This is a genomic window from Microcystis sp. M061S2 (assembly GCF_020245605.1).
GTDB lineage: Bacteria > Cyanobacteriota > Cyanobacteriia > Cyanobacteriales > Microcystaceae > Microcystis.
This window is the reverse complement of record NZ_JADBUP010000015.1, coordinates 1-57,671: the sequence shown is the minus strand read 5'-3', so window position 1 is coordinate 57,671 and position 57,671 is coordinate 1. Positions and strand designations below refer to the sequence as shown.

Genomic DNA, 57,671 nt, shown 5'->3' with positions numbered 1-57,671 from the left:
GTTGGGACGGAATATCGGCTCGAATCTGTCGGAAAAAGATGGTTTGGCGCTGACTCAAACCGTGAGCATCGGTATTCTCGCTCTTTTTATTGTTCTCATTGGTCAGCTAATTTTCTTTATCTTTACTGGTGCTAATCCCGCCTGGTTAGAAATCGCTATTTCTGGCATCGGGGTTTTCTTGTTTGCTGGCTCGGCAGTGGTGGACTTTTACATCTTGCCCCGTACCTACAGAGATGAGCAGTATCTCAGTGCTGCTTTATCGATGTATTTGACCTATATCAACCTATTTATCTTTATTCTGCGCCTTTTAATCGCTCTTAACGGTCGGGATTAGGGCAAATAGGGGGGAGTTAGAAATTAGTTACACCCTAAGTTCTAACTCCGCTAGAATAGTGAAGAAATGTAAACGGCCTGTAAAGATTATGACTGAACCACAACCGACTCAAACCCCCAAATTAGAAGATCCCAAATTTGGCTTTAATGACTATGCCGAGCGCCTCAACGGTAGGGCTGCTATGATTGGTTTTGTGATCACCCTGTTGATCGAGTATCTAACTGGCCAAGGTCTGTTATCTTGGTTAGGGTTACAGTAGTTTTTTAGGCTTTTTTAGGCATTCTAGGGGAAATACAGTCTTGAGTGTTAGTTAACGCATACAGGCTTGATGATTTTCCCCATAGAATCCTTGCAGGACCGAATCACCTCGCTGTTGTGGTGTACCGTGGGAGCGATTAGGGGCCTCAAAATCGCCCACTTCCGAAGCGGCTTCCCCTAGAAGTTTTCCCGCTAGTATATAATCCTGTTTGGATAAACCTCTAGCTTCGGTAAATAACCAAGAAAGGGTATCTCCCGCTAGACAATCGGCCTGTAATTCAATGCCGATGCTCATCCCACCTTCATCGATGCCACCGATACCCCGATTCCACTGAACAGCGTGAGCGGCCTCGTGAGCGACGGCGTAAAGGGGAAATAGGGGATTATCGCTAATACCAGTAACTTGCTGGAGATTGACGTAAACTGTATTATCTACAGTGCAGAAAGCCGCTAGGGAAATTACACCGCAGGGAGTGGTTATCGGGCCATTGCTTAACAAATATTTAAAATTGATCTGGTGTAATTGAGCCGTATATTCAATTACCGCTTCTAGGGCATCCCTAATATCGTCTGCTTGCGCTCTCTGGGCTAGAGGGGATAAAATCAAGAGGGAACTACAAGAAACAGCAGATATCAGGGATAATAACCGTTTACGGCCAGAGTTAGGTTTCATGATACTAACAAAGTCGGGAGTGAGGGGGAAGTTTAATTAATCTGAATTAGCCTAGTGCTATGATCACAATTCTAAAAGCTATATCTAAGACTTCCAGAGAAAATACAGAATTTACGCAGCTTTTGATCGAAGTTTACAGAATTTCTCGTCAAGGCTGAGGAAATTAATTTGGCAGGACTACTTAGGGTCTGCTGAAAAAGTTTTTCGTGGGTGTGGGGTGTGGGGTGTGGGGTGTAGGAATTATGAATTATGAATTGGAAATTGGGGAGTTTTTTGCTGTGAACTGATAACTGATAACTGATAACTGATTAAAGTACCATTTCTCTGGTGGCCTCTGCATCTATGGGTTTAATCAGATACAATCGCAATAGATCCCCGACGATACCTAACTGTAAGGGTAACTTACGGACTGTTTTTAGCCATTGAGGAGCGCTACTTTCATCGATCGCTTTTAATTGTAAATTACGTTCGGCACAACGGTTTAAACGGGGGAAAAATTGGGGATGGTCCACATTTAAAATGGTGGGAAAAGCGCGAGCGGAAGTATTATTAGTCTGGCGAATTACCTCTTGATCAAAAGCGATCGCATCTATTCCCAAAGCATCATAAAAGTCTGAGCGTTCGCGTACAGTTAAACTATGGGTAGCAAAGACGGAAAGCAGAAAAAAACGACTCCATAATCTCGATCGCCAATTATTCCACAATTGTGGTTTAGCTCGCAGCAAGGTTTTAAAGATATCTCCGTGGCGATTTTCGTCCTGACACCAACTCTCGAAGTAATTAAAGAGAGGATTAAATTTATACTGGGGATGTTCTTCTAAATGACGATAAATGAGGATATAACGCCAATAACCGATTTTTTCGGAGAGATAGACCGTATATAATACCCATTCAAGGGGGAAAAAGGTGTAGGTACGGGTTTTGGTAATTTTGGCTAGATCAAGGGAAATATTAAAGTCAGCCATGGCTTTATTGAGAAATCCTGCATGACGCGCCTCATCTCTAGCCATAAGATGAAATATCTCTCCTAACAAGGGATTACGGCTTTTGAGTTGTCGTGACAGTTCCTTAAATAACAAAAAGCCAGAAAATTCGGAGATACAGGAGCGTTCTAGGTAATCTATAAAGGCATTTCTCGTTTTTTCATCGAGATTGTCTTGATAGTTCTCAAATTCTTGCTGACGTTCAAAGTGATGCCGGTTATAATCGGTCCGCATCTCCTCTAACATCGCTTTGATTTCGGTTTCTTGCTCAGAAAGGTCAAAATTAGCGGCAGCCTCAAAATCGGTGGTATAAAAACGAGGGGTGAGGATAGTTTCGCGCAGAACAGCTTTTTTCTGGGAGGGAGGTTCGACGGTAGTGACCATGATGGAAATTACTTGACTACATAGCTATATAGGATTTTAAACATAAATAGGTAAGCCAATGATAATTATTAAGTTTTATCAATATTTTGGGCAGTAGTGAGTAGGGGATAAAGACAAGTTGGCGAGCCGATTAGGGAAATAGGGAGTAGAATAGAAAGGTTGTGAGTCTATAACTATCGTTAAAATACTATGGCTTGTCCCAAGAAGAAAACCTCAAATGCCAAGCGCGACCAACGGAGAGCGCACTGGAGAAAGCAAGCGGCTCGGGAAGCGCAAAAAGCCTTATCTTTGGGTAAATCTGTTCTTTCTGGTCGTTCTAACAGCTTTGTCTATCCCACTAAAGAGGAAGAAGAAGGGGGAGACGAGGAATAATATTCCTATCGGTCTTCAGTTACCCGAAAAATTAGGACGGTTTAATGACTTGATGGTGGGGAGTGAGGTATAGAAAACCTTTTCGCTCCCTAATATTTTAAGATTTGTTTAGGGTTTTCGTTGTGAGTCTCAACTAATGTTAGGCAAATTCTTTAAAAAACCAGAATCTCCCGATCAAGACCGAGTTCCTCCGGGCCAATATCTCGCTAGTGGTTTTCCTGTGCTTACCTACGGAGATACTCCCCAAATCAAGACCGAGGAATGGTTATTCAAGGTTTGGGGAAAGGTGGCCACGACTAAAATTTTTAACTGGTCGGATTTTATGGCCCTACCGCAGTGGGAATTTACTAAGGATTTTCACTGTGTCACCCGTTGGTCAAAATTAGATGTGACTTGGACGGGAATTAAGGTATCGGATTTTATCACCTTAATTGACCTGTTGCCGGAGGCTACCCACGTCATGCAACACTGTTATGGTGGTTATACCACTAACCTCACCCTAGAGGAATTCCTGCACGAGGATAATTTTTTCGCTTTTCAACTGTTTGGTCAACCTTTACCCCCCGACCACGGTGGTCCGCTGCGTTTAGTTGTCCCCCATCTCTACGCTTGGAAAAGTTCTAAATGGATTAATGGCTTAGAATTTCTCGATCGAGAGCAATTGGGTTTCTGGGAACTTAATGGCTACCATCGACGAGGTGATCCCTGGTTAGAGGAACGTTATGGCGGTTTTTGACGAGTTTTGTCTTAAAATAGGGTAATATCAGCAAACGGAAGTTACCCCCCACAAAAGATCATTTGGGTTTCCTTTTTTTGTACCCATGTAATTGAAGTTTTCCTAAGGTTTATAGGGATAGAAAGAGTCCCTCATAGAAATTCCCCCGAAGACCGGTTGTAGTGATTGATCACTGATAACTGAAATAATGGCTCTCTTAGGTTTGGTGGGTAAAATGTATTCTAAGATACAGTCTTGGGGCAGTGAGTGGAATGAACCACTCCAGACACAGAGGACACAAAGACCGATCGCTACTATATAAGTTAAACTTATCATACAAAGAATAAGAGAGCCAAATAACCGACTAATGAAAAAGATGATATTGACTTTATTAGCTTTCCTTTTAGTTGCTAACATGAATAGCCAAGGGGTTTTAGCAGTGACGATCGATTTTCAATGGTTGGGAAATCAGGGTTATACAGCTAAAGGTTCTTTTAGTTATGATGAAAAAACGGCCCCGACTATCTTTTCAGAAAAAGGTTCGGGAAAGATGCAAGTTTTAGAAGATTTTCGGGTATCTTTTTATGACAATGGTGGTCAGGAGATCGCTAAATACGATAATGTCAGCGAGGGAATTTCCTCAGCTAATTATTTTCAGTTTAATTTTAATACCAAAACCGGTCAAGTTTTCGGCTCGATCGATCTAGGAGGTGAAGGGATGGGGGAAATCTATCTTCAAGGGGTGGTTAAGGATAATTTGGCCCTCTTGCGGGTGGAGTCGGTAGATCTGGTCATGGATGAGGATGATTCACCGGAAATTATCACTCAGTTTTGACTAAATCGATCGGGAAAATAGGGATCATCCTAGCCTAATTTTTCCGCTAATTCTAACCAGCGATCAGTTAAAGTATCAATTTTTTGACTCAATTGAGCTAATTCTTCGGTTAGAGCGGTTATTTTGGTAAAATCTTCTAGGGGTTCTCCATAAAGTACCTGTTCAATTTCAGCTTTTTTTGATTCTAAAATTGGTATTTGTTTTTCGATATCTTCGTATTCTTTTTTCTCTTTAAAAGAGATTTTCTTATTGACGGGTGACGGAGAAGCTTTAACAGTTTTTGGGGTGACTTTTTTTTCTTTTGGTTCCTCCTCCTCTTTTTTCTGATCGAGATAAAGGGAATAATTACCCGGATATTGACGGATATTACCCCCGGTTTCAAAGGAAAAAATAGTATCAACTACTCGATCGAGAAAATAGCGATCATGGGAAACAACAATCACACAACCGTTAAAGTCCTCTAAATATTCTTCTAAAATTGCTAAAGTCTGCACATCGAGATCATTGGTGGGTTCATCTAAGATTAAAACATTAGGCGCACTCATCAAAACTCGTAGTAAAAATAAGCGTCGTCTTTCTCCTCCAGAAAGTTTATAAATTGGTGCATACTGTTGATCGGGAGGAAAGAGAAATTTTTCTAACATCTGGGAAGCGGTAATAACGCTGCCGTCTAGGATTTTGACTAATTCGGCCACACTTTTCAGATATTCGATCACTCTTTGATTTTCGTTGATATTGAGATCATCGGATTGTTGATCGAAGTAACCAATATGAATAGTGGAACCGATGTCAACTGTGCCTGAATCGGGGAGAGTTTTCCCGGTAATAATATCCATGAGAGTAGATTTTCCTACCCCGTTACTGCCAATAATACCGATGCGATCTTCGGGGGTAAAAATATAGGTAAAATCTTTAATTAAAGTGCGATCTCCGTAAGCTTTCGAGATTTTTTCTACTTCGATAACTTTTTTGCCGATGCGTCTTCCTGCGGTGGCAATATCGACTTTTCCCTCCACCTGTTTAAATTCCTTATTACCCATTGCCTGAATGCGATCGATCCGTGCTTTTTGTTTGGTGCTGCGCGCTTTTGGTCCCCGGGATAACCATTCTAATTCCCGTCGCAAAACTCCCGCGTGTTTGCGTTGACTACTGGCGATCGATTCTTCCGCTAAAGCTTTTTTTTCTAGATAATAGGCATAATTACCGGAATAAGTAGATAAATCTCCCCGATCGATTTCAATGATGCGATTAGTCACTCGATCGAGAAAATAGCGATCGTGAGTAATTAATAATAATCCTCCCCGAAAACGGGACAAATAACTCTGTAACCACTCCACGGAAAGCGCGTCTAAATGGTTTGTGGGTTCATCCATCAATAAACAGTCAGGATCGGCTAAAAGTGCGGTAGCGATGGCGATTCTTTTGCGATATCCCCCCGATAAATCTCCCACGCGAGCATTAAAATTATCGATACCCAGTTTACTTAAAATAACTTTAGCGTTGGTTTCTAAATCCCAGGCGGCAAGTTTATCAATTTGTTGCGAAACCCTTGACAAACGTTCCATAATAGTATCCAGATTTTCTGGCTCATGGACAAGGCGATCGGACAATTCCTCGTATTCCTTAATTAAAGTCATACTTTCGCCACTATCGGCGAAAACCTGCTCTAAAACCGTTTTATCGTCGTCTAGCTCCGGTTGCTGGGGTAAATAGACTATTTTCATCCCCGAATTGATTTGAATTTCGCCACCATCGATCGCTTCTAATCCGGCGATCATTTTCAATAGGGTCGATTTTCCCGATCCATTCGTACCGATCAGGCCGACTTTATCGCGATCATCGAGACTAAAACTCGCATCTTTGAGAATTTCCTTGATACCGAAGTCTTTTTTGAGCGATCGAACCGTCAGCAGTGTCATGATTTCTGGGAATAATCCTTCTTTTCTAGTGTAGTGTCTGGACTAATGCAAAGGATAGATTAAGCAGGTTCTGCTGAAAAAGTTTTTCCCGAGGAAAAAAAACCTGCCCCTAATGCCGACGATAACGAGAAAAGGGACAGATTGGCTCAATGGAATGAGATTATTTTCAAGGGCCAGACGGCATCAGGAATTACATCATACCCATGCCACCCATGCCACCCATGCCGCCCATGCCGCCCATGCCACCCATGCCGCCCATGCCGCCCATATCAGGGGCTGCGGCTTCTTTAACGGGTTTTTCGACCACGAGGGCTTCGGTCGTTAGGACCATGCCGGCGATGGAAGCGGCGTTTTGAACGGCTGACCGCACCACTTTAGCCGGATCGATAATTCCGGCGGCGATTAAGTCTTCGTACTTGCCGGTGAGGACATTGTAACCGACGCTAAAAGCGGTCTCGCGCACACCTTCCACGATCACATCGCCTTCCACGCCGGCGTTGTTGGCTAACTGACGCAGGGGTGCTTCTAGGGCTTTGGCGACGATATCGGCGGCGACTTTTTCCTCATCGTTAGTCAAAGAAGCTTTGAAAGCCTTCACCTTAGAGGCCAGATGAATCAAGGTTGTACCACCGCCCGGGACGATACCTTCTTCCACGGCGGCTTTGGTGGCATTGAGGGCATCTTCGATGCGGAGTTTGCGATCCTTGAGTTCGGTTTCTGTGGCTGCCCCGACTTTAATCACGGCCACACCGCCGGCTAATTTAGCGATGCGTTCCTGTAATTTTTCCTTATCGAATTCAGAATCGGTTTCTTCTAACTGTTTTTTCAGTTGGGCGAGACGTTTCTGCACATCGGCCTTATTGCGGCTGTCCCCAGAGGCGACAATAATTGTATTGTCTTTCTCTAGGGTGATTTTTGCCGCTTGCCCTAGCAGATCGAGGCTAACGGTGTCAAGACTTAAGCCCACTTCTTCGGAAATCAGACGACCGCCGGTGAGGATGGCGATATCTTGTAAAACCGCCTTGCGACGTTCCCCGAAACTGGGGGCCTTGATGGCGACGACATTTAAGACCCCCCGGGCCTTGTTGACCACTAGAGTGGCTAAGGCTTCGCCGTCCACATCTTCGGCGATAATTAATAGGGGACGACCTTGACGGGCAACGGCTTCGAGGACGGGGACTAATTCAGCGATCGCACTGATTTTTTTATCGGTAATCAGGATCAGGGGGTTGTCGTACTCGACGATCTGTCTTTCTTGATCGGTGATGAAATAGGGAGAGATATAACCGCGATCGATCTGCATCCCTTCCACTACTTCTAATTCGGTGGTTAAGGATTTCGATTCTTCCACGGTGATTACGCCATCGGTGGTGACTTTTTCCATGGCGGTGGCGATCATTTGTCCTACTTCTTCATCGTTGCCGGAGGAAACGGTGGCCACTTGAGCGATCGCATCTCCAGCGATCGGTTTAGCGACGGCGGCGATTTCTTCCACCAGATAGGCGATGGTTTTGTCTAGTCCGCGTCTTAAAGCGACGGGATTGGCCCCGGCGGTAACGTTTTTCAGACCTTCTTTAATTAAAGCCTGGGCGATGATGGTGGCGGTAGTGGTGCCATCTCCCGCTAAATCTTTGGTTTTTGCCGCTACTTCCTGAATTAATCTCGCCCCGGTGTTTTCGAGGGGATCGGACAATTCGATTTCTTTGGCCACGGTGATGCCGTCATTAACGATCTGGGGGGCGCCGTATTTCTTTTCTAACAAGACATTGCGTCCTTTCGGACCGAGGGTGATTTTTACCGCATCGGCCAAGGCGTTGACACCTCTTTCTAGGGCGCGACGGGATTCATCTTTAAAGGCAATGATTTTGGACATGGTATCGCTGTTGTGATAGGACTCCTTATAGTTAATTTAGCACTCTTAGGGCTTGAGTGCTAATCCCGGTGTGCGGTCATTGAGGAGATCAGGGTGTTATCTCCCCACGGCAGACTGAATTGAGTTAAAAAAATAAAAATTTATCAAGATTTATAAATAATTGCAGAAAATCAATGATAACTATTGTAGCATCGGGGAGATAATCGAATTTGAGCCCATTTTCGCCTTTTTTTAGGAGAAGACAACTATGATTAATCTTAATCCTGCTATCGAACAAAAAATTAATGAATTTATTCTGAAAGTTAAATTAGCTCACCAAAAAGAAGCCACAGATATCATTCAAGAAACGAAGAATTTAAAAGATGAACTTATTCAAAAACTAGGTGGATTAACTTTTTCAGACCCTTCACCTAGCAGAGAAGAATTAGAAAAACAAATAATAGCTCATACAGAGCAGCTTGTGGAGACAATCAACCTTTTATCTACTGGCAAAAGTTCAGAAACTCCTCTTGATACTTTCAGCCAAGAAACTGATAGTTTAGTTACAACAATTACGATTGTATTCGATGCTAATGCTAACGATGCAAACTTGCCAAAACTCAAGGAAAAGCTAACTGCTTGGCAAACAAAAGTTAAAGATACTTTGGTTAAATTTTCCACCACTGTGGAATTACAAAAGAAAAATGAGTCTTTGATTGCTGAACTGAAGGATAACTTAGACAAATATAGTTCAATTCCTGAAGTAGATGAACCCTTTGAAAAGTTAGTCAAGGAATTTAAAGATAATTTTGCACAACTACAAGTACAAGAAGCAAGTGTTTTATTTCAAACTTTAGACGATTTAATCAATGAAATTAAAGCTAGAGATGAGGTTATTAAACTAAATCAAAGAATTGATATTTTACTGGGAAAAACCAAAGAACAAGTAGCGGGATTTCCTCCAGAATTAGACCGGGAAGTACAGGGAGAATTAGCCAAATTAATTAAAATACTAGGGATAGCGCAGGTAGAACTCATGAACATTTCAAAACCTTGTGATATCATGCAAGTAAAGTCGGTGGTAGATGCCGGGGAAATTGCGATTAAATCTTTAACAGGTCAACCTAATATTATTTTGGCACAAAAATTACGCTATGCCGCCAGAACGGGATTAAGAAAAATCCCAAAAGGTTCTAAGGTTAGTGGTTTAGCAAACTTCAGAGATAATCTTTTCCATTCTTTCAAAATACCTACAAAAGTTTTAATTGGATTAGTGTTCGCTTTACCTGTAAATTGGTTTATTATGAACTTCTCTCCGGTGAAAGAGTTACTCTCCTTACCTCCAATCATAAAATCTAGTAACCAAAATACTCAGGGAGAAGGTAACCAAAATGCTCAGGGAGAAAGTAGCCAAAATACTCAGGGAGAAGGTAACCAAAATGCTCAGGGAGAAGGTAACCAAAATACTCAGGGAGAAGGTAACCAAAATACTCAGGGAGAAAGTAGCCAAAATGCTCAGGGAGAAAGTAGCTCAAATACCGAGGACAGAGTAATAACAATTATACGTTTGATGTGGATAACAGGCACTTTAGGGGGAGGAGTTAGTCTTCTAACTCGTTTGCAAGATTTTGATAATCCCAAAAATCAAAAATATGACGATGACCTCTTGCCATTGTTAATTGGTTTAACCAAACCCATTTTAGGGGGAAGTTTCGCTTTCTTTATTCTGCTAATTCTTAACTCTAACATTTTTCCCATAGATATTCGGCGTAGCACTGAAGATAAGGGGAATAACACCTATTTATATGGACTTTTGGCAATGGCTTTTGTGGCTGGATTTAGCGAACGTCTTATTCCCGATTTAATTAGTCAAGTAGAGAAAAAAGTAATTGTAGAGGCTAGTTCCACTGGACAGGGACTACCTCCAGCGATTTTGATCGCTCCGCCTAGGCCAAATTTAGCATTAAATGGAATCCAAGAATTTAGCATTAATCCCGTTGGTAACTACACCATCACAATCTCACCGCCAGAAAGCGGTAAAATTGATAAAAATACGACTGATGCCAAATTTACCTACACTGCACCTGCACAAGGAAATCCTGGGGATAAAATTACTATTACTGCTACTTCTGATTCCGGACAAACTGCCAAGGCTACTGTCACTTTAACTGCATAAAAAAAGACCAAGAGAGCCTTCTAGTTTGACAAAAAAAGTATAACTCCCATTTACCCCGATTTCGGGTTAATCGGAATGGCCAATGCTTGAACTTGAATTTTTTTTAACTCGGAAACTAATCGAATCGCCTGCTGTTCGTAGAGGGGAGCGCCCAGAGTCGCCGGCAAATTTTCCATGAGATCGCTGGCGGTTTTCAGGGGACAATTAGAAAAACGACTGATCACGGTGGGTGCTTCTGCGGCAATATTGCGGTTAAAGGCTTTTTCCACCCGCACGCGCCAAGTTTTGGGAGTGCGACGACCCTGTTCCACCCGTCGCAGTCCGTTGATGGTGGCCAGCACCACAATGCGATCGCCGATGCGTAAATTGAGATAATCTTCGGGCATTAATTTCGGGGCTTGCCGTTCTCGTTGGTGTAGGATCGGCACGACTCGATAACCGTAGGCAATATCCCCGATCGAGCTACCATTGAGAGTATCTCCGGCTTCGATCTCGTATTCTGTCACCAGAATCGTTTTTTGCGCCCAACGGAACAGATAGATGATATTTTCTCCGAAAGCGGCCCCCGTAAAGGCTTCTGCCGCTACGGTGTTGGTTCCCAAAATGTGAGAGCGGGGCAGAATTTGACTTAATTGTTGACTAAGGTTGTCGTCGGTGGTGCGGATGACTAAGTAGCTTTGGGGGTTGAGTTTGCGGGTGGTTAGGGCCACTTCTAAATTGAGGATTTCGTCATCAGTAACAATCGCTATACTTTTAGCCCTATCTAAATTGACATTTTTTAAAGATTCTTCGATATTTCCCGTCATCAGGGGCATTTTTGGCAGGATAGTCGCATCAAAATCCCTATTTAAGCTGACCCCGACGATCGCCTGTTGCATTTCTAGTAATAAATTAGCCACTTCTTTGCCGACTCGACCTAAGCCCACAATAACGATATGATTCTGTTGGGGAACTGGGGGACGGTTAGGGATAAATTGAAATTTTGATGATAATAAAGTTTCCGTCAAAAGGGCATAGAGAACCCCGATAAAAGCGGTTCCAGCTAAGGTTAAAAAGAGACTAAATAGCTGCATCCACCAGGGAATTGCATTTAAATCTTCGGGGTTAGAGCCACCGAAAACATCGCCGTAACCACCTAATAAAAGGATCGCTGTTCCTGAAAGAGAGGAAATAAAGGAAGCTCTCGGGGCGTAGAGATGGAAAAGAAAAGTCCCGATAATTACCAGCAGGATAATGATAAATATTGACAGGAAAGCCACCCGGTGAATTTGCTGCTGAAAACTCAATTGCCAGAATTGTTGGATTTCTTTGCGTAATTTTTGCCAAAAATCCCGCAACTTCTGGGGAGAATTTGACGGTTTCTGGCGGGTAGAATCGATGTTTTGATAGGTAGTCTCGATGGTGGTAATGGTATCACCGGCCCCGATAGTGGTGGTGGGGGACCATTGATAAAATCCGGCCCTTAAAGGTTCATCGGGGGCTGTGTGTGCTAACAGACGACGGGTGGGGGTATTTAAATCACCTAAAAAGCGATCGAGTAAACCATCTTCGGGGCTAATTTGTCTCTGGATAATCCGCAATTTCTGACCGTCAAGATGCAAAAAACCGAGGGTTTCTGTGCCTAATGTGGCTAAAGCAAAGGCATTGGCGGGTAGTTGGGTGGGTTCATAGGCGATAAAATTGCCTAAACGTTCCTTAAGTAGCTGATTGAGATTATCTTTAGAAGAACGCACCACTAAGCGGGTAAGGGGATTTAATTGCCGAATAATTAGGGCAGTAGTGGCATTAATTCGCTCATCACTGGTGACAATTAAAGCAGCCCGACAGCGATCGATTCCCGCTCTTGCTAAAATGTTTTTTTGACGACAATCACCGATAATTATTTCCTCTAATAAATCGGGAAAATCATTAATTTCCCAACTGGGAGGCTGTATTAGTTCGATACCGACGACGCTAACCCCAAACTCTTTTAAAGACTTGACGCAGTGTTGTCCGAGACTACCCAATCCACAAACTAAAAAGCGATCGGCTAACTTGACATTCCCATGGACAAAGCTGAGAGATTCTTGGTTCATAGATTCTGCTTGTCTTAAAAATTATAACATACCTGCATTTTTATTGCGTACCCGTTGATACATTTCTTCCATTACCTCGATAAAGGAGGTATCCTGATCCCAAAATGCAGGATAATCACCGGCTTTTTTAATGACAATTGCGGGAATAGTTGCAGATTTAACTAACTGAGGATTTTCGGGTAAACGGTGATGAGAGTGCCAAAATTCTTTGAGATCAATTGTTTGTGCTGCTGGTATAGTTTCGGGTTTAGTGTGATAGGAAGTGACAGGGTTAAGAGGAATTTTTTCCTCTTGGATAGAGGAGGAAAGCAGCTTACCGAGGGGAGTTTTTGCTAACTCTTGCAGTAATTTTTGACGAGAGATACCCCGTAATTCAAATAAGAGGAAAGGATCCTGATCTAATTGGGAAGCAACGAGGTAATAAACTCCAGCAATATGTTTACAAGGATTTTCCCAATCGGGACAGGAACAATTGGTGATAAAATCCTTTTGACTGTGGGGTAATAAGTGCAGATTCAGATCGCTAAATGCTTCATCAATATTATCGGGAACTTCTTTCAGCAGCAGTTTAGAGATCATACTCGCTCTTGAACCAAGATTGTATAAAGCTTGTGACCACTCTGCTTTAGTAATTGGTTTAATCTCGATACTCACGCTATACAAAGGTTCTTTGTAAACTCCAAAGTAGGGATTAATGGAACCTCGCACCTGAGCAGTAATTAAATTACCATCAATTGTATAATTCTTGACTTTATCATTTTTGGCGTAGGAACGTCCTCGACTCAAACGCGCTGAGTCGGTAAATTCCTCTAATGCTTCTATAAAGCGTTGTCCCCACCAAGTTTTACTAAATTTATTCATGGGTTTACCTCGATTAAATAATTGTCTGTTTATTCAATGCGATTAACTGACGAAAACTTTCGTTATCTAATTCCGTTAACCAGGATTCATCATTACTAATAATAGCATTAGCTACCTTTTTCTTTTCCTCGATCATTTCATCAATTCTTTCCTCTAAGGTTCCCAAAGTGACAAATTTATGCACGAAAACATTTTTTTGTTGACCAATTCTAAAAGCGCGATCGGTGGCTTGATTTTCCACCGCAGGATTCCACCAACGATCGAAATGAAAAACATGATTTGCTTTGGTTAAAGTAATCCCCACTCCCCCAGCTTTTAGGGATAAAATAAATACGGAAGGTTCTGTTTCGGGATGTTGAAATTCTTCGATCATTTGTTCTCGTTTTGGTTGAGAAGTCCCCCCGTGAAGATAATAGGTATTATAGCGAAAAGTTTGTTTGAGGTACTTTTGTAAGGAGTCACCGATTTCGGTAAATTGAGTGAAAATTAGCAGACTATCTCCCTCTAAAATTACTTCTTCTAGCATTTCTCCTAAACGCTCTAATTTATGTGATCGCTCAGGAGTAAAAGCGCTGTTATCCTGTAAAAATTGACGCGGGTGATTACAAATTTGTTTCAAGCGCATCAGGGTAGATAAAATTAATCCTTTGCGTTTTATTCCCTCCGCTTCTTCTAATTGTTTTTCCACTTCTTTGATAACAACTTCGTAGAGAGAAGCTTGTTCTTTAGTTAAATTACAATACTGTTTGTTTTCCACTTTGTCAGGTAAATCTTTAATTATCTGCTTATCGGTTTTTACCCGACGCAGAATAAAAGGTTCCACTAATTTTTTGAGAACCGTGGACTGGAGACGATCATTTTGTTTTTGGATTGGCACTTCAAAAGCTTTACGAAATTGAGTTTCTTTACCTAAATAACCAGGGTTAAGGAAGTTAAAAATTGACCATAAATCAAGCAGTCTATTTTCTACTGGAGTTCCCGTTAATGCGAGACGATGTTGTGCAGATAAACTCAAGATTGCTTTAGTTTGTGCCGCTTTAGGATTTTTGATATTTTGTGCTTCATCAATTACTAAACGTTGCCAAGATTGCGAGTTAAATAATTTCAAATCCTTGCGAACTAAGGTAAAAGAAGTAATGACGATATCCTGTTGACTAGCTACTGTCTGAAATTCGCTCTCATCTTGATAGCGCTTACTACCATGATGAATTAAAACCCGAAGATGGGGGGCAAATTTTTCAATTTCTTTTGCCCAATTTCCCACCACAGAAGTGGGTGCAACTAGCAGAGTTGGTAAAACCTTATTATCTCCCTCTCTTTCCCCAATCAATCTAGCAATTACCTGTAGGGTTTTTCCTAATCCCATATCGTCAGCAAGACAACCATTTAACCCCAATTGTTCTAGGTATTGAATCCAGGCAACCCCCCGCTTTTGGTACTCCCGCAGCGTTCCTTGTAATTGGGGAGGATTTTCGATCGGTTCTAGTTGACTAGGATTTTGTAATTTCTCTAGCATAGAACCTAAAAAATCATCGGTTTCAACAATAATCTCCTCTGGATATTCGGCAGCTTTTTTCATTAATTCAATCAGATTCATCTCAGGATTTTCCTGCTGATATTTCTGCCAAAAATCCAGCATTTGCTGCATTTTATTTTGTTCTAATTCTACCCATTGGCCTCGAAATTTAACTAAGGGTGTTTTGGTGTTAATTAATTGTTGCCATTCCTCTTGACTAATAGTTTCTTCACCGATGGCTAATTCATATTGATATTCAATGATGTTTTCGAGGCTAAAAATCCCTTTACTAACGGGGGTAGATTTGCCTGATTTAGAAGTGGTTTTTAACCGAACTTTGGCGCGTTGACGACCTTGGGGAGTCCACCAAGCGGGAATAATTACCTTATATCCCGCATCTTCTAAAATCCAAGCAGTTTCTTTTAAGAAAGTAAAAGCTTCTGTAAGGTTGAGAGAAAATCCCGTCGGTTTATCCGTTTCTAATCCTTGCCAAATAGGGGGATAAATACGGGCAGCATAACCCAAACTTAGTAAAATATTTTTATCTAAATCTTGACCAAAATGCGCTTGTATGCTTGTTCTAATTTCGGGGACTGCATACCAATATTGGTCTAATTCTAATCGCAGGGAGGGGTCTTGTTTAGAGATGAGGATAAAGGTAATTTGCCACTGTTCAATATTATTTTCTGGGGTCTCGGTTAGTTTAAAACCAAGGCTAAAACTAGATATATTTTGGTCTCCTAGTAATTGCTGTCTCCAAGTTTGCCACTGTTGATATTTTTCTAAGGCAGCGGCAGTTTGCAGAAATCCAGCAGCCTTAGTCACAGAGAAGCAATCACCTATAATTGTTTCGCTAATTTTTTTCTCAAAACTGGCAGGAATTGCCGTGTTAGTGACAATTTCATTGAGGAGACATTCGGAGAAGTGCCGGAGTAGGGTTTTGGGGTCGTATAATTGTGGTGAAGCATGGGGATTTTCAGCGCCGGCAAGACAAATGCGGGGAAGATATTCGAGATAGCGATCGAGATTGGTTTCGTAGGTTGCCGATATAATTTCCCAAAGAGGATAGATGGCAAAGTTAGCATTTTTCTTGTTATCTGTGGCTAATTCTCGATATTTAAAAGCAGGAATATAGTTATCTTTGAGAATTATTTCTTTAAAAGCTTGACTGTAGTGATACCAAAAAAGTAAATCTGCACCTAACTGAATCTCTGAGGAGTTGTAAAGACAGATAAAGTGCAGATCATTGAGCAGTTTAAGTACAGGATTAAGGGGATAACAATCAATTTGCCAAGATTGCCATTGGCTATTTTCTGGGGGTTCTTTTTCTAGATAACGCAGTAATTCTAAGGAGGGTAAAGGTTGATTATCCTGGCTAGGTAAAAGAAAGTAGCGGGGGACAAATTGCCGACTAAGAGGATTATAATTCGATTGAACTATTCCTAACTCTCCGGTAAGGAAGCTAGTTAATTCTTCTTTGCTTAACTGAAAAGGATGATAATTATCAGCAGTGGTGCGACTCTTTTTCGGGGTGCTAGTTTCTCCCCAAAGATAAAAGCTACCCTTCTGAATAAATTCGTCCGTTGATTGGGGAATCCAAGTACCGTGAAGAATTTTCATGGTTTTTAATGAGTACAAAATAACTTAAATGAGGTCGATACTTAGCCTCTAGAAAAATTGTAGCGATTATGGGAGAATTCTCCACACTTTTTTGTCCCTTTGCGAACCCAAAAGTCCTCTGGATAAGAGAAAAAGGTTAATAGAGCTTCTAGGATAAAAAACCATTGAGAAGACGTGATCAACGGTTTTTTTGAGCTTAAAGCTTATCCCTACATGGGTTTAAAGCTATTTTTGTTCTAGACTAAGAGGGATGGCTAATTATATCAATTCTCCAAAATCTGGCTACAAGAGTTCGATCCCCCCACCTTCGTCTCCCTTAAAATGGGGAACTTAAATTCGATAATTCGATCTGTAGTTTTTATGGGTGAGAATTGGTATTAATTAACTTTTACCCAAATACTGCGGAAATATTTTTCGGGATTATTTTTATCGATAATATCTTTACAGGGAGTATTACCAACTCGCTCGATTGTACCATCATCGCTTAAAATCTGAAAGCGATCTGGGAAATGGGGATAAAACAACAAAGCTTCTGGACGAAACCCGTCAGGGAATTGCAGTGATTCTATCTTTTCTGGTGCATCTTCTTTTTTTCCTGACCAAGTATAGAAAACAAATTGATCGCCTCCATGAAATTCTCCAGCAATAATTAAATATACTTCTAAAGCCGGCCAAAATTCAATGCTACGAATTCCTAATCCTCCCAAATCTAACAAGATAGGATCACCAAATTCAGCCCGAGCATTGGTGGAATTAATAACTAAACTTTGAGGATTTTTTAGAGTTAATAAAAGAGCTTTATCGTTTGGTATAGGATTACGAAAACCGATTAAGATATTTCCGTCTGGAGTTGCCGTTAAACCTTCAATATTTAATCCACCTTTAGCTTTGGGAGCTTTGGTTTCTGCTGTTTTGAAATCAAATATTTTAGCCAATTGAGAGTCTTCGATAATATCGCGCAAGACTAACTGAGTATAAGACTCACCCACTTGAACTATACTAGAGCCGTCATCGGTAATTTTACTAGCAAAAAATTGATGACGAGGGAGTTTTCGTTCAGCATTTTTATTGCGGCCATGGGAAGTAATCCAATAGATTATGTCATTTAGCACAGTTACCCCCTCCAAGTCGATTTCTTTATTTTTAGGATTGTTTTTAAGCCAACTATTAATGTCAATTGTTTCCAGTGCTTTTCCCGACTCTTGAGAGGAATAAATCCAGAGAATATTACCTAATTCTGTATCCGCCTCATCATTACCAACAACAAATTTATTTTCTCCTAAAGCAGTGGATGCAGAAGCATCACAAATTCCTTGATGTTTGATTTCTTGGATAATAGAAAAGTTGAGAGGTTGCATGATTGTATTCTCCTTGTTAATGAGAAAAGTGAGGAAAATTATAGGCAATAAAAGACAAAAAGACAAGAAATCACTAGAAATAATCTGAGCAAGGATTGGTTTAAATAACTAATTTCTCCTACTTTCAAAAGTTTGTCGAGTGTCATAATTAGAGTACCAAGACTTTCTAAGATTATATCAAATAACAACTGTTTTCGCTATCTTTTTTGAATGTACTATTGCACTCTATATCTTTATATACATAGACTTGAGCTACTTTTTTCTTGGATTGTTTTCATTAGATTTAATTTATTGCTTGTTGAGATGAGGTACTCTTGCAGCAGTAAAGGGATTGGAGGAGATTCAGCTAATCTAAGTATAGGTGGTTAAAATGCGTCTTAGCTTATCCATGTCTTGATTCAGCAACGCCAAGTAGGCAATGACTGGTAGAAAAGTTTACAAGCATCCCTTGTGAACTTGCTTTAAAAAGGATAAGTTACCCTAGTATAATGGATAACTTATAGTTAATTTTAATATTGAACTATTACAAAAAGCAGTGACATAAACTAAAGTTTAATAATTCTGCCAAGGATTTCGATGGTTCTACCCAAAAGGTTTAGAAAACCAACCGTATCATCAAGTTTTTTTATTTCTTTATTGATAGCATCTATTCCTTCATGTAGTTCAATTTCATTAGCTTTTAGTTCATTAACTAAAATATTAGCAATATTGATACGAGTTTTATTAACAAGTCTTTTCCACTCTGTACGAAACTGCTTAAATTGCCTTTTTTGGTCATCATCAGGAAACTTACCCAGAATACCAGGAATGGTCAATTGATTTTGAATTGCACTAATTTCATCGAGAAATTTTTGTCTATCAGTATTTGTGGTCATTGTCTTTTAATCCTGTGGTCGTCTTGTTTTGGTTGATTGATCTTTTTAAATCTTCCGATACGTTGATGAGAGATTCGATCTCAGATAATAAAGCATTGGCACGTCCGATGGTAAATCTATCTTCCAAGAGCAATTTAAAAGACTCCTTAAAAGATTCTGTTGCTTTAGTTGCGTCATCTAACCCTTGAACTGAAAGAGTCATCGTTCTAATTTGTCTGCGTCTAATTATCCAATCATCGGGTTTTTCAATTGGTTGTTCAGCAGCAAATGCGGGTAAAACAGAGCGCTCATCTTTCAGGTTTTGAATATCCTTTAAATCAGTTTTAATCTGACTGGTAAGCAGTTTCAGTAAAGCCTCCTGTATAGCAATTTCTCGATAAATTGCTTCCTTCCTTGCCTCTAGTTCTTTCCTTAGTTCACCCTTGATTTTTTGACTGAGGATAATCTCAGGAATCGAAGGTACAGGAATCGAACCAACTCTAGGGTTAGCCTGAATACTGTTACTGATACTATTTAACTGTTTAAAAATATTATCAGTCGCTTTTCTCGCTTCTTGAGGAGCATTAGAAGTGGCTAAATCTTCTAAGGCAAAAAAGTATTCTTTTAATAGACGGTTGTGTTGACGCATTTCGGCAATTAAAGTGAGCCACTCATCATCTTCTTTGGTAGTCTCAGCATAGTTACTACTGTCTCTATCTTGATCCTGTAAATCATTAGCAATCAAATTTTCTGAATTAGCATCCACAAAATAATTACCAGAAATAACTAACAGGCTATCAAGAGCGGTGGCGTATTCCTGACCAGATTTGGCAAACTTCTGATATTCTTCAAGGGAAGCTCCACAGGCAACTACAATAGTTCCTATGATGGTTATAATTGATGTTCTTATCACTGCGCTAGTTTTCAATGAAGAGCCTCCTTAATGAATTAAAAGAATAATCTTGATCTTGTATTTGCTGCTAAGGATAAACAGGATTACGCCTATACCAATCAACCTAGGTTAAACTTTTTGGAGAAATATTTTGCATAAATTTTTCCAAGTTTTGACGCTCATTTATGTTAGTCCCTCCAACACCCGATGATTCCTCCCATTGACCTAACGTCAAGGCAAAAGGTTTTGAGATCAAAGATTGGTTAGTTAGGGAAATAATTGGGGAACACTTTAACTCATTCAATAATAACTATAGATAGGCAAAAAATACTTAAATGTAACAAAAAAATACATAAGTGGGGAGGTGTAATTAAATATCAGACTTATCGAGGTTGAATTGAGCCACGAACCCCACAACTGGCATAGGTGATCAACTGGACTAAACTATATTACAAATCATTAAGCCGATTGACAGCCTTTCTGCTCAAGATCAAGTCTAACCTAATTTGTTATCGACGACCGACTCCCTAAAACCAGAGAGTTCTTGCCTCACCACTAAGATAACTGTTATCAAAACGCGGATATCACTGCCAATAGAGTTCGGTTTTACCGTTATGGGATGAGCATTAACGGGGGTACTATTCTAGGTAAGGAATTTGTATCTAGTCAGTGATGAAGACGATGTTAAAGGGGTCTTTACCGAAATTAAGCGATATTTTCCCGCCGACTGACCATCAGGACCGGGAAACTTTCACCCCCAATGCTTTTTATCCTAATTTATCGGAATGGCTCAAGCGCTCGCAACTGAAAGCGGAAAGTGAATGGTTCGCAGCGATCGCCGCTTTGGAAAATATCTTATTACAAAACCAAAATAATGCTGCCGCCGGTCGGGGTTTAATTCTCTCCGGTCCGACGGCTTTAGTCAGAGAAAGCAAGGCTTTAACGGGTTTTGAATTTGGTGTTTTCACCGTTAAAGCTTTAAAACATTTACAATGGCCGGGTTTGCAATTGCCTTCTCAGGAAAAATCCGCCGCCGATGTTTCCCCAACAGAGATCCATGAATTACCCCTCTTGCCAACGGATCCGATTGCTAATGAAAGATTTTGTCTGGTTTTTAGCGAAAGTTTCGCTCTTTTGCTGGTTTTAGGCGAGGATCAGTGGGGTTTGTCCTCTTTTCAATTTTCCTTTGATCCCGTCCTCACTCAGCAAGCTTGGCAGCAGTTGCGGCAACGATTAGTTAATCTGCGTTATCCGCAAATCGGGACTTTAGAGGCAATTATCGAGGCTAATGGCAGTCCCTCGCCGGATTACCGTCTAGTTAGCCAATTTAGTCGTCAATTACTGCAAAATTTACCCAACCAGCCTAATTTAGACCTGAAAAAAACGAAATCGCCTATCAATGCCGAAATCACTCCGCCAAAGGAAGATAATTCTCATTTAGAATCGGGTTGTGATTTGGAATTATTGCGAGCTTTAACCCACGAAATTCGCACCCCTTTAACCACCATTCGCACCATTACCCGATTATTATTAAAACGGGCAAAAGTAACGGAAGATGTGCAGAAATATCTAGAAACAATCGATTTAGAATGTAGTGAACAAATTCAGCGCATGGAATTAATTTTCCGAGCCGCAGAATTGGGTATTAATCCTCTGGGGGATAAACCGATTCAATTAATTCCAATTGCTCTAGAAAAAGTCTTTCAAGATAGTATTCCCCGGTGGCAAAAACAAGCTAAACGGCGCAATGTCAATTTAGAAGTTAATGTACCGAAAAAATTGCCTTCGGTAATTAGTGACCCGAATTTATTGGATCAAATGTTAAATGGAGTCGTGGAAAAATGTACTCGCAGTATGGCTAGTGGTGGCCTGTTGCAGGTACATATATCAACGGCAGGAAATCAATTAAAAATGCAGTTCCAAACTCGGGTACAATCGCCGAATCTTACTCTCAAAGCTTTAGGAAAAGTCTTAATGTTTCAACCAGAAACGGGTAGTTTAAGTCTGAATATGAAGGTGACTAAAAACCTTTTTCAAGCTTTGGGAGGTAAATTTATTGTGCGTCAAAAACCTGAAGAAGGTGAGATTTTAACCATTTTCTTGCCCCTCGGACGCATTAAATAAGTTGGAATTATTCTAAAATTTTCATCTTGGAAAATGGGCAAATTTACCAAGAGGATGCTATAATAGGGCAACAAATATTATTGATAGTTGCCATGGAAAAAACTGTTTTAATTTTAGGTGGCACCGGTCGCATTGGTCAAAGTGTCGCCCTAGATATTATTAATCATACTTCAGCTAAAATTATTATCACAGGACGCAAGGAAAAAGCCATTAAATTACTGCCAAGAATGCAGTTTTGGGCTTTAGATTTAGAAGAAATAGACAAGCTTAGACAGGCAATTAAAAATAGTGATTTAGTCATTCATTGTGCCGGTCCCTTTCATTATCGCGATGGCAGGGTAGTAAAAATTTGCATCGAAGAAAAAGTCAATTATATTGATGTTAGTGATCATCGTTCTTTTTATCAAAAGTTAATTCCCTATCGAGAATTAGCGATAAAAGCGGGAATAACTGCCGTGGTTAATACGGGAATTTTTCCTGGTATTTCTAATAGTATAGTGCGGGAGGGAGTGGAACAATTAGATAGGGTAGAAACGATCCGTTTAAATTATGCCGTAGCTGGTTCAGGAGGTGCGGGATTAACTGTGATGCGGACTACTTTTCTCGGCTTAAAAAAGCCTTTTTTAGCTTGGATTGAGGGACAATGGCAAGAGATTAAACCCTATACTGCTAGAGAAGTAATTGACTTTCCCGCTCCTTTGGGTAAAACTGGTGTTTATTGGTTTGATATGCCAGAAACCTATACTTTTGCTGAATCTTTTCAAGTGCAAAATGTGATCACAAAATTTGGTTCTATTCCCGATTTTTATAATCATTTAACTTGGATTACTGCCCATATTTTTCCCGATGCTTGGGTAGAAAGTTCTCGGGGAATCGAGTTTTTTTCCCAAGTTAGTTATCGCATGACAGAAGTAACCGATAAATTTTCGGGAATTGGGGTGGCAATGTTAGCAAAAGTGGCCGGATGGCAAGGGCAGCAAAAAGCAGTTTATCAAGCAACTATGGTTCACGAGAATACTGCTCAAGCAGCCGGCTGGGGAACTGGCAGCGTGGCAGAATTAATTTTAGCGGCAAAACTCCAAAAAGCCGGGATTTATCCGGTGGAACAGGTGTTATCCACAGAACTATTCCATGCTACGATGAAAAAAAGAGGTATTAAACTCGATCGCTCCTGTGCAATTGTGGCTTAGAAGATGAAAAAAATCTGGCGTTACCTAGGGCTGTTTTGTTTAGTTTTGTTACTGACTTTATCCCCCATCCTCATGATAGCGGCCCAGAATAATCCTGCTAAACAAGGACAGGAAACACCCCTGGAAACTTTGGGAGAAGTTTTTCCCGTCATGCTTGATAATCAAGAACTTTTTACGATTCGGCAAGGAATAGGTTCTTTTTCAGCGCAAGAAAGAGCGAAATCGATTACAGCCAGAATTGAAAAAATTGCCGATGACGATGTCCTTTCTCCTGAAGATTTAACCATAAAAATCGATCCTGAAGACAAAAACCCGTCGATTATTTTGGCAGATACGGTTATTGCTACTATTACTTCTAAAGATGCCAAATTACACGCGGTAAGTCAAGAAGTATTGGCCGAACGAGCTTTAGCAAAGATTAAAGCGGCCATTGTCCGTTATCGTCAAGAACGTCAACCGGATAACCTCTTCAAAGATGCAACTTTGACGGTAAGTGCTACCTTAGCCACGGTCTTAATTTTCTGGGTAATAATTTTTATATCTTCGCGGGTTTTTCCCCAGATTCAGAGATTAATCACCTCCCTAGTTCCTGGGGTCGTATTCCAAAATTTTGAGATTATTAGTTCCCAGACAATAGGAATTTTTTCCCTAAGAGTTTTGCAATTTATCCGAACTCTAATTATTTTAACTATTCTCTATTTTTATTTAACTTTTGTCCTTCGTCTTTTTCCCTGGACTAGAAAATTTGGTGATGGTTTTCTGCAATACTTTTTTAGTGCTTTGGAAGTTATTTCCCAAGAGATAGCAAAATATTTACCCAATATTTTTATTATACTGATAATTGTTTTTATAACTCACTATCTGTTGAGAGCAATTAAACCATTTTTCACTGGATTGGAAAGAGAAAATTTAGTAATTAATGGTTTCTATCCCGATTGGGCAAAACCAACCTATAATTTACTGTCACTGCTGATAATTGCCTTAGCTATAGTCATCGCTTTTCCCTATCTACCCGGATTTAATTCTCCTGCTTTTCAGGGGGTGTCGGTATTTTTAGGGGTGCTATTTTCCTTGGGTTCCACCTCTGCTATCGCTAACGTGGTGGGAGGAATTATCCTCATCTATACCCGCTCTTTTCAACTAGGAGATAAAATTTCTATTGGTGATGTTATTGGAGATGTGATTGAAAAAGGATTATTAGTCACCCGTATTCGCACACCGGCTAATAGAATTATCACGATTCCTAATTCATCGCTGTTAAACACCAATGTGATTAACTTTACTGTCTCTCAAAGGGAATTCAAACAGCCTTTAATTTTGCAAACCACAGTCACTCTCGGTTATGATTTACCTTGGCGTAAGGTTCACGCAACCCTGAAAGAAGCAGCCTTAGCAACCAAATTTATTGTCTCAGAACCTGCTCCTTTTGTCTTGCAAACCAGTCTCGATGATTTTTATGTCAGCTATCAGCTCAATGCCTACACCGATCATCCTAGCAAAATGGTGTATATTTATTCTGAATTACATCAAAATATTCAGGATAAATGTAACGAAGTCGGTATCGAAATTATGTCTCCTCACTACAAGGCTCTCCGGGATGGCAATCACAGCACTATTCCTGAAAATTATCTGCCGGAAGATTATCAAAGTCCTGCTTTTGGTATTCAGTCAAATCCTCAGAAGTAATAATTTTTCTAATAGCTTTAATCGCATTTGTCAAGCCCTTTTGAGTTATTGTTGATAATTCTTCACCAAATTCACAATTAATAGCAGGAATAAATATTCCCCAGGCCCTGGGGGTTTGTTGATAAATTGCTTGAGTTAATGCTAATAAAGAAGCGGGACTTTCTGCATGACCTAAATTATTCCATTCCGTAACTGCTGCTAAATTTTCTATCTGGATATCGGTTTGATTAGATAATACTGCATCAACAAAAATAACTAGGGAAGCATCAGCTATATCGGCTGCTAACTCAGGAGTCAATTGATGGGTAGCGATGACTTGCACATGAGGCCAATTCTCCTCGGCAATAATTTCGGCTATTCTCACTCCCACTCCGTCATCATTTCTTAAAGTATTACCGTAACCGATGAGCAGTATTTTAAAATTATTCATGGTTAGATAGAGGAAACAGGAGTGGGAGGATTTACTTGCTTGCCATGAAAGAGGCTGTCAGCGGGAAAAATTAGTTTAAATACTATAAAAATCTTCGAGATGTTGTTTTAGTTGACGAATTGCCATACTACTATTGCGATTGTCGGCAATTTCCCCACAGAAAGAAACTAGATTTTGTAGGTTAAAGTTAGGAAAATATTGACTTTGATGGCGAGGGATATACTCTTGATTCTCTAGCCGATAAATATAGAGATTTTTCTGACGATACAACCAAATTTCAGGTACTTGATAAGGCAGATAATCATCCACATTCGAGTAACTGGTGACATCAATTTCTAATACTAAATCGGGAGGAGGATCATTTGCCCAGTCAATTCTGGCTTTCCCTGCTATAGCCGGCCAATGGTCAATATAAAAACTATAATCTGGTTGAATACCACTTGTTTCTGGTAATTCCATGGTTACGCGAGTAAAAGCCTCGTACTCACGGCCCAGATAATCCAATAAGGTGATGATAATATTAGCAATTAAATGGGCATCACGTCCATGCTTAGGAAGTGGAGACATAAGCAAGACTTCTCCATTGTGATATTTGATTTTAGGCCGAGAATTGTCGCCCCTTTGCCGAGACAAAGTTTGATAATCTAGCCAGGTGGCAGGTAATCTCACTAAGGACACCGCCGGTAGCTCGATTTTATCTGTTGAAACTAAGGCAAACATGGCGCAAGGTTCCAGGTAAATGATCGGAAACGCTGTAAAATAAGTATAGGATATCTGGGATGCTCTCGATACAAAGCTTGACCTAATCGATAAATTAACTGAGTCTGGTAAGAAAACTTAAGCCTTGATAGTAGTTTCTTGATGAGAAAAAATTATGCTAAGGAAGGGTGATGAAGACTATCTCTTTTCTCTCACCCAGAAATCATCTCTAGGCGAACCAGAAAATGCTGATATTCAATTAAGTCTAGAATTTAGTCTAGCTATGGGGAAAATTGCCTATTTAAGCGACTTTTTTCCCTAAAATGACCACATCAGCCAGAAAATCGTCTAAAGCGGCAATTTGGGGTAAATAACCCCATCGTTGAAAGCCGAATTTTTCAAAGAGACGAATACTGGCTTGATTGTGGGCAAAAATAATACAGATAAGATTAGATATACCCAATTTTGGACAGCAATTCAGGGCATATTCTACTAATAATTTACCGATTCCACGACCTTGATAATCGGGGGAAATATATAAACTAACCTCTGCCGTTTTTTGGTAAGCGACACGACCATAAAACATCTGTAAACTCAGCCAACCCACCACCCGACCTTCGAGCGCTATTACCCAGATGGGATACTGTTCAGGATCGTGCTTTTTAAACCATTCTCGCCGACTTTCGAGGGAAATAGGCTTTAAATCTGCGGTTGCCTTGCGAGTGGGAACAGCAGCATTATAGATATCGATAATTGTTGGTAGATCTGTTTCTTTAGCCTCGCGAATAATCATGGAAGGTCAAGTAAAAAGTAACAAAAGACTATTTCTTATTTCCTAAAGCGTTTCTGCTCAAGATCAAGTGTAACCTAATAGGGCATCTTTTCCTGTCTCCCATCTCCCCAAACCGAAAATCTCATACCTCACCATTAAGATAAGTGCTGTAGCTAGCTATAGGTTTTCTCCTAGTAATTAAGTATAACCCGATTTTGCCGCTTTATCCAGCCATCTTACTTTAAAATTGAGTTTGATAGCGGACGGTAAACTCATTCAAATTGTAATCGTAGGAAAAGCGGATAAAAGACTGGGAATTAACTCGATAGACGGTTTCCAAATTGGGAAGAATATTAAAATCCGTTGCTCCGATCACATTACTAACCGCATTCTCCACATCATACACGACTCCTTGCGCTAAAAGGGGAATCGCCAACTGAACCACTCCAAATTGAATTAATTGTTCTGTATTTTTTCCCTGTAAACCATTAAAAACCGACAGCAATTGTTCCCCCAAAAGTCGAACGATTTCCCCTTGGCTGCGGGGAGGAGTGCTGGTTAATTTAACTAGAGGAGTATTAATCAATCCCTCATCTTCACCTCTAGCAAAAGCCACTGCTTGTAGACAATTAGCAGCTTTTTGTAATTCTGTATCTGTATAGTTTTCCTCCAGGGGAAAAGGTGGACTATCGGGACGAATTTGGCACACTTCATTGATATTACGTCCTAAATTTGGTAGCAAGCGGTTTAATTCCCCTTCAACGCTGAGGGTGACATCAATCCTTTGAATGCGATTGAGGCTATCATCGGGAATTTCATTACTAGGAAAATCCCCCCCCGGACGGGAGATAGCAAAATCGCGAGATTGAGAAAATTCGCTGAGAATTGTTCGCAGTTGAATATCAACAAAGGGATTAAAAAGTCCCAACCCGCGACTAGAATCGAAAACAATAACATTTTGATTGCGTCGGTTAAGAAGAAAACGAGTATCGATGTAACTAACCCGTCCTCGCTCGAGATTAATCACTCCATTGGTTTGTAATTTCTCCAGTGGAGTGAGCGGACCGTTCAAGGTTAAAGCACCACTAAAATCAAATTGATACAAAGGTTCTTGTTCGATTGATAATCCCGCTAAAGACACTTGGAAATTATTTAAAACCGGAGTAATATTTGTCGCCTGAGGAATGTTGAGAGGCTGCAGCCAGCGACTCACCGGTTTATCCGTTTCTTGATTAATTTCTGCGGTGCGAGGAAGAAAAACTTTACCCCGAGAAAGACGCACATTACCCCCGATAATTGGTTGCTGAATTGTTCCCGTTACCATGGCATTCCCAGCAATTAATCCCCGATAAAGGCCATTAATTGCTATATCTCCCTCTTGAATATTAACTGTTAAGGGATTAGGATTATTTTTGATGGCTTGAAAGAAAGGTAAAACTCCCACCACAGAAATTTGTCTATCAGCGATCGAGCCTTGTAATTCCTCTACTGTTAAGCTTTCAGGGGTTAGACCAATGCGGCCATTTACGGTTAAAATCTCTGGAAAAGCAACACTGCGGATAGCGGCATTATTGAGAGTAACTATACCATTTGCTTCTAAATCTTTGATTTTTAAACCCTCTTTTATATCTAATCTTCCCGTCGCTGAAAGAACTACCTCTCCCTCACCGTTAACCCATTCGATGGCGTTTTGACTGATAGCTTCAATTAATTTGATTGCATCGGTTCCCAATTTTGCTTGGATTTTTAATTGATCATTACCCGGTAAGGGAGGATAGGGAATGCTGGCATAGAGTTGGATTGATTCGGAGGAGGTTGTCCGCAAATCAAAACGATACTGATTATAGGTAAATAAACCAATTATATCTTGATTAATATTTTGGGCATTAATTGCACCATCAATAAAGGCAAAGTTACCCTGAATACGAGGATTTAATAAGGTTCCTGTAATTTGTCCTTGAGTTTTTAGACTACCGGATACATCCAAGGGAAACTGCACAAAATTTCTCAAGAGATCGAGAGAAAGATTTTCCACGGCAAAAGTTCCCTCTACTTTTTTTAGGGAAAAATCACCCGCTAAAAATACGGAAGAATCTCGTGATTTTAATCTAATCGGTTCTATCCTGAGCAACTGACGATTTAAGTTAAGATTAATTGTTACTTCATCAATCGGAATTAATTGGGTATCGGTGGTGACAATTCCCAGAGGGTTAACAATATTTACTGTCGGTCTTTGGGGTCGCCATTCCCATCTATTGCCCTGAAATTGTACGCTAAGATCGGGATTTTTTAAAGTCCCATTTAAGGCTATATTTGCTTGATAACGGCCGCGAAAATCTAGTTCGGAAGGTATCCCGACTACCCCTCTTTCCCCTGCTAATTGCTGGATTATTTCTTCAATTTTTGCCCGCAAATTTACCTGTTGTGCTAGGGAAGCTTCGGGATTACCTACTTCTAGGGGACTAAGTTGAATAGCTGGGTTATTCTCTGAGGAGAAAAAGTTGATTAAACTGGTTAAATCATAGATACTAGCAACTGATAATAAATCTTGAATATAACCTTGATCTACCCTGAGTTTAGCTTCTATTGCTTGGGTTTGCCAATTAAATAAACCTTGCAGATTATATTCACTTGCACCCGCTTGTAAACTACCTTCTTGCAGTTGAACTATAGAATCCCGATAAACCAAATTTGCCGTTAATTTTTCCCCGATTAAGTTACCTAAACTAGGTCGATTAATCTCTAGTTGTCCCTGTCCCTGTAAGTTCAATAAATTGATGTCTAGATTAGCATTCACTTGTCCAGCAATAATCCCCGGAATATTGTAGGCTGCCGTGGGAGATATTTTCAGGATTTCTAGGGGAAAATCGGCAATCTGAACATTTAAATTTTCTCCGCTTCGTTTAGCTGTTGCTAGAAAAGGAGTTTTATTTCCAAAAGCTTGGCGAATATTTATCCCTAAAGGAAGATAGGGCAGCAGACAATTATTTTGTTGACAAGGATCGAAAGTCAGGTCAATAATGTCCTGATTTCCCCGCAGATTTAAACTAATATTTTGACCGATTCCTGCTTGCATACTTCCTTTTAAGATAGGTTCAAAGAGTCGCTCATTAATGCTAAAGTTAGCTAAATTTATATCTCCTTTGATTTGTATATTTCCCACTTTTTGCCAAGCAGTTAAGAGATTTTTTCCTGTGATTTGTCCTTGAAATTCTCCGAACCCTGTCAGTGTCGATTCTCTGGGTTTCAAACGAGGCTCGATCGGTAAAAGCGATATAATCTGATCTAAGGGTATAGTAGAAAAGTCAGTTTTTGCCTGTAGATTTAAGTTAACCTCAGCGATATCGGGTTGACTGATAAGATTAGCTAAAAGAATATTTCCTCGTACATCAAAGCTATTTTCTCCCCACTGTGCCGAGAGATTATTAACCTGAATTGGTGTTACTCCCTGCCAAATTTCTTTAATGTTTCCCGCTAAATTGGCCCTAAAATCTAAGTTAGGAATCGAGATTGATTTTATTCCTGGCAATTGCCCTAGTACGGCAGCGGGATCAAGATTAGTGGCAATAATATCACTTTGCCAGAAATTATTATTCAGTTGTCCCTTAGCTTTAATTTCTCCTTTAGCTACATTAATACGAGAGTTAAAAACTGCTTTGATACTGCTTAAGTTGAGTCGTTTTTCTAGCAGGGAGTCGAAAATAGTTTGGGCATTTCCTGTTGCTTGAAACCTGGTTTGGGAAATATTCAACGGTATGGGAATATTAGTCTGAAAATTCTCTAAGCTACTGAGAATATTAAAAATCCCGTTGTTTAACTGAATATCAGTATTAATCGGATTATTATCCACTAACAACCGAGTATTTACCCTAGCATTGACGGTGGACAAATTAGGGATTTTTCCCGCTAGTAAATTATTGATTGCACTGGTGAAATTGACTTGGGTTTTCCCTAGACTAACAGGAATATTTATATTGGGTAAAAACGGATTTAAGTTAATGCCAGCCGTATTAACTATACCGCTTAAAATACCTTGTTCCAGTTGGGCGGTAGTTTTTAGGGATCGATTATTAACAAATAACTGTATATCTCCCTCTCCGCGCCAAGTTTGTAAATCCGTTAAAGTACCGCTAATCAGAGAATTTATCCTGCCAGCAAAGCTGATTTTTGCCCTGCCTAAACTGACGGGAACTGTTAAATTTTCCACTAGAGGATTAAGACTAATCCCACTGGTATTAACTGTTCCTGTCAGGAAACCTTGATTCAGTTTGGCTGTGGCAATTAAAGGATTATTATCTACTAATAATTGCATATTACCTTGACCTTGCCAACTGCTGAAAATATTATTTTTATTATTTAGTAATTCCCCTAAATAACCTTGTAAATTAATCTGCGATTGCATTAATTTAACCTGGGTTGGTAAGTTAGGCAATAGGGAATTAATCGGCAATCCCGCTAAGACAGCTTTAGCCTGAAGATTTCCCTGCAATACTTGACTATTGACTAAAATTGTGCCTTGTTTACTGCTAATTTCTAAGTTAGCAACTCCGTTTAAAGTGTTAATATTAAGTTGGTCAATTTTGCCACTAACTTGAATATTAGCTGTCTCTAAATTTAAGGGTTCTAATGTTTCTAGGTAGGGGCAAATGCTATCTAAATATTGACAAACAAGAGGCACAAAAGGAGTCAATAAAAAGTTATTACCCGTAATTTTTGCCTGGACTAATTTGCTAGTAAAATCACCATTACCATTAACCTGTAGTTTGCCGCCATTTGTTTTAATGACCGTATCGGTTAAATTTATTTTGTTGCCCCCTAAAAATACTTTACCCTCCCCAGCAACATTGATTAATCCTGACTGATTAACCGTGGGTATTTGCCAATTAATTAATAATTGGGGCAGTCCCAAACTCCCCCTAGCTTTAATATTAGTTTGCAGATCATTTATATTAATTTTAGCGGGAATTGTCGCCAATTGAGATAAAATTTTTCTCGTGGGAAAATGCGCTTGTAAATTCAAATTAATCGGCATTTTTGTCCCGTCAAGAGGTTGATTTTTTTGCAGGGATTGCAGAATATTTAACTGCAATTTTCCTTCTCCTTTAATTTCTCCACCTGCAACGGGTTTAATTTGAATTTTATCTAAATTAAGACTATTGAGATTTGTTTGAAAATTACTGGTTATTGATTGAATGGGAATTTGCTCAAAAATAATCGGTTTGCTGCTGCTAACGGTTCCTTTAATTAGAGGTTGATCTAATTTTCCCGTCACTTGAAAAGTAGATCGTGCTTCTCCCCGTAAATCTAGAGGTGATTGCAGATAAATAATTCTTAAAAGCTGTTGTAAATCCACCGATTCTAGAGCGACCTTGAGATGATAACCGGTTTGCCAATTTACTTCTCCTCTTACCTCAGTTTTAATCTTGCCAATACTTGCGCTCGCCTGTTCAACTAATACTTTATCTCCCTGTAAATTTAACTTAGTTGTTAGCTTAATTGGATACTGGAAAGGTTGGAATTTTCCCGCTACTTCCGTCACCTGAAAATTGCCATTACCTTGACTTTGATTTAGCTTTGCCCAACTGGGAATATTGAGAGCAATATTAGCATTTACTTGTCCTTGATTTAATTGAAAATTGCGATTAGGAATTAAAGTTAATAGTTCACCTAAGTTTAAACGGTCGATCTGAAGATTAGTTAGGCTTTCACCCGTTTTTAACGCCGTTTCTCCTGCAATTTTTACTTGACTTTTGAGGATTTCTGCGCTAAAATCGTAGGTGAGAGGCTGCCTTTGATTATCGATGAATCTTCCCTGACCATCGGCCTTAATTTCTATCGGTTTTTTCAGGGCATAGGGTTGGATAGTAATATCTCCCTTCTCCACCTGAAAACCCAGATTTAACCTGATGGGTGCTTCCCGATCTAAGTTACTAGCTATTTTTTCTAAATTATCGAGCCATTGACCATTTTTATCCTGATCGAGATAAATACTGGGATTAATTAACTTGACATCAACCGGCAGCGGCAGACCTAAAAGTAAGGGCAGCGGATTTAATCCTAATTCGATCGCATCAATGGATAAACTATCAGCAGAATTGGCCGTAGCTGGAATTTCCGATTTACCGATACGAATGCGATTAAAATAAAAGCCCTCTATCTTACCTACCCTGACAGGTCTGTGCAGCATTTCACTGAAGATATTGTCTAAAATTGGGGTGAGACGTTCATAAACTAAATAACGAGTCGTAAAATAGCCAAGGGAGGTAATTCCTAGGAGAGTAATTCCCCCGACTATTAAAGTAGAAGGCCGGCGGACAAATCGACCGATACTCAGAAAAAGATTAGGACGAGGAGAAGGATCGCCAGGGGAGTTACTCATAATTGTTTACCTCACACACACCAAAGAAAGGGCAATGGCTCACCAGAGCTAATGAACTATGATAATTCACCGCAGCACTGATAGCCCTCAATCGATTAATTGCAATTTTTTAGGCAATTATTGGGCTTAAATCCTGTGAGGAAGTCAAGGGCTGCGGCCAATTAAAAGCCTCTCTCCCCATCTTAGCCTAAGACTCGAATGGCTGGCTAAAATTTTCAACAATTCGCCAAAATCTCCCCAGTTTCAACAGCTAACCGAGCTAATATTGGTCAACCCAACAGTTCCATCAGAATATTGCTCAGATCAATAGGTTCGGAAATTGAAGATTGAGAGAAAAGTTGTGCAGACAGACAACAATCCGGCGCAGTCTGGAACAAGGACCGGAAGCATTCAGTCTTAGAATATTGGGATTAGCACGTCTATTATTTTTACTGCAAAAATCGTCTTATAGATAAAGATCATGAAAGCCAGATTATCGATCGCCCTAACCGCCCTAATGACCTTGGGCATAACTGCCACACCAGCGGCCAACTTTGACGAACAGGACATCGAGCAGACCCAGGTAGTAGCGATCGCTCGTCCCTACGGAGGTAATAAATTTGACCTGCTAGTCTTGGAACAAATCCAGGGAAAACAGAAGTGTTGGAGCGAAAGCGGCTCAAATCCCGTCATGATCGACCCTCTACTCCTCAACTTTGACTTTACTGGCATTTGTCGCCGCGCCACCGATAGTAATGGTTATTCTATCCGTCTCGATGGCCGGGATTTTGGGCTAGATTACATCCTGCGCATTGTGGAACGCAATGGCGAATTATACTTAGTGGGAACTCCCCGGGATGCTCGCAGACCGGAATTAGTGGTGGGAAGAACCCGAGGAATGCAAACAGGATTTATGAAAATTATCCTCGAACCGGGTTGGAGATTTAGCCGTCGTACTTTCCAAGGCAAAAGTTTAGGCCACTTCTACTTTAGCGGCAAAGAAGCGGAAGTTCTCGCAGCCACCGGCAGACCTCCCCTCAGCGAAACCACTCCTCCCCCCAGTGCTGAGGCCAGTTTCCGGGATATTAGCGGCGATATCTATAAAACTGAGATCGAAAAAGCGATCGCGCTTGGGGTAGTGGCCGGTTTTAAAGAAGATAACACCTTCCGCCCCGAAAATCCCGTCACCAGGGAACAATTCGTCTCGATGATTATTGAAGGGATGGGAACTGTTACCAAAATTAACCTAGAAGAGATTCCCCCCGGCAGCGGCAGTTTTAACGACGTAGAAGCGACGCGCTGGAGTGCCAAAAAAATCCAATGGGCCCGGGCCAATGGTATTGTTGCCGGCAAAGCTAACGGCGAATTCCGTCCCACCGACCCCATCACCAGGGCCGAATTGATGGCGATTCTGAAACAGGCCGCCACCTACCTGAAAACTCAGCAAAAACAAGCCCCCGATTTAGCCCAAACTAAAACCCCCGTCAATTTTTCCGATACTTCCGGTCATTGGGCTGCCAGTTTAATTACCCAGATGTCGGGATTTTGCGGTGTGGCCTCTCCCTTGAACGAACAGGGTAGTTCTTTTGTACCAAATGACCCCGCCCGTCGTAACTACGCAGCAGCCGCCATCGTCCGTACCCTCGATTGTGTTAAAACCGCCAAAAAATAAGTAGGGTTTGCGGCAAAAAGTTTTTCCTAGGAGTAGGTTGTGGGGTTTCACCCATTTTTGGGTGGTCAATTACCTAATTTTCAGGGAAAAAGTCCCCCCATTTTCCCCCCGCTCACTCCCAGGCCCGGCACTATTTGATCTCAAAAAGGCCTAAAGATATTATCCAATTACCGATGACTGATTACTGATTACTGATTACTGATCACTGATCACTGATTGTGGTTATTAATTTTTACTTTAGGTATGCCGTCGAGTATTCTCGCTAGACTGGAAAATAATGCACCTCGGCTAGACAAAATCCTATGGTAAAGCTGCTCGAAAATCCTCTCCGAGTGGGATTGCGACAAGAAAGAACCCCAGAACCCCTAATTTTAGTCATTTTTGGGGCATCGGGAGACTTAACCCAAAGAAAACTGGTTCCTGCCCTCTATCAACTGAAACGGGAAAGACGACTGCCGGCCGAATTAACCATCGTCGGTACAGCGCGCCGAGAGTGGAGTCATGATTATTTTCGCCAACAGATGCGACAAGGCATCGAAGAATTTTCCGACGGGATTGGTAGTGAGGAATATTGGCAAGACTTCGCCCAAGGGTTGTACTATTTCCCCGGCAACATGGACGACCCAGAAAGTTACGCCAAAATGAAAGTCTTTCTGGAAGAATTAGACGGAATCCGGGGAACCCGCGGCAATCGAGTCTTTTATCTAGCGGTTTCTCCTAATTTCTTTCCCCCCGGTCTGAAAAACCTCGGGGCGGCGGGAATGCTGAAAGACCCGATTAAACACCGCTTAGTGATCGAAAAACCCTTTGGCAAAGACCTCAGTTCTGCCCAAGTTCTCAATCGAGTCGTACAAGAGGTTTGTCAGGAGAACCAAGTTTATCGCATTGACCACTATTTAGGCAAGGAAACCGTCCAAAACTTATTGGTGTTCCGATTTGCTAACGCTATCTTTGAACCCCTCTGGAATCGTCAATTTATCGATCACGTCCAGATTACCGTGGCCGAAACCGTGGGAGTGGAGGAGCGGGCCGGATATTACGAAAAATCGGGAGCTTTGCGCGATATGGTGCAAAATCACCTGATGCAGTTATTCTGCTTGACGGCCATGGAAGCACCCAACGCTATTAACGCCGATAGTGTCCGTGGCGAAAAAGTCAAAGTCCTGCAAGCGACTCACCTGGCCGATATTAATAACCTGGAAAAATCCGCCATCCGCGGCCAGTATAAAGCCGGTTGGATGAAAGGAAAACCCATTCCGGGCTATCGGGAAGAACCGGGGGTTAATCCCGAATCGACCACCCCCACCTACGTGGCCATGAAATTAATCGTCGATAACTGGCGTTGGCAGGGTGTCCCTTTCTATCTGCGTACCGGTAAACGTCTGCCGAAAAAAGTTTCCGAGATTGCCATCCAATTCCGCCATGTGCCGTTATTAATCTTCCAATCGGCGGCTCAACAAACTAATGCAAATGTACTGAGTATGCGGATTCAGCCTAACGAAGGTATTGCCCTCCGTTTTGAGGCGAAAATGCCGGGGTCAGAATTACGCACGCGCACGGTAGAAATGGACTTTAGTTATGGTTCCTCCTTCGGTGTCACCAGCGCTGATGCCTATAATCGCCTACTTTTAGACGCTATGCTGGGAGATCAAACCCTATTTACCCGTTCTGACGAGGTGGAAGAAGCATGGCGCATCGTTACTCCCGCTCTCGCCGCTTGGGACGCTCCCGCCGATCCCGCCTCCGTACCCCAATACGAAGCGGGTACCTGGGAACCCACAGAAGCGGAATTTCTCCTTAACCGCGATGGCCGTCGTTGGCGACGACTCTAAAACAGTGAACAGTAATCAGTAATCAGTAAACAGTAAACTAAAAACTCACATCTGATAACTGATAACTGATAACTGATAACTGATAACTGGTAACTGATAACTGATAACTGACATGACCACCCAAAGCCCCCCCATTGTCTCCCTGCAAGCACCAAAAGATGTTTCCATCGATGTGATCGAGCAGGAACTGCGCGATATCTGGCAATCCTATAATAATAATGAGGATGGTATGGCCGCCACCCGGGCCACCACCTTTAGCTTTATTGTCTATGAACCCGACGCAGTACAGGAATTGTTAACCCTTCTCGGCTATTACACCGGCCCGATTGATGGTATTGCCGGTCCGCGGACCCACGCCGCAATCAAGGTGGCCCAGAAAGACCTAGAACTAGAAGTAACTGGGCTTTCTAGCGATGAATTTGTCGCCCGCCTAAGGGCGGCCTGGGCAGCGGAAAAAAACGCCGAGGATGGGGCTAATCATCGTCAATACGCCGCCGATTTGGATGCGATTGGGGTCGCAGATGCGATCGCTGCTTCCAATCCCTGTCGCATTATTACCCTCTGTCCCACCGCCGAGGCCGATGAAGGGGTAAAAGCCTCTGTTTCTGCCTATTGTCCCGTTAACAAACGTAGTCAGAACACTTTAGTTTGCTGTGAATACGTCACTTTAAGCGGTACAGCGGAAGCTTTGGAACGAATTGGCGGCATTATTTCCGAGTTAACTATTCCCAGTTTGCCCAAATTTCTCTGGTGGAAAGCCAGTCCCGATGGCGAATATGGACTATTTAAACGTCTGGCCAGTCAATGTGATACGATTATCGTCGATTCCAGCACTTTTCGGGAACCGGAAACGGAACTGCTGCAAGTGGGGGATTTATTAGCAACAGATGTACCATTAGCTGACCTGAACTGGAGTCGTCTCGCCCCTTGGCAAGAACTAACCGCCGAGGCTTTTGATCCACCGGAGCGCCGGGATGCTATTCTGGAAGTCGATCGCATCACTATTGATTACGAAAAGGGCAATCCTTGCCAAGCTTTTATGTTCCTCGGTTGGATGGCCAGCCGGTTACAATGGCGACCGGTGGGATATAGTCACCGGTCGGGAGATTACGCTATTCATCGGATTAGCTTCCTCGGTCAGGACCAGCGTTTAATTGAGGCTGAATTAGCCGGTGTTCCCGTGGCCGATTGGGGTGAAGTACAAGGAGATCTGATTAGTATTAAACTCACTTCTACTAATCTTCAGGCCGATTGTTGCACGGTAATTTGTTCGGGAACTACTGGCTGTATGCGGATGGAAGCTTCGGGAGGGGCCCAATCTTGCCGCGTTGAACAAGTGTCCCATCTGGAAGACCAAAAAACAGAAACTCTGCTAGGTAAACAGTTACAGCGTTGGGGCCAGGACGTGCTTTATCAAGAAAGCATGAAAGTCACTAGCTCTATCCTCAAATTATCCCAACCGGATTAACAAATTAGCAACAATAATCCCACCCACTTTGGAGAGACCTTGTTAACAAGGTCTCTCGATGTTTATACAGGAGTCAGCACCTGATTAAAACCGATAATTGTAAGTAGGTAGGCGTTAAAAATTATCAGACACCCCCCTTATCAAGGGGGATCAAGGGGGGATTAAAGGCAAAATCCATTTTTAATTTAATTATAACCAGCTACTTACCTTTTCAGAAAACAGGTTATTATAAAGACAGAGCTTTGCTTTCAAGGGGGCAATATGGTCGCAACCACTGAGAAACGCTACACAGTCGCAGAATACTTTCAACTAGAGGAAACCGCCACCGACAGACACGAGTATCGAGATGGAGAAATTATTATTATGACTGGGGGAACTCCTAACCATAATCGCATTGCCTTGAATTTCTGTAGAAAATTTCCCTTAACTATCCAGAATCAAGCCTATGATATATTTATCAACGATCTACGCTTGGCCATACCCGCCTATAATATGTACACCTATCCCGATATTATGATCGTTAAGGGGGAACCAATTCTTGAAAGAGGACGCACCGATACGATTACCAATCCACAGGTGATTATCGAGGTTTTATCAAAATCTACTCAAGACTATAATCGGGGTGATAAGTTTAAGTTTTATCGCTCGCTTAATAGTTTTGAAGAATATATTTTAATCGATCAATATGGTTATTACATAGAACAGTTTCATAAAAGAGGCGATCATTGGGCATTCCGGGATTATCACGATCAAGAAGCGATTTTAACTTTGTTTTCTCTAGATTTTCAAATATCCCTGACAGATTTATATCAGCGTGTCGATTTTACTGCGATTGAAATATCCTAATGATCATAAATCCGTTGAGTATAGGCTACATATCAAGAGAGACACTCATGCAAAACGGAGAATAAATAATCAGTTTTTAATAACCAGATTTAGTGTAAAAACCCACTTCCTAATTCCCAATTCATAATTCATAATTCATAATTTACAATTCATAATTTATAAAAAAAAGGCGGGCCAGCACCCACCTTATTTCAACCTTAGATATTAGCCCTTATTATGCCTCATCGAGGGCGGCAATACCGGGTAAAACCTTACCTTCGAGTAATTCCAAACTAGCGCCACCACCGGTGGAAATATGGCTCATCTGCTCGGCTAAACCGACTTTTTCTACAGCCGCAACTGAATCGCCGCCGCCGATAATTGTCGTCACACCCTTGGGCGTTAAATCTGCAAGAGTGCGGGCGATCGCTTCCGTGCCGACAGCAAACTGATCAACTTCAAACACCCCCATCGGACCATTCCAGATTACCGTCTTACAATCTGCTAAAGCATCCTGAAAAACTTTCACCGATTCCGGTCCAATATCTAAACCCATCCAGCCGTCAGGGATAGCATCAATGCTAACAATTTGGGTATCGGGTGCGGGTTTGTCATTTTTGGGGAAGTAGCTGGCAACGACAACATCGGAGGGGAGGAGAAATTCTATTCCCTTCTCCTTCGCTTTGATTTCTAAGGACTTTGCTAACTCTAGCTTATCTTCTTCTACCAAAGACCCCCCCACATTCAAGCCGCGGGCCTTGTAGAAAGTAAAGATCATACCGCCACCGATGAGCAGTTTATCGCACTTTTCTAATAGAGTGTCAATCACGCCAATTTTACTAGAAACCTTAGAACCGCCGATAATCGCCGCTAGGGGACGTTGGGGAGTTTCAATAGCTGCTTGTAGGTAGTTTAACTCTTTTTCAATCAAATAACCCGCCACCGAGGGGCTGAGATAGTGGGTAACGCCTTCCGTGGAAGCGTGGGCGCGGTGGGCGGTACCAAAAGCATCATTAACGTATAAATCGGCATTAGCGGCTAATTGCTTGGCAAAATCGGGATCATTTGCCTCCTCTTCACCGTGGAAACGCAGATTTTCTAAAAGGGCCACTTGACCGTTAGACATTTGGCTAATCGCTGCCGTCACTCCCTCACCAATAGAATCGGGACACATGATTACTTCTTGGCCCAGTAATTCCGAGAGACGTTTAGCCACAGGAGTCAGACGCAAATTTTCCTTAACTTGACCGTCGGGACGACCCATGTGGCTGCATAAAATAACCTTAGCCCCTTTTTTAATTAAATCCTCAATGGTTGGTAGTGCCGCCCGAATGCGGGTATCATCGCTGATTTTCCCGGTGGCTTTGTCCATGGGAACGTTAAAATCGACCCGGACTAAGACCCGTTTGCCCGCTAAATCAGCCTCTGTTAAATTCGCTACTGTTTTTTTTGGCACAGCCCATAACCTCCTAGATTGCTTACCGTACAATAAAGATTAAATCAGGGTATCGCTACTTGCGGCAATTACTTTGACAAAGATTATTTCAGATTTGGGGATCAGTTTTGCAGTTCCAAGACCGATTTGCCCAGAAAAATTTGATTGGAGAGACTTGCTAATTATGTTTGAGACGATTTTATTTCCCATCGACCACAGCCGCGAAAGTCGTGACGCTACCAGTAGTGTGATCGAATTAGTCAAAATCTTTGACAGTCGTTTGGTCCTGTTGTCGGTGGTGGAAACGACACCCACCGGAGAAATTGCCGCCGACGATAAGATGAGTTCGATCGAAGCGGTGGATAGATTGTTACAATCGGCGCGAGCGATTTTCGCCCAAGCTAACATCAATGCGGAAATGATTGAAAGGGAGGGAATGCCTTCTTTTGTCATCTGTGATGTGGCCGATGAAATTAATGCTCACCTGATCGTTATGGGTTGTCGCGGTTTAGGATTAACCGGCGAAGGTGTGTCCGAAAGCGTCACCACCAAAGTTATTAACCTTGCCCCCTGTCCGGTGTTGATTATCCCTTAATCAGTAATCAGTGATCAGTGATCAGCTATCAGTGATCAGATGTGAGTTGTCAGTTCACTGTTTACTGGACGGCTACGCCGTGCCTTTGGCAACACTGAAACAAAGCTCCCCTTCTCCCCCACTCCCTTCTCCCTCACTCCCCACTCCCCCGTCTTCTGAGAGAAATGTAACGAATTGTGAGAGTTTCAGCCGTCAACCCTTGAAAACTCGATCGATGGGGTTGCTTGAAGTAATTCTTAGGCCTAAAGTGTAATCTTAAAGTTTTATGATCAATTTTCCCGTTGATCGGAAAAAGGAGAACTCAAACACAATGGCTGAAACTGGATACAAACAGGTGGTGACACCCTACAATGATGATCCGTTCATTGGTCATCTAGCTACCCCCATTTCCGCTTCTGGTTTTACCAAAGCTTTTATTGGTAACTTACCTGCCTATCGTCCCGGTCTAGCCCCGATTCTGCGCGGTCTAGAAGTGGGTATGGCCCACGGTTATTTCCTCGGTGGTCCCTGGGTTGTCCTGGGCCCCCTGAGAGACTCGGAATATGCTAATCTTGGCGGCTTAATCCCCGCTTTAGCCATGGTTCTCTTGGCTACGGGTTGTTTAGCTAGTTATGGTCTTGTCTCTTTCCAAGGTAAGGCAGCTACTGGTGATCCGCTGAAATCGGCCGAGGGTTGGAGTCAATTCGCCGCCGGTTTCTTTATTGGTGGTATGGGTGGCGCTTTTGTGGCCTATTTCCTCCTAGAAAATCTTGGTGTCGTTGATGGCATCATGCGCGGGGTTTTTAATCAATAATTAACCCTTTTTCTACCTGATTATCATTTCCTTATTTTTTTACTAGGAGCATTTGACATGACTGGTGACTACGCAGCTTCTTATCTGCCTTGGATTTTAATCCCGATCGTCTGTTGGTTAATGCCAGCCGTGGTTATGGGGTTGTTATTTATCTATATCGAAAGTGAATCCTAATTTAACCTCAGTTCGGGATAAGCTAAAACCCTGATGCTACCGTAGCCTGAAACTCCTATTCTTTCGTGGAAGCTATGGCAAAATTCCCTTAAACCGAACTCAGGTTAATTTAGTCTAGGATTCCTGCAATTAAGGACTTGAAAATTAGCTATTTAATAGTTAGTTTTCAAGTCCTATTTTCTGAGGAAAAAAGAAAATGAAAATTGGTAAAACCCTACACCCCACACCCTGCATCCCACACCCCACACCCCACACCCTACACCCTACACCCCACACCCCACACCCCACACCCACGAAAAACTTTTTGCCGCAAACCCTACTTATAAAGCGGTTAGATAGCGGATTTTTTCCAACAAGAGGGAGGGTTGAATCGGTTTGAGGAGATAGTCGTCAATGCCATGACGACCGAGAAAATTAACGCTGATTTCAGGGGTATCATTCAAGATTAGCACTTTACTGGCTTGAGTTTGGCTAGATTTTTTTAAGAGATGACAGAGATGATATATATCGGGCATTTTTCGATCAACAATTATAATACTTGGCTGCACGATCTCAATTTTTTTGATAGCGGAGACACTATCGATTAACCAAATAACTTGATAATGTGCCACCATCAATAACTCACAAATAAGATTGGCGATTTCTTCGTCACTTTCAATCAACACTATAGTGGGATGGTGGTGATTAAAATGGGGATTATGATCCGAGGGTTGGGGTTGGGATTTAGGGGGCTTTTGTTGAGGTAAACGGACGGTAAAGATGGAGCCTTTATCTAAGCAAGATTCTACCTCGATCGTGCCGCGATGGAGTTCCACTAATTGTTTAGTTAAAGCCAATCCTAATCCCACACCACCATAACGACGTTTCCGAGAGCCATCCAATTGGGTAAATTTTTCAAACAGAAGCGGTATTTTTTGAGCAGGAATGCCGATGCCCGTGTCCTCTACCTGAAAAATGACCTGACTGCCTTCTTTCCACAGTCTCAGCGTGACAGCACCCTGTTCGGGGGTAAATTTCAGGGCATTTTTTAACAAGTATAAAAGTATCTGCTGAACTCGATCATAATCGGCATAAAAATAATGCTCTTTTTCGGTTATTTTCATCTCTAAAATTAGATTAATTTCTTTAATCTCTGCCTCTGTTTTAATAATCTCTAAAACATGATTACAGAGATATTTTAGCGAAAATTGTTTAATATCTAAAACAGCTTTCCCCGCCGAAAGTTGCGAGAAATTAAGCAAATCATTGATTAATTCTAATAGTTTATTGCCGTTATCCTGAATAACTTTTAGATAGTTTTTTTGTTTGTCGGGAGGTAAAAAATTATTAGCTGCCGAGCATTTTTGCAGGGTACTGGACAAACCGATAATACAAGTTAGGGGAGTTAATAACTCATGACTAATATTATTTAAAAATTCACTTTTGCAGAGGTTAGCGGCTTCTGCGGCCATTAAAGTATCTTGTAATTCTTGGGTTCTTTCTATTACCCGGCGTTCAAAAATATCTTTTTGTTCCTGTACTTGAGAATATAATTGCGCTTGATAGATAGCGATGGCGAGATGTTCACCAATCTGACCTAAAAATTTCTTTTCTTGCGGCAACCATCGGCGTTTTTCTCCACATTGATGGGCAATTAATAAACCCCACAATTCTTCTTGTACCACAATCGGGGCGATTAATTTTGATTGCACTTGGTGTTGTCGCAAAAATTCCGACAAACAGAAGGAAGAAGAATAGTTAACATCCACATCATCCACGGCCAGAATTAATCCTTGACGATACTTTTCCTTGTATTGAGGAATATAGGAAAAACAATCGTCTTCGGGGGTTAAATTTAACACCGAATTTATCTGGTCAGAAATGCGCGACTCGGAAGTTATTTTTCCCTTTCCCTCGCCGGTACCGGGGAAAAATTGATAAATTAACAATCGGTCCACTTGCAGAAACTCTCGCGCTTCCCTGACTACGGTTTCCAGAATCACCGGTATCTCCAGACTCTGACGCATCTGGGTGATGACTTGGTTTAATAATCTTTCCTGTTGGATTTGTTGGGATAGGGCAGCTTCTACCGGTTGACAAACGGAGAAGATGCGGGGACAACCCCCCTCAGCAGACGGAGAAGAAATTATCGAGAGAATTTTGACTAAAATTTTATTTTGAAAACTGCTGACATTATTGGATAGAGGCAGATTTAAAATTTGATAACCCTGCTGAATTTTTGGGTTGTGGAGAGACTTGACGGACAGTCCTTGCAGAAAGTTTTTAATCGTGTTCGCTTCAAAACTAATGCGGACTTCGTACTCAAAGTTATGTGCTTGGGGACTGGCTAACAATAAAGCTTGTAGGTCAGTGGAAAGCAAGAGTTGATAGATTTCCCCCGTCTTTAGGGGCAGCTCTCTTTCACTGAGACTAATCCTCGGTGCTGTCACCTGTATTGCCAACTGTCCCCACCAAGAACGAATTTGTTGGAGGTGAGTAGATGACAACACTTGACAGCAAACATAAGCGGGAGCAGCATTCATTTATCAGTTATCATTTATCAGTTATCATTTATCAGTGATCATTTATCAGTGATCAGTTATCAGAAGGCAGGAGGCAGGAGGTGATAGGGTGATAGGGTGATAGGGTTTTAGTTGAAATTCCCCCACTTCCCACTTCCCACTTCCCACTTCCCAGTCATCAGTAAGGGGACTGGGGTTTGGGTTTTAGTGAAGATTTTTCTTAATCCCTATCCCCTATCCCCTAATCCCTATTCCCTGTTCTTTAAATTGCCGCAGACAGATATAATCATCTCTATCTACCTAAGAATGATCCCTCGATCGAGACCCTGATTCTCAAAACCTAATCATTATTTAACCTGACTCTCAAAACTTATGCACCGTATTGCTCCCCAAGCGGGTGGTTGGACAGCGGATACCGAAGGGGTGATTATTATTGACCAAAATCCGGCCCCGATTGTTCTCCTCACCATGGCTGATACCGATATTCAAACTCTAGCGGCAGCTATCGACCATCTACCGGATAATTTTCCCGCAATTCGCGCCCTGAATTTATCACAGTTACAGCAGCAATACAGTATCGATAACTATGGGGACAAGGTACTATCCCAAGCAAGAGTGATTATTCTTCGCTTATTGGGGGGACGGGGGAGTTGGTCCTACGGGTTGGAAGTAGTTAAGGAAATTGTCGAGGAAACCGGTGCGACTTTATTTGTCCTCCCGGGAGAGGATAAACCGGATTTAGAGTTGATGAGTCATTCCACTGCTTCCCTGACTACTGTTAACCAGTTATGGTGCTATTTCACGGAAGCAGGGATAGATAACTGGATTAATGCTGCTAAATTTATCGCGCATACCTGTCTCCATCTCGACTATCTTCCCTCTCCTCCTGGGGTTGTCCCTAGGTTGGGAATCTATTCCCAGACAACCCTATCCCAACCCCAAGCACGGACTTGGATACTTTTCTATCGTTCCCATTATCTCGCAGGTAATACCAAAGCTATCGATGCTTTAATCAGCGCTTTCACCCAAAGAAATATTGAAACTGTCCCTATCTTTCTCTCCTCTCTGCGGGAAATTGAAGTGCAAGAGGAACTATTAACCCTCTTTTCCCAGCATCCCCCAGACCTAATTCTCGACACCACTAGCTTCTCTATCCAACGACCAGAAGACAAACAAAATCATCACTTCTGGCAGTCCCTCAATAAACCCATCTTCCAAGTTATCCTCAGCAGCAGCAGTTTAGAAGCTTATCAACAGGGTTATCAAGGTCTTTCCCCCCGGGATGTGGCCATGAATATCGCTTTACCGGAAATGGATGGCAAAATTATCACCCGCGCTATTTCCTTTAAATCTGTCCTCACCCGACATCCCAAACTAGAAACGGAAATAGTTATCTATCAACCCCTCCCCCACCGGGTTGATTTTGTCGCTGATTTAACCGCAAACTATTGTCAACTCTCCTCCCTTCCCAACTCCCAGAAAAAAATTGCTCTCATTTTCCCCAACTATCCGAATAAGGATGGTCGTATCGCTAACGGAGTCGGTTTAGATACTCCCGCTAGTGGTTTGGAAATTCTTCGCGCACTACAAACCCAAGGTTATACCCTCACCGACCTCCCCGACCATAGCGATGAATTAATGCGATTGCTGATTTCCGGTATCACTAATGACCTGGAGACAAGGGAATTAAAACCTATCTATCAATCTCTCTCCCTAGAAGCATATCTAGATTATTTCTCCTCCCTTCCCCCCGATAATCAAAGCGCTCTGCTTGACCGTTGGGGATATCCAGACAAGGATTTCCCTATCCCCGGCATCCAGTTAGGTAATGTCTTTATCGGTATTCAACCTTCTCGCGGTTATGACCTTGACCCGACTCTTAATTATCATTCCCCCGACCTGGAACCTACCCACAGCTATCTCGCTTTTTACCATTGGTTACGACAGGAATTCCAAGTCACTGCTGTGATTAATCTCGGTAAACACGGCAATTTAGAATGGCTACCCGGGAAGAGTCTCGCTCTTTCTCCCCATTGTTATCCCGAAATTGCTTTCTCGTCGCTGCCGAATTTTTATCCGTTTATTGTCAATGACCCCGGAGAAGGGTCCAGCGCTAAAAGACGTTCCCAAGCTGTTATCATCGACCATCTCACTCCCCCGATGACGCGAGCGGAATTGTATGGGGATTGGGAAAAGTTAGAGTCCCTCATCGATGAATATTATCAGGCAGAATCTCTTGATCCTTCTCGTTTAGCTCTGATTCGCGAGCGGATTAACGATCTGGTGGCGAAAACTAATCTCGATCGAGAGCTAGGCACGATCTCGCGTAGCGAGCGCGTTGCGACCAGCGCTTCCTTTAGTCAATTTCTTACCCTCGTGGATGGTTATCTCTGTGAACTCAAGGAAGCACAAATCCGCGACGGTTTACATATCTTCGGTCAATGTCCCCAGGGTCAGCAGTTAATTGATTTAATCCAATCGATCGCCCGTTCTCCCAGTCCCGACCGCCCCGGTTTAACCCGTTCCCTTGCCCTTGACCTCCATCTCGACTGCGACCCCCTGACGGAATATAACGATACTACTACTTATCTGGAAGGTCTCGCTCAGGATTTAATTAGCCGGAAAATTGAACCTGTAGGCGAAAATACGGCAAAAGAATTGGTTTGGCTAGAAAATCAGTTAATTCCTGCTTTAAAACAAACCCCCGATGAACTTACCTATCTCTTAAAAGGTCTCGCTGGCCAATACGTCCCCAGTGGTGCTTCCGGCGCTCCTACCCGCGGCCGTCCTGATGTTCTCCCCACCGGCAGAAATTTCTATTCCGTCGATACCCGCGCAATCCCCACAGAAACCGCGTGGGAAGTGGGAAGAAAGGCCGCAGAGGCACTAATTGAACGTTATACCCAAGAAAATGGCGAATATCCCCGCACTTTGGCGATTTCTATCTGGGGAACTTCGACGATGAGAAATAGTGGCGAAGATGTGGCCGAAGCCATGGCTTTACTGGGAATTCGTCCCCTTTGGGATGGTTTTTTCCGTCGGGTGGTCGGGTTTGAAATCCTTACCCCGTCTAGCTTAGGCCGTCCTCGCATTGATGTGACCGTTCGGGTATCGGGCTTTTTTAGGGACAGTTTCCCCAGCATACTACATCTTCTTAATTCTGGCATAAATGCGGTAGCTTGTCAAGAGGAAGAGGAAAAAATTAATCCTTTAGCGGCGAAAGTGAAGACAGAGAGGGAGTTTTGGCTAAGTCAGGGCTTAGGAGAAAAAGAGGCGAAACTGAGAGCTACTGCCAGAATCTTTGGCTGCAAACCGGGTGCTTACGGGGCCGGTTTACAGGGGTTAATCGAGTCACAAAACTGGCAAAATGATCAAGACTTAGCTAATGCTTATATTAACTGGAGTTGTTATGCCTATGATAGTCAAGGAACTGCCCATTCTTTACCGGAAGTATTGAGAAATAGACTGCAAGAATTAGAGATAGTGCTGCACAATCAGGACAATCGGGAACACGATATTTTCGACTCCGATGACTACTATCAATTTCAAGGCGGCTTAACTGCCAGTGTCCGGGCATTAACCGGCAAAAATCCCGTCACCTATTTTGGTGATCATTCCCGCCCGGAAAATCCCCGCATCAGAACCCTAGAGGAAGAAATTCGCCGCGTTTACCGTTCGCGAGTAGTAAACCCCAAATGGATAGCGGGAGTGATGCGACACGGCTATAAAGGCGCTTTCGAGATGGCTGCGACCGTAGATTATATTTTTGCCTACTCTGCCACTACTCATCTGGTGGAGGATTTTATCTATCAGGGAGTAGCCGAAGCTTATTTATTTGACCACAAGGTACAACAATTTATTCAGGAGAAAAACCCCTGGGCATTGCGAGATATGGCCGAAAGATTGTTAGAGGCTCAACAACGGGGATTATGGACCCAGGTGGACCAGAAAACTTTAGATCGATTGAGGGCAATTGTCCATGAGGCCGAAGGAGCGATCGAATCGGGTCAGTAATTAATAACTGCTCTAGAATCAGTCTATCAAGAAATTGCTCAAATTACTTTAGTAATGAGAAACGGGACTAAATAATGGCCGGAATTGAGGGATTGAGGGATTGAGGATTAAAAATTATCGAGCGCTCAAGGATATAACCCTGGGCAAGTTATGGAACACTCAAAATCGAGATTCTCTGACACCGATGACGGCCGTTATCGGCAAAAATGGTGTGGGAAAAAGTACACTTTTTGATGCGTTCGGTTTTTTATCTGATTGTCTTAAAGGAGGAGTAGAAGAAGCTGGTGATGCGCGAGGTCGGGGCGGCTTTGAGCGTCTTCGTTCCCAGGGTCAGGAAGGAAGCATTGAATTTCAGATTTATTACAAAGAAGATTACAATTCCCGACCAATTACCTATGAATTTGGCTATTTTCGAGATAAACTACGTCATTTCAGTAACGAAGAATCAACAACTTTAGTACAGCTTTTCTCATAAAGATGAAGTGTAACCTAATTTGGTATTAACGACCGACTCCCCAAAACGAAAACTTCCCATCTCACCATTCAGATAACTGCTGTAGGTACTGAAAACTCAAATCTGATAACTTGCAGAGGAATGTAGCGAAATATACGGAGCGATCGAACTGATTTGTAATATATGTGGCCTATAAAATAGGATGATGCGAGCGTTGTCCATACTTGCATCGGGAGGGAACCGTGACGACTTTTCTGGCTTCGCTCAATTTACTGCCTTCTAGTTCTCCCGCTACTAATTTTCAGACCCGGGAATGGACTTTTCCCACACTCTACTCCACTCTTGCTCCTGCTGCCCTAGCAGATTTAGTTTTTTCTCGTTACGAGATTGATGTACCGAAAAATTGTCAATTTTGGCATCGGGGTTTAAGTGATGTCTATCTCCTCGAAACCCTGACAACTCCCTACATTTTGCGCGTATCTCACTGCCATTGGCGCAGCAAAATGGAAATCGACTTCGAGTTAGAATTATTAGATTATCTCGATCGCTCTCAGGTTCCCGTCGCCGCCCCAATTCGCACCAAAAACGGTGATTTATCCCTAGAAATTAATGCCCCAGAAGGGAAACGTTACGCCGTCCTCTTTCCCTATGCTCCTGGAGGAATTGCTATTGGGGACATAGATATAGAACAAGCCTATCATTTAGGGGCGATCGTGGCTAATTTACATCGGGTGACAGCAGATTTTCAACCCCTAGCCTATCGTCATCCCCTCAACCTCAAATATCTTCTCGACGATTCCCTGCAAATTATCGCACCTTTTCTGCACCAACGACCGACCGACCTAGACTGTGTCTTAGAAACCATTGGGGAAATAGAGGAAGAAACCGCTAAATTACCGACAGAATCTCCCTATTGGAGCATTTGTTGGGGCGATCCTCATAGTGGTAATGTACATATCACCCCTGATAATCAGATGACCCTATTTGATTTCGATCAGTGCGGTTATGGTTGGCGAGTTTTTGATATCGCTAAATTTCTGCAAGTTTCCCTACAATCCGGCTTAAATCGCCAGGTTCGCCATGGTTTCATCCAAGGTTACGATCAAACAGTGCCTTTAACCGATGGTGAATTATCTTGTCTTCAGTATCTCACCCAAGCGGCCTATATTTGGTCTTGGTCAATTAGTTTAAATAACCTGCGTTTAACCGATTATAGTCGTCTCTGCGCCAATTATTTTAGTAGCCGTTTGGCCATTCTCAAACGTTTAAGAACCCAAGAATGGGAATTATTCTAAGCACCCTTAATCCTGTTGGTGACAGCAGGCCCTAACTAGCCAAGATCAACTTTCTTGCTGGTCAATGGCCAAACGAGGTATCGATCCCTGTATGCTGGTAAGTATAGATAATCACTAGGTAAAGACTTTCTTCTCCATCTGCCAAAAGTGAAGCAAGCTTTACCGCTTTTGAATACTCTCTCACAGGCTCACAGACAGATGGTTATTATGTCCAGAAGAAAGAAAAAGTTTCCCTGTGGTCACAAGGGTTATGGCCAAGTCTGCCATCATTGCGCTCAACTAGATGCCGCTTGGGAAGAAAGAAAACGTCAAAAAAATGCTTGGGAAGCCACTTTTTCCCAAGATCCGATCGATCTGCGGGAATTACCGAAAAATGTGGTACTTAAAGCTAGGGAAATCCTGCAAGGATTACAAAATCACCGCAATTATCGAGATTTCCACGGTAAACGATTGCGACACGATCGCTTTATTATCAGTATCCCCGTTACCCGCAATTATCGCCTCATCTGTCGCGACCACGGCAATCTGCTCGTCCCGGAGGCAGTGATCTCTCACGAGGACTATAATGTCTGTAAACCGGGTAGGTGAAGCTAATCTTTAGTTTGCTTGGGAAGATTTATCGCTGTTTATGTCTCCCCAAAATCCGGCAGCCAATTTTGATCGAGAATCTCCTCTAGACTAGCTAACACTTCCCCGGGGAAAATACTGGCATCTAATCCAGTTATATCAATAATTATCTCCCGAGCATCAGTGTAACATTCCTCAAGTATCTCGGATAAATAGGGTTTGAGACTGGGACTATCTCTCAGTATTTTCTTGATTTGTTTCCGAAAGGTTCTAATTTCCCCTTTCCATCCAGCTTGATTATAATCTCGTTGGGATTGCCAGTAAGTTAACTTCAGTAAATGTTCTAAAAGTCGAGTTAATAAACTTTCTAATGCTCGTCGTTCACTTTTTCCCAAATCTGCCAACTCCTCTAATAAATTCGGCCAATCTACCGCTTGAAAATCCCCTTGACGCAATTGGTTGATAGTATTTTCTAACCAAAGCTGATAATCGCTATCGTAGAGAGTTGGGATGGTAACTTTGATCATTTTTGAAATGGGGAAAAATAAGGAGTTAAGCTGCAGGTATCCAAACTATAGGAGAAATTTGGGCTAATCAATCAGCTAGTCTTGCCGGTTTAGCCGAATTATCCTCTCGATCAGGAAGGGAGAAGGCTCTCTTATTCTTTGTGTGATAAGTTTAACTTATATAAGAGCGATCAATCTTTGTGTCCTTTCTGTCTTTGTGGTTCGTTCCACTCGCTCGCCAGCATGAATGTATCTTAGAATACATTTTACCCAGCAAACCCAAGAGAGCCAGGAGAATCGGCAATCACATCTAACCGCGAAAAAAACCGCCAAAAAGAGTGATAATAAACCTAGCTATTCCCAGAGTAACAAGGAAAGCCCGATGGTGAAAACAGTAATAGGTGTCGATTTAGGTGGAACGGCTATTAAAATTGGTAAATTTGACCAAGAGGGCAATTGTATCGAATCTCTCACCTTGCCCACTCCCCAACCCGCTACACCCAAAGAAGTCGCCCTTACCATACATCAAGGCATTTGTCAAGTAAATTTAGATAAAAGTTGTCAAGCCATCGGTGTGGGAACGCCGGGGCCAGCGGATGCTCAGGGAAGAATTGCCAAAATAGCGATTAATTTGGCAGGATGGCGGGATATTCCCCTCGCCGATTGGTTAGAAGAAAGTACGGGAATGCCGACAATTTTAGCCAATGATGCCAATTGTGCCGGTTTAGGGGAAGCTTGGTTAGGAGCGGGCAAACGGTTTCAAAACTTGATCCTGTTGACCTTGGGGACGGGAGTAGGAGGGGCAATTATCCTCGATGGTCACTTATTTGTCGGCAGCAAGGGAACAGCCGCAGAATTAGGCTTAATAACCCTCAATTTTGACGGTCCATTGTGCAATAGCGGTAATCAGGGTTCCTTAGAACAATACGCCTCCCTGCAAGCTATTCGCCGGATGACTGGCAAAGAACCGAAGCAATTGGCGGAATTGGCCGAAAAAGGCGATCGAGAGGCTTTAGAATTCTGGCAGGGTTACGGTTGTTTACTGGGGGCTGGTATCGCCAGTTTACTCTATGTTCTCACCCCAGAGGCGGTAATTATCGGCGGCGGCATTAGCGCCAGTGCTAAGTTTTTCTTTCCCTCTCTGCTCGCAGAAATCGAAAGACGGGTTTTACCTAGTTCCAGAGAAGGATTAGAGGTATTAACGGCCGAGTTAGGTAATCGCGCCGGGATGGTGGGGGCTGCTAAATTAGCTTGGCAATTATTGGACCTCCGCAAGGAGTCTATTATGGCGGTATCTGACTAAAATTGTCTGACTTAATCGTGAATAATTAAATGGCGATCGCCATCGATACTCACCCATCCCTGACGCTGAAACTCGCCTAACAAACGCGTCACCGTTACTCTCGTGGTAGCGATAGCATTGGCGAGATTTTGATGGGTTAAACGTATCTTTAAACGACTGCCTTGGGCGATTGGTTCTCCCATTTCCCGCTTTAATAACTGTAGTAACTGCTGGAGACGTTCCTCCACTCGTTTCAGTCCTGCGATCGCAAGAAGCGATTCCGTTTGTTGTTGACGACGGATCATTTGATTTAACATCATCCTAGTTAATTCCGCCGAATTTTCTACTTCGGCGATCGTGTACCATTTTAGGTACAGTTCCGACAAGGCTCTGGCGTGATAGGATTCTAGATGGGTCAAATTTAAGCCGAAAAAGTGGGATGAATGAACCCAGCCTAGTAAAATTTCCTCTCCACTCTCAGATACTTGACTTAGTTGCGCCATACCCCGATAAACTTGCCAGACTCCATCAACCACCAGAGGAATATTTTCCCCGCGATCATAAAAATGGAGCCGACGACTCTCGCTATAGTCTTCTCGGAAGGGTGAGACGCTGGGATTATAGGTCAGCAACATGATCAAAGTTCTCCTGGGTGAGGGGCTAACAATTTTAACCCCACTTTACTGTATCAAGGTAAACATTAGGTAATCCCCAGATTAACAGTTATCAGTTATCAGTTATCAGTGGGTAAGTCATCAGTTTTCAGATGTGAGTTATCAGTTCACTGATTACTGATTACTGTTCACTGTTCACTGAAATAACTTCCCCATTTCCTTCTCCCGCAGCTGAAAAACCTACAGATCATTAATTTAAAGCATCTTTAAGAGCCGTGCGAGCGGCCAGATGATTGCGGGTCGAGGTGAGAATTTCCGATTCTCGTTGGAGACGACTGACTGTATCGAGCATTTCTAATAAAGCTTGTTGTTCCCCGGCCACACCGTAGAGATTACCCGCCACCCAGTAGGATAATTCCAGGGGAAGACTGGGCAAATCGTCGGGGAGTTCAATTTTTTGAGCGGTTAATTTGGCTGAGAGATGAACCACATCCCGCAGCAGTCGATCCACTTCTGTGGCCAGAGGTCGCAGATCTTGGGTGGTGGGGACATCTTCAATCCACTCCACTAAACCGACGCGATAGGGTTTTTCCCGGACGTATTCTAGGACACGGAAGCGCTGTTGACCGATGGTGAGAATTTTTAGGCGATCATCTGGGAGACGTTGACAACGGACAACTTCCGCACAACTGCCCACTTTAGCAATTTCTCCCGTGGCCGGATCTACCATTAAGACCCCAAAACGGCGATCTTCTTCCAATATCGTATTCATCATAATCCGATAGCGAAACTCGAAGATGTGCAGGGGCAGAGGACGACCCGGGAATAAAACAACTTCGGGTAGGGGAAAGAGAGGTAATTCTCTAACGGCAATGGAAGAAGTGGCCATAGGTTTAGTAAAAAAAAACCGATCTTCTCTTATTTTTACACAATCCCCCCTGAACCGCTAGGCAAGGTCAATGGGCGGGAGACGGGAGACTGTGTTCAGGAGTCGGTCGTCAGCTTTTTCTCCCTTCTCCCCTGCTCCCCTGCTCCCTGCTCCCCATCTCCCCACTTCATAATTCATAATTCATAATTTATAATTCCCTCACCGCTCGATCTGCGATCGCTAAATGAGAAAATTGCTCATTTTGTCATCTAGATTGCATCCTGATGGGAAACCTTTGGGTAATCTATGAGTAGAGATACTCAAACCTCCTCTTCATTGCTGCTTTCCTGAGAGGGGTGATTTTTTTATCTCATAAACTTTACAATATTTAATGATTGTTGTAATATTAGTTAAATAAGCAAGGTTCTCACTACTTGCCATTTATGCCCAAAAACTCTATGTCTAGCTAAAAACTGGACTATAGAGGCAATTAAATCGTCAATTAGATTTCTCTCTATCCTTGAGTAATCACTTACCAATATCTTTACAAAACGAGAAGAAACCCTGATAGCATCTCCTTAACTGCCCCTTGGGGAAGCGATCCGAAAAACGCCATCAATCCCTGAATATCAACCCTCAATCGACGCGCACTCATGAAAACCTCGAAAAACCTTACCGATCCAGTTCGCGCCTATCTCAGAGAAATTGGCCGAGTTCCCCTTCTCACCCATGAAGAAGAAATTCTCTACGCGAAACAGGTACAAAGATTAATTTTTCTGGAAAAAATCAAAGAATCCCTAAGGGCGAAACTCGGCAGCGAACCCAGCGATCGCCAATGGTCAGAAGCGGCGGAAATTAGTGAAGAACAACTCCGTCGAGAATTGGGGGCAGGGGATTTCGCCAAACGCAAGATGGTAGAAGCGAACCTGCGTCTAGTGGTTTCCGTCGCTAAAAAATACCTAAAACGCAATCTAGATTTATTAGACCTCATCCAAGAGGGAACCATTGGGATGCAAAGAGGTGTGGAAAAATTCGATCCCACCAAAGGCTATCGCTTTTCCACCTATGCCTATTGGTGGATTCGCCAAGCCATCACCCGGGCGATCGCAGAAAAAAGTCGCACCATCCGTCTGCCCATCCACATCACCGAAAAACTGAATAAAATCAAAAAGGCCCAGCGTCAACTAGCTCAAGATAAAGGTCGCGCTGCCACCATTGCCGAATTAGCCGAGGAATTAGACCTAACTCCCAAACAGGTGCGAGACTACTTGGAAAGGTCCCGTCAACCCCTTTCCCTTGACTTAAAGGTGGGGGACAATCAAGACACGGAATTAGGGGAACTCTTGGAAGATACGGGACTTTCTCCCGAAGATTACACTACCTACTCTTCCCTGCAGGTGGATTTGGAAAAACTGATGGCAGACCTCACCCCTCAACAAAAAGAAGTGATTTGTCTGCGTTTTGGTTTAGATAATGGGCAGCCCCTCACCCTAGCAAAAATTGGCGTTCGACTCAATATCAGTCGTGAACGCGTCCGTCAGATCGAACGAGAAGCGATCGCTAAATTAAGAAAACGCAAGGGCAACATCAGAGAATACCTAGCTAGTTAAGCGAGAGATAACCTAGAATTTGGGTCAAATTGATCGTCTGGATCACAGCGAGAAAAATGACCCATTTCTAAATTCATGGGCGACTTTTCTCGGCTATTTCTCCACTTATTCAAGATATTTTTTCAAAAAGAGAGCTAATTTTTCTTTAGTGGCGACGGGAACAGAATCTAGACGGGTAAGAATAGCGTATTTAAGGGCAGAATGAGCGACGGAAACGGGAGGATCAGCTGCTAGACGGCGCACCGTTTCTTGGATAACTTTTTGGGCATTAATAGCGTTATGGTGTAGATTTTCGATCACCATTTCTACCGTGACATGATCGTGATCGGGATGCCAACAATCATAATCGGTAACTAGGGCTAAGGTAGCATAGGCAATTTCCGCTTCTCGGGCTAATTTTGCCTCGGTTAAATTGGTCATACCGATCACGGTTGCCCCCCAACTTCTATAGAGATTTGATTCCGCTTTAGTAGAAAAAGCCGGCCCCTCCATGCAGATGTATGTACCGCCCCGATGCAAGGTAACTTCCGGTAGGTTTAAACTAGCGACGGCATCCCCTAAAATTTGCGCTAATTGCGGACAAATGGGATCACCAAAGGCAACGTGGGCAACAATTCCTTCCCCAAAAAAAGTCGCTATTCTCTCTTTAGTTCTGTCAATAAATTGATCGGGAATGACTAAATCTAGGGGTTTAACTTCGGCTTTTAGGGAACCAACGGCCGAAGCGGAAATAATATATTCAACCCCTAATTGTTTGAGAGCGTGAATATTAGCGCGAAAGGGTAATTCGGTCGGTAAAAAATGGTGATTTCTGCCATGACGAGCTAAAAAGGCCACTTCTGTTCCCTCTAAAGTACCGAGAATTAAAGCATCGGAAGGAGAACCAAAAGGAGTATCGAGGGATACTTCCCGCACATCCTTGAGGGCATCCATTTTATACAAACCACTGCCGCCAATGATGCCAATTTTTACCGTCGTCATAGTCTTGGAAAGAATTAGTTATCGTTGCCTTGATGTTACCACAATTGAGCGATCGAACTGTGATAATTTTTCCGTCAAAGCCCTACTTTTTCTTTTTCTTGCCTTTGAGGGAACCATTAATTAAACCATTAAAGCCATAAATTTCTTCAGTTCCCGCAATGGCAACTAATTCCACCTCTTTCGTGTCTCCCGGTTCAAATCGAACTGATGTACCCGCGGGAATATTCAGATGGGTTCCTTTGGTTAATTCGCGCTGGAACTCTAGGGCCTCGTTAACTTCATAAAAATGATAGTGGGAACCCACTTGAATCGGTCGATCGCCTGTATTAGCCACAGAAATACGCAGGGTGTCGCGACCGACATTAATCTCGATCGCTCCGGATGGTGTGATAATTTCTCCCGGAATCATAACTGCTAAAAATCTCCTGTTAATGAATGGGATTGTGAACGGTAACTAATTTAGTACCATCGGGAAAAGTCGCTTCGATCTGCACTTCTGTAATCATTTCCGGGATGCCTTCCATTACCTCCTCGCGGGTTAACAAAGTGGTGCCGTAACTCATCAATTCAGCGACGCTACGACCTTCCCTCGCACCTTCGAGGATGGCGGCGCTAATATAGGCGATCGCTTCGGGATAATTTAACTTGATACCACGGTTTTTGCGTCTTTCGGCGAGCAGTGCCGCCGTGAAAATGAGTAATTTATCTTTTTCTTGGGGCGAAAGTTGCATAGATAGGCCTTTTTTCACACAGATGCTAGGGTTATTGTAGTTGTTGGCCGGATATTTGTAGCGATCGAGTTGTGAAAATTTATTTACTTAGCCCCGATTATTGATGAAGATTTGGGAGAATACTCAAAAGTCTTGCTAGAAAGGTCATTCAGTCCTCTGGCTAAAAAACGGCCAGCAATTGGTGAATAATTCAGGCTAGTGTCTCGTTCTTATTTGAAATAACTATAAATCATTGCTGGATTGGAAGCCAGCCGTGCTATCATTAATCAGAAACGGCAATGAGGCCTGTGGCGCGACAAATGACGGTGATTCGCAGTTAGAAAAAGACAACCACCGGCAACTCCCAGAGGAAATGGTTTATCAGACCAGATCCTGACGATTAAGCAATAAAATTAAACGCCAAAATCCCATCATTAAAGTCGTTATCGCTGATATTGGGTAAGTTACCCGGTAAATCCTCAAAGCCAAAGATATTATTCCCCCTTGACCGTAAATGTTCCGCCCCATCGGGATTTGCC

46 protein-coding genes (1 of these 46 running past the window's edge) are annotated in these 57,671 nt (G+C 42.3%); 23 read left to right on the top strand and 23 right to left on the bottom strand.

Translation table 11 applies throughout. The features are described from left to right. Both IM475_RS02340 and IM475_RS02335 read left to right on the top strand, forming a co-directional pair. A protein-coding gene (locus IM475_RS02340; protein ID WP_287726555.1) for a Bax inhibitor-1/YccA family protein crosses the window boundary here: on the top strand, window positions 1-334 show its end. Its footprint begins 395 nt before the window's first position; the window shows 334 of its 729 coding nt (coding positions 396-729); its start codon lies beyond the left edge, outside the window; the stop codon is at window positions 332-334. An 88-nt stretch (window positions 335-422) separates the two neighbouring features. Then, complete coding sequence (locus IM475_RS02335; protein ID WP_002742489.1) at window positions 423-593, top strand: CAB/ELIP/HLIP family chlorophyll-binding protein; 171 nt, start codon at window positions 423-425, stop codon at window positions 591-593. A 51-nt stretch (window positions 594-644) separates the two neighbouring features. On the opposite strand, the gene IM475_RS02330 is transcribed toward IM475_RS02335, so the two are convergent. Beyond that, window positions 645-1,265, bottom strand: coding sequence for a neutral zinc metallopeptidase (locus IM475_RS02330; RefSeq protein WP_287726554.1), 621 nt, complete (start codon window positions 1,263-1,265; stop codon window positions 645-647). Window positions 1,266-1,573: 308 nt separating this feature from the next. Beyond that, the gene (gene acsF, locus IM475_RS02325; protein ID WP_287657736.1) at window positions 1,574-2,632 is read right to left on the bottom strand and encodes a magnesium-protoporphyrin IX monomethyl ester (oxidative) cyclase; all 1,059 of its coding nucleotides are present in this window, start codon (window positions 2,630-2,632) and stop codon (window positions 1,574-1,576) included. 189 nt (window positions 2,633-2,821) lie between these two features. Here acsF and rpmF point away from each other — a divergent pair, with 189 nt between their 5' ends. From rpmF to IM475_RS02310, 3 genes are all read left to right on the top strand, one after another. Next, window positions 2,822-3,004, top strand: coding sequence for a 50S ribosomal protein L32 (gene rpmF / locus IM475_RS02320; protein ID WP_002737202.1), 183 nt, complete (start codon window positions 2,822-2,824; stop codon window positions 3,002-3,004). A gap of 136 nt (window positions 3,005-3,140) precedes the next feature. After that, window positions 3,141-3,740, top strand: a complete 600-nt coding sequence (locus IM475_RS02315) for a sulfite oxidase-like oxidoreductase (protein WP_002737593.1) — start codon at window positions 3,141-3,143, stop codon at window positions 3,738-3,740. A gap of 346 nt (window positions 3,741-4,086) precedes the next feature. Beyond that, window positions 4,087-4,554 carry a hypothetical protein gene (locus IM475_RS02310; protein WP_287726553.1) on the top strand — a complete coding sequence of 156 codons (468 nt, stop codon included), beginning with the start codon at window positions 4,087-4,089 and terminating at the stop codon, window positions 4,552-4,554. A gap of 29 nt (window positions 4,555-4,583) precedes the next feature. Here the strand turns inward: IM475_RS02310 and IM475_RS02305 are convergent, their stop codons facing one another. After that, window positions 4,584-6,473 (bottom strand): ABC-F family ATP-binding cassette domain-containing protein, encoded by a 1,890-nt coding sequence (locus IM475_RS02305; RefSeq protein WP_287726552.1) that lies wholly within the window; start codon window positions 6,471-6,473, stop codon window positions 4,584-4,586. Between the two features lie 190 nt (window positions 6,474-6,663). Further along, window positions 6,664-8,346, bottom strand: coding sequence for a chaperonin GroEL (gene groL / locus IM475_RS02300; RefSeq protein ID WP_002784220.1), 1,683 nt, complete (start codon window positions 8,344-8,346; stop codon window positions 6,664-6,666). 247 nt (window positions 8,347-8,593) lie between these two features. Between groL and IM475_RS02295 the strand changes: the two genes are divergently transcribed. Continuing rightward, complete coding sequence (locus IM475_RS02295) at window positions 8,594-10,501, top strand: hypothetical protein (protein WP_287726551.1); 1,908 nt, start codon at window positions 8,594-8,596, stop codon at window positions 10,499-10,501. A 50-nt stretch (window positions 10,502-10,551) separates the two neighbouring features. On the opposite strand, the gene IM475_RS02290 is transcribed toward IM475_RS02295, so the two are convergent. The 6 genes from IM475_RS02290 to IM475_RS02265 form a co-directional block, all read right to left on the bottom strand. Then, on the bottom strand, window positions 10,552-12,576 hold the full coding sequence (locus IM475_RS02290) for a potassium channel family protein (RefSeq protein WP_287726550.1): 2,025 nt from the start codon (window positions 12,574-12,576) through the stop codon (window positions 10,552-10,554). Window positions 12,577-12,597: 21 nt separating this feature from the next. Continuing rightward, entirely contained in the window at window positions 12,598-13,437 is an 840-nt protein-coding gene (locus IM475_RS02285; RefSeq protein ID WP_287726549.1) for an SWIM zinc finger family protein, read from the bottom strand. Window positions 13,438-13,450: 13 nt separating this feature from the next. Then, window positions 13,451-16,573: a DEAD/DEAH box helicase gene (locus tag IM475_RS02280; protein WP_287726548.1), complete on the bottom strand. Its 3,123-nt coding sequence runs from the start codon at window positions 16,571-16,573 to the stop codon at window positions 13,451-13,453. Window positions 16,574-16,950: 377 nt separating this feature from the next. Further along, window positions 16,951-17,931, bottom strand: coding sequence for a DUF3616 domain-containing protein (locus IM475_RS02275; protein WP_287726547.1), 981 nt, complete (start codon window positions 17,929-17,931; stop codon window positions 16,951-16,953). A gap of 545 nt (window positions 17,932-18,476) precedes the next feature. Further along, window positions 18,477-18,806, bottom strand: coding sequence for a hypothetical protein (locus IM475_RS02270; protein ID WP_287726546.1), 330 nt, complete (start codon window positions 18,804-18,806; stop codon window positions 18,477-18,479). After that, window positions 18,790-19,713: a hypothetical protein gene (locus IM475_RS02265; RefSeq protein WP_287657755.1), complete on the bottom strand. Its 924-nt coding sequence runs from the start codon at window positions 19,711-19,713 to the stop codon at window positions 18,790-18,792. The genes IM475_RS02270 and IM475_RS02265 overlap by 17 nt, the downstream gene beginning before the upstream one ends. A gap of 645 nt (window positions 19,714-20,358) precedes the next feature. On the opposite strand from IM475_RS02265, the gene IM475_RS02260 reads away from it, so the two are divergent. The 3 genes from IM475_RS02260 (at window position 20,359) to IM475_RS02250 (ending at window position 24,677) form a co-directional block, all read left to right on the top strand. Continuing rightward, entirely contained in the window at window positions 20,359-21,801 is a 1,443-nt protein-coding gene (locus tag IM475_RS02260) for a sensor histidine kinase (RefSeq protein WP_287690441.1), read from the top strand. A gap of 92 nt (window positions 21,802-21,893) precedes the next feature. Next, window positions 21,894-22,991 carry a saccharopine dehydrogenase family protein gene (locus tag IM475_RS02255; RefSeq protein ID WP_287726545.1) on the top strand — a complete coding sequence of 366 codons (1,098 nt, stop codon included), beginning with the start codon at window positions 21,894-21,896 and terminating at the stop codon, window positions 22,989-22,991. 3 nt (window positions 22,992-22,994) lie between these two features. After that, the gene (locus IM475_RS02250; RefSeq protein ID WP_287726544.1) at window positions 22,995-24,677 is read left to right on the top strand and encodes a mechanosensitive ion channel family protein; all 1,683 of its coding nucleotides are present in this window, start codon (window positions 22,995-22,997) and stop codon (window positions 24,675-24,677) included. On the opposite strand, the gene IM475_RS02245 is transcribed toward IM475_RS02250, so the two are convergent. Both IM475_RS02245 and IM475_RS02240 read right to left on the bottom strand, forming a co-directional pair. Beyond that, window positions 24,604-25,107 carry a hydrogenase maturation protease gene (locus IM475_RS02245; RefSeq protein ID WP_287657759.1) on the bottom strand — a complete coding sequence of 168 codons (504 nt, stop codon included), beginning with the start codon at window positions 25,105-25,107 and terminating at the stop codon, window positions 24,604-24,606. The genes IM475_RS02250 and IM475_RS02245 overlap by 74 nt on opposite strands. A 75-nt stretch (window positions 25,108-25,182) precedes the next feature. After that, window positions 25,183-25,827 (bottom strand): Uma2 family endonuclease, encoded by a 645-nt coding sequence (locus tag IM475_RS02240; RefSeq protein WP_287726543.1) that lies wholly within the window; start codon window positions 25,825-25,827, stop codon window positions 25,183-25,185. 154 nt (window positions 25,828-25,981) lie between these two features. Here IM475_RS02240 and IM475_RS02235 point away from each other — a divergent pair, with 154 nt between their 5' ends. Then, window positions 25,982-26,128 carry a hypothetical protein gene (locus IM475_RS02235; protein WP_287657762.1) on the top strand — a complete coding sequence of 49 codons (147 nt, stop codon included), beginning with the start codon at window positions 25,982-25,984 and terminating at the stop codon, window positions 26,126-26,128. Here the strand turns inward: IM475_RS02235 and IM475_RS02230 are convergent. Together IM475_RS02230 and IM475_RS02225 are read right to left on the bottom strand one after the other, a co-directional pair. After that, window positions 26,108-26,599 carry a GNAT family N-acetyltransferase gene (locus IM475_RS02230; protein WP_287657764.1) on the bottom strand — a complete coding sequence of 164 codons (492 nt, stop codon included), beginning with the start codon at window positions 26,597-26,599 and terminating at the stop codon, window positions 26,108-26,110. The two genes, IM475_RS02235 and IM475_RS02230, sit on opposite strands and share 21 nt — an antisense overlap. A 220-nt stretch (window positions 26,600-26,819) precedes the next feature. Further along, window positions 26,820-32,957 (bottom strand): translocation/assembly module TamB domain-containing protein, encoded by a 6,138-nt coding sequence (locus IM475_RS02225; RefSeq protein ID WP_287726542.1) that lies wholly within the window; start codon window positions 32,955-32,957, stop codon window positions 26,820-26,822. Between the two features lie 460 nt (window positions 32,958-33,417). Between IM475_RS02225 and IM475_RS02220 the strand changes: the two genes are divergently transcribed. The 4 genes from IM475_RS02220 (at window position 33,418) to IM475_RS02205 (ending at window position 38,754) form a co-directional block, all read left to right on the top strand. Then, window positions 33,418-34,608 carry a DUF3747 domain-containing protein gene (locus IM475_RS02220; RefSeq protein WP_287657768.1) on the top strand — a complete coding sequence of 397 codons (1,191 nt, stop codon included), beginning with the start codon at window positions 33,418-33,420 and terminating at the stop codon, window positions 34,606-34,608. A gap of 302 nt (window positions 34,609-34,910) precedes the next feature. Further along, window positions 34,911-36,440, top strand: coding sequence for a glucose-6-phosphate dehydrogenase (zwf, locus tag IM475_RS02215; protein ID WP_008206375.1), 1,530 nt, complete (start codon window positions 34,911-34,913; stop codon window positions 36,438-36,440). 112 nt (window positions 36,441-36,552) lie between these two features. Next, complete coding sequence (gene opcA / locus IM475_RS02210) at window positions 36,553-37,908, top strand: glucose-6-phosphate dehydrogenase assembly protein OpcA (protein ID WP_287726541.1); 1,356 nt, start codon at window positions 36,553-36,555, stop codon at window positions 37,906-37,908. A gap of 261 nt (window positions 37,909-38,169) precedes the next feature. Beyond that, window positions 38,170-38,754: a Uma2 family endonuclease gene (locus IM475_RS02205; protein ID WP_287726540.1), complete on the top strand. Its 585-nt coding sequence runs from the start codon at window positions 38,170-38,172 to the stop codon at window positions 38,752-38,754. 214 nt (window positions 38,755-38,968) lie between these two features. Here IM475_RS02205 and IM475_RS02200 read toward each other — a convergent pair whose 3' ends face one another. After that, window positions 38,969-40,189 (bottom strand): phosphoglycerate kinase, encoded by a 1,221-nt coding sequence (locus IM475_RS02200; protein WP_287726539.1) that lies wholly within the window; start codon window positions 40,187-40,189, stop codon window positions 38,969-38,971. A gap of 163 nt (window positions 40,190-40,352) precedes the next feature. On the opposite strand from IM475_RS02200, the gene IM475_RS02195 reads away from it, so the two are divergent. The 3 genes from IM475_RS02195 to IM475_RS02185 all read left to right on the top strand — a co-directional run bounded on the left by IM475_RS02195 (window position 40,353) and on the right by IM475_RS02185 (window position 41,730). After that, complete coding sequence (locus IM475_RS02195) at window positions 40,353-40,763, top strand: universal stress protein (protein WP_287657775.1); 411 nt, start codon at window positions 40,353-40,355, stop codon at window positions 40,761-40,763. A 310-nt stretch (window positions 40,764-41,073) separates the two neighbouring features. Beyond that, a complete protein-coding gene (locus tag IM475_RS02190) occupies window positions 41,074-41,556 on the top strand; it encodes a photosystem I reaction center protein subunit XI (RefSeq protein ID WP_045361306.1) in 483 nt (160 codons plus the stop codon). Window positions 41,557-41,613: 57 nt separating this feature from the next. Next, window positions 41,614-41,730 carry a photosystem I reaction center subunit VIII gene (locus IM475_RS02185; RefSeq protein WP_004162778.1) on the top strand — a complete coding sequence of 39 codons (117 nt, stop codon included), beginning with the start codon at window positions 41,614-41,616 and terminating at the stop codon, window positions 41,728-41,730. A gap of 320 nt (window positions 41,731-42,050) precedes the next feature. On the opposite strand, the gene IM475_RS02180 is transcribed toward IM475_RS02185, so the two are convergent. Continuing rightward, window positions 42,051-44,252, bottom strand: a complete 2,202-nt coding sequence (locus IM475_RS02180) for an ATP-binding protein (protein WP_287726538.1) — start codon at window positions 44,250-44,252, stop codon at window positions 42,051-42,053. 351 nt (window positions 44,253-44,603) lie between these two features. Here IM475_RS02180 and cobN point away from each other — a divergent pair, with 351 nt between their 5' ends. The 4 genes from cobN (at window position 44,604) to IM475_RS02160 (ending at window position 50,582) form a co-directional block, all read left to right on the top strand. After that, window positions 44,604-48,245 (top strand): cobaltochelatase subunit CobN, encoded by a 3,642-nt coding sequence (gene cobN / locus IM475_RS02175; RefSeq protein ID WP_287726537.1) that lies wholly within the window; start codon window positions 44,604-44,606, stop codon window positions 48,243-48,245. Between the two features lie 91 nt (window positions 48,246-48,336). Then, window positions 48,337-48,720 carry an AAA family ATPase gene (locus IM475_RS02170; RefSeq protein ID WP_353737430.1) on the top strand — a complete coding sequence of 128 codons (384 nt, stop codon included), beginning with the start codon at window positions 48,337-48,339 and terminating at the stop codon, window positions 48,718-48,720. 221 nt (window positions 48,721-48,941) lie between these two features. Then, window positions 48,942-49,994, top strand: a complete 1,053-nt coding sequence (locus IM475_RS02165; protein ID WP_287657781.1) for a phosphotransferase enzyme family protein — start codon at window positions 48,942-48,944, stop codon at window positions 49,992-49,994. A gap of 207 nt (window positions 49,995-50,201) precedes the next feature. Next, window positions 50,202-50,582 (top strand): DUF7682 family zinc-binding protein, encoded by a 381-nt coding sequence (locus IM475_RS02160; RefSeq protein ID WP_002747647.1) that lies wholly within the window; start codon window positions 50,202-50,204, stop codon window positions 50,580-50,582. 38 nt (window positions 50,583-50,620) lie between these two features. On the opposite strand, the gene IM475_RS02155 is transcribed toward IM475_RS02160, so the two are convergent. Continuing rightward, a complete protein-coding gene (locus tag IM475_RS02155) occupies window positions 50,621-51,088 on the bottom strand; it encodes a DUF29 domain-containing protein (RefSeq protein ID WP_287657782.1) in 468 nt (155 codons plus the stop codon). A gap of 361 nt (window positions 51,089-51,449) precedes the next feature. Here IM475_RS02155 and IM475_RS02150 point away from each other — a divergent pair, with 361 nt between their 5' ends. Next, the gene (locus tag IM475_RS02150) at window positions 51,450-52,370 is read left to right on the top strand and encodes an ROK family protein (protein ID WP_287726535.1); all 921 of its coding nucleotides are present in this window, start codon (window positions 51,450-51,452) and stop codon (window positions 52,368-52,370) included. A gap of 11 nt (window positions 52,371-52,381) precedes the next feature. Here IM475_RS02150 and IM475_RS02145 read toward each other — a convergent pair whose 3' ends face one another. Together IM475_RS02145 and IM475_RS02140 are read right to left on the bottom strand one after the other, a co-directional pair. Then, entirely contained in the window at window positions 52,382-52,984 is a 603-nt protein-coding gene (locus IM475_RS02145; protein ID WP_287657785.1) for a Crp/Fnr family transcriptional regulator, read from the bottom strand. A 229-nt stretch (window positions 52,985-53,213) separates the two neighbouring features. Next, a complete protein-coding gene (locus tag IM475_RS02140; protein WP_104396341.1) occupies window positions 53,214-53,852 on the bottom strand; it encodes an LON peptidase substrate-binding domain-containing protein in 639 nt (212 codons plus the stop codon). A gap of 632 nt (window positions 53,853-54,484) precedes the next feature. On the opposite strand from IM475_RS02140, the gene IM475_RS02135 reads away from it, so the two are divergent. Further along, the gene (locus IM475_RS02135) at window positions 54,485-55,441 is read left to right on the top strand and encodes an RNA polymerase sigma factor, RpoD/SigA family (RefSeq protein WP_287657786.1); all 957 of its coding nucleotides are present in this window, start codon (window positions 54,485-54,487) and stop codon (window positions 55,439-55,441) included. A 105-nt stretch (window positions 55,442-55,546) separates the two neighbouring features. Here the strand turns inward: IM475_RS02135 and IM475_RS02130 are convergent, their stop codons facing one another. The 4 genes from IM475_RS02130 to IM475_RS02115 all read right to left on the bottom strand — a co-directional run. Further along, a complete protein-coding gene (locus IM475_RS02130; RefSeq protein WP_287657787.1) occupies window positions 55,547-56,422 on the bottom strand; it encodes an S-methyl-5'-thioadenosine phosphorylase in 876 nt (291 codons plus the stop codon). An 82-nt stretch (window positions 56,423-56,504) separates the two neighbouring features. Beyond that, on the bottom strand, window positions 56,505-56,831 hold the full coding sequence (gene ureB, locus IM475_RS02125) for an urease subunit beta (RefSeq protein ID WP_045356217.1): 327 nt from the start codon (window positions 56,829-56,831) through the stop codon (window positions 56,505-56,507). A gap of 19 nt (window positions 56,832-56,850) precedes the next feature. After that, the gene (gene ureA / locus IM475_RS02120; protein WP_002738360.1) at window positions 56,851-57,153 is read right to left on the bottom strand and encodes an urease subunit gamma; all 303 of its coding nucleotides are present in this window, start codon (window positions 57,151-57,153) and stop codon (window positions 56,851-56,853) included. Window positions 57,154-57,532: 379 nt separating this feature from the next. Continuing rightward, the coding region (locus tag IM475_RS02115) for a DUF4114 domain-containing protein (protein WP_353737429.1) at window positions 57,533-57,671 on the bottom strand (139 nt) is incomplete at its 5' end.

What these genes read in the sequence shown, in the direction of transcription:
- IM475_RS02270 (WP_287726546.1), bottom strand. Translation starts at nt 18,806, where the DNA reads ATGACCACAAATACTGATAGACAAAAATTTCTCGATGAAATTAGTGCA.
- IM475_RS02190 (WP_045361306.1), top strand. Translation starts at nt 41,074, where the DNA reads ATGGCTGAAACTGGATACAAACAGGTGGTGACACCCTACAATGATGAT.
- IM475_RS02155 (WP_287657782.1), bottom strand. Translation starts at nt 51,088, where the DNA reads ATGATCAAAGTTACCATCCCAACTCTCTACGATAGCGATTATCAGCTT.
- IM475_RS02335 (WP_002742489.1), top strand. Translation starts at nt 423, where the DNA reads ATGACTGAACCACAACCGACTCAAACCCCCAAATTAGAAGATCCCAAA.
- IM475_RS02135 (WP_287657786.1), top strand. Translation starts at nt 54,485, where the DNA reads ATGAAAACCTCGAAAAACCTTACCGATCCAGTTCGCGCCTATCTCAGA.
- IM475_RS02180 (WP_287726538.1), bottom strand. Translation starts at nt 44,252, where the DNA reads ATGAATGCTGCTCCCGCTTATGTTTGCTGTCAAGTGTTGTCATCTACT.
- IM475_RS02160 (WP_002747647.1), top strand. Translation starts at nt 50,202, where the DNA reads ATGTCCAGAAGAAAGAAAAAGTTTCCCTGTGGTCACAAGGGTTATGGC.
- IM475_RS02205 (WP_287726540.1), top strand. Translation starts at nt 38,170, where the DNA reads ATGGTCGCAACCACTGAGAAACGCTACACAGTCGCAGAATACTTTCAA.
- IM475_RS02150 (WP_287726535.1), top strand. Translation starts at nt 51,450, where the DNA reads ATGGTGAAAACAGTAATAGGTGTCGATTTAGGTGGAACGGCTATTAAA.
- ureB (WP_045356217.1), bottom strand. Translation starts at nt 56,831, where the DNA reads ATGATTCCGGGAGAAATTATCACACCATCCGGAGCGATCGAGATTAAT.
- IM475_RS02245 (WP_287657759.1), bottom strand. Translation starts at nt 25,107, where the DNA reads ATGAATAATTTTAAAATACTGCTCATCGGTTACGGTAATACTTTAAGA.
- IM475_RS02240 (WP_287726543.1), bottom strand. Translation starts at nt 25,827, where the DNA reads ATGTTTGCCTTAGTTTCAACAGATAAAATCGAGCTACCGGCGGTGTCC.
- rpmF (WP_002737202.1), top strand. Translation starts at nt 2,822, where the DNA reads ATGGCTTGTCCCAAGAAGAAAACCTCAAATGCCAAGCGCGACCAACGG.
- cobN (WP_287726537.1), top strand. Translation starts at nt 44,604, where the DNA reads ATGCACCGTATTGCTCCCCAAGCGGGTGGTTGGACAGCGGATACCGAA.
- IM475_RS02145 (WP_287657785.1), bottom strand. Translation starts at nt 52,984, where the DNA reads ATGTTGCTGACCTATAATCCCAGCGTCTCACCCTTCCGAGAAGACTAT.
- IM475_RS02140 (WP_104396341.1), bottom strand. Translation starts at nt 53,852, where the DNA reads ATGGCCACTTCTTCCATTGCCGTTAGAGAATTACCTCTCTTTCCCCTA.
- IM475_RS02185 (WP_004162778.1), top strand. Translation starts at nt 41,614, where the DNA reads ATGACTGGTGACTACGCAGCTTCTTATCTGCCTTGGATTTTAATCCCG.
- IM475_RS02280 (WP_287726548.1), bottom strand. Translation starts at nt 16,573, where the DNA reads ATGAAAATTCTTCACGGTACTTGGATTCCCCAATCAACGGACGAATTT.
- IM475_RS02235 (WP_287657762.1), top strand. Translation starts at nt 25,982, where the DNA reads ATGCTAAGGAAGGGTGATGAAGACTATCTCTTTTCTCTCACCCAGAAA.
- groL (WP_002784220.1), bottom strand. Translation starts at nt 8,346, where the DNA reads ATGTCCAAAATCATTGCCTTTAAAGATGAATCCCGTCGCGCCCTAGAA.
- ureA (WP_002738360.1), bottom strand. Translation starts at nt 57,153, where the DNA reads ATGCAACTTTCGCCCCAAGAAAAAGATAAATTACTCATTTTCACGGCG.
- IM475_RS02285 (WP_287726549.1), bottom strand. Translation starts at nt 13,437, where the DNA reads ATGAATAAATTTAGTAAAACTTGGTGGGGACAACGCTTTATAGAAGCA.
- IM475_RS02225 (WP_287726542.1), bottom strand. Translation starts at nt 32,957, where the DNA reads ATGAGTAACTCCCCTGGCGATCCTTCTCCTCGTCCTAATCTTTTTCTG.
- IM475_RS02255 (WP_287726545.1), top strand. Translation starts at nt 21,894, where the DNA reads ATGGAAAAAACTGTTTTAATTTTAGGTGGCACCGGTCGCATTGGTCAA.
- IM475_RS02275 (WP_287726547.1), bottom strand. Translation starts at nt 17,931, where the DNA reads ATGCAACCTCTCAACTTTTCTATTATCCAAGAAATCAAACATCAAGGA.
- IM475_RS02250 (WP_287726544.1), top strand. Translation starts at nt 22,995, where the DNA reads ATGAAAAAAATCTGGCGTTACCTAGGGCTGTTTTGTTTAGTTTTGTTA.
- IM475_RS02260 (WP_287690441.1), top strand. Translation starts at nt 20,359, where the DNA reads ATGTTAAAGGGGTCTTTACCGAAATTAAGCGATATTTTCCCGCCGACT.
- opcA (WP_287726541.1), top strand. Translation starts at nt 36,553, where the DNA reads ATGACCACCCAAAGCCCCCCCATTGTCTCCCTGCAAGCACCAAAAGAT.
- acsF (WP_287657736.1), bottom strand. Translation starts at nt 2,632, where the DNA reads ATGGTCACTACCGTCGAACCTCCCTCCCAGAAAAAAGCTGTTCTGCGC.
- IM475_RS02220 (WP_287657768.1), top strand. Translation starts at nt 33,418, where the DNA reads ATGAAAGCCAGATTATCGATCGCCCTAACCGCCCTAATGACCTTGGGC.
- IM475_RS02130 (WP_287657787.1), bottom strand. Translation starts at nt 56,422, where the DNA reads ATGACGACGGTAAAAATTGGCATCATTGGCGGCAGTGGTTTGTATAAA.
- zwf (WP_008206375.1), top strand. Translation starts at nt 34,911, where the DNA reads ATGGTAAAGCTGCTCGAAAATCCTCTCCGAGTGGGATTGCGACAAGAA.
- IM475_RS02230 (WP_287657764.1), bottom strand. Translation starts at nt 26,599, where the DNA reads ATGATTATTCGCGAGGCTAAAGAAACAGATCTACCAACAATTATCGAT.
- IM475_RS02315 (WP_002737593.1), top strand. Translation starts at nt 3,141, where the DNA reads ATGTTAGGCAAATTCTTTAAAAAACCAGAATCTCCCGATCAAGACCGA.
- IM475_RS02295 (WP_287726551.1), top strand. Translation starts at nt 8,594, where the DNA reads ATGATTAATCTTAATCCTGCTATCGAACAAAAAATTAATGAATTTATT.
- IM475_RS02305 (WP_287726552.1), bottom strand. Translation starts at nt 6,473, where the DNA reads ATGACACTGCTGACGGTTCGATCGCTCAAAAAAGACTTCGGTATCAAG.
- IM475_RS02290 (WP_287726550.1), bottom strand. Translation starts at nt 12,576, where the DNA reads ATGAACCAAGAATCTCTCAGCTTTGTCCATGGGAATGTCAAGTTAGCC.
- IM475_RS02330 (WP_287726554.1), bottom strand. Translation starts at nt 1,265, where the DNA reads ATGAAACCTAACTCTGGCCGTAAACGGTTATTATCCCTGATATCTGCT.
- IM475_RS02310 (WP_287726553.1), top strand. Translation starts at nt 4,087, where the DNA reads ATGAAAAAGATGATATTGACTTTATTAGCTTTCCTTTTAGTTGCTAAC.
- IM475_RS02195 (WP_287657775.1), top strand. Translation starts at nt 40,353, where the DNA reads ATGTTTGAGACGATTTTATTTCCCATCGACCACAGCCGCGAAAGTCGT.